Genomic DNA, 51807 nt, shown 5'->3' on the forward strand with positions numbered 1-51807 from the left:
CTTCCGCCGGATCCCACTGCGTCTCCATCTGGTCGAGCGGCGGCAGGAAGTGGTCCGTCGCCGTCTGCCTGCCGATGGAGGGTCCGCCATGGGCGGGAGGCTCGGGACGGCTGTGCCTGCCGCGGGGCGTCTCACGCATGCCGGGGCCGCCGGTGAGTCTCGGGTTCGTCACGGCCGGAAGGGTCGCTCGTGAGGCGCGCGAAACGGTCCTCGATCCGTCCCAGCTCCGTGAGAAGGCCCTCAAGGAGTGATGCGGATTGTCGGAGGTCGACGCCTCGACAGTTGTCCTTCAGCATCGCGTATCCACCGTGGCGAGCGGCCGGTGTGTAGATCCAAGTCCCCATACGGACGGCAGTGGCACTCGTTGAGCCGGTCGGCAAAGTCTCCGCACTGACCTGGGCCCTCGCATTCTTCATACTCCCTCCAACGTGCCCTGCATGGTGAGGATGCGCGGCAAACGGGTGGGCGCCGTTTCATATAGAGAGCCATACGTCCTTGTGGTTCATCGGATGAACGGACGGCGGTGAGTGGGTGCCATGCGGCTGCGGAGGGCGGCGGCCGGGCGGACCGTGTTCCTCCTCCGCCCGGTCCTGGCTACCTCACTGTCTAAGACGCGAAAATCTATGTCGGCGGCAGTAGACATTGGGTGGTGTGGTGGTTATGGTTTCTCTCGTAACGGAGATCGAGCAGGGCCCGGCAGGGACGAACTGCCGGGCAGCAGTACCCGCAAGTGCAGGACGGTGCGGTCGTGGAGTTCCGAAGCCAGGGTTGTAGCAGGACGGCGACGGGACTGACGACCGCACCGGGTGGCCCGCAGTGATCAGGGGCCACCACGAGCAGGACCAGCAGTGCAGTCGGAGGTACCCCCGGTGAAGGCGTCGGGCTGCGGGCGCGCGCATCGGGAAGTTCGGCAGTGGGGTTCCAAGCCAGAGCAGACGCAGGATGGGCAACGGGGCTGGCTGCCGAAGGATGGCGCTACGACAGGCCATCGGCAGTACGCAGAATCAGAGGGAAGAACGGAGGAGCAGGCGCCATCGGGATCGCCCGGGCAGAGGATATGAGTCCGGGTACCGCAGGACATCGATAGTGAGGTGGTCTCCGGTCACGCAACCGCGATCCCCGCACCCCTGGCAGCACGCAGGCCGAGGTGGCGGATACGACAAGCCGACGCAGGACCAGGGTCGGCGGATGGTGTAGCAGTTCCTTCGGGGCCCGGGTGCACATCGCACCCGGGCCCCTCGACACGTGTGACAGAGAGGTGCAATGACCGCAGACGACATACTCGGGCGTCTCGACGATGACGACTACCCCGCCTTCACCATGGGACGCGCCGCCGACCTGCTGGGCACCACCCAGGGATTCCTACGCGCCCTGGGCGAGCACCGCCTCATCACGCCGCTGCGTTCGGCCGGCGGCCACCGTCGCTTCTCCCGCTACCAGTTGCGTATCGCCGCCCGCGCCCGCGAACTCGTCGACCAGGGCACACCCATCGAGGCCGCCTGCCGCATCATCGTCCTTGAGGACCAGCTCGAAGAGGCGCAGCGGATCAATGCCGCGTATCGCCGCGGCGACGTAGCGCCGACCACGACGGCCACGCCGACCACATCCACACCCACCTCTCCTACGTCCCCGTCCGCCTGCCCGCCCGACTCCACCCCGGCCCCCGGGAAACTGGCAGCCCGATAGCGGGTCGGACACACGGTTTCCCGCCCCGCCCTTCTCAGCGCAGTTGCTCGGCCAGGCCGACGATGATGCCCTCCGGGCCGCGGAGGTAGCAGAGCAGGTAGCTGTCCTCGAACCGGGCGATGCCGCCGAGGAGTTCGGCGCCGTGAGGGCGCAGGCGGGCCACGGTGTCCTCGATGTCGTCGACGGCGAACATGACGCGATGCGTGCCCAGAATGTTGTGCGGCCGGTTGCGAGGCTCGGCGCTGATCGGCGCGGGGCTGCGGTACCTCGCCAGCTCCAGACGGCTGTGACCGTCCGGCGTCCGGACCATCGCGATGTCACAGCGGACGCCGTCGAGTCCGGTGCACCGGTCGGCGACGGGGCCCTCGATCCCCGCCCTGCCCTCCAGCTCCAATCCGAGTTCCACGAAGAACGCGATGGCCGCGTCCAAGTCCTCGACGACGATGCCGACGTTGTCCATCCGCTGAACAGCCATGGTGGGCTCTCCTTCCTCCTGTGGTCATCAGTGGCCACTGATGACCACTGATGGCCGTTGATGGCCGCTTAGGCCCCTGGGACGGAGCCGATGGCACGTTCTCGACACCCATCGACCACTGAGATCCCAGAAATTCGGATCATGCCCGCAGCCCCTCGTGAGTGTCCTTCACGGATGGGTCAGATACGGGCATCCGAGGCGCGCCGTGTCTCAGCCGAGCCAGGCGCCTGCCGCCGCGAGTAGATGGCGTATTCCGGCCGCGACGGCGTGCCGGTCGCTGGGGGCGTAGTGCGGGGAGTGGTTCATGACGGTGCCCCGGGGAAGCGCGCCGCGTCCCAGGGCGGCGATGGCGTCCGCGTCGAAGCCCGCCGGGTCGGCGCCGCCGAAGTGGTACATGACCGACGGGCAGCCGGCGGCCACGCCGAATCGGCCGAAGTCCTCGCTCCCCGCCAGCGGAGCGGTCAGGACGTGCGCCCTCGTGCCGTCGGCCGTGATGGCTCGCAGCAGGAACTCGGTGGCATCGGCGTCATTGACCGTCGGGGGGAAGGAGTCGTACAGGTCGATGTCCGGCTCCCGGGAAGCGCCCTGGGCCTGGGCTTCCGCGTGGACGATGCGTCGTAGGTCGTCGAGGGTGGACTCACGGGTCTGCTCGTCGAACGTCCGCAGGCTGCACAGGAGTTGGGCGGTGTGGGGGATGACGTTGGGGACGGTTCCGCTGTGCAGGGCGCCGATCGTGAGCAAAGGGGAAGGGGAGAGCGGCGCGAGCCGGGCCGAGAGGGTTTGCAGGCGCAGCACCACGGCTGCCGCCATGACGATCGGGTCGACGGCGAGGTGCGGTGTGGAGGCGTGCGCGCCCGCGCCGTGCAGGGTGACGCGGATGCTGTCGGCCGCGGCCATGACGATGCCCGGCCGGGAGATCACCAGACCGGCCGGAAGCGGCCCGACATGCTGACCCAGTACCACCGAAGGGCGGGGGAAGCGGTCCAGGACGCCGTCGTCCAGCATGGCCTGCGCGCCGCGGCCCACCTCCTCGGCGGGCTGGAAGAGAGCCACCACTGTGCCCCGCCACGCGTCGGGGTGGGCGGCGAGCTGGCGGCAGGTTCCCAGCAGGGCCGCCACGTGGACGTCGTGGCCGCAGGCGTGCATGAGGCCCGCCCGCTGGGAGGCGTGAGCGAGTCCGGTCTCCTCGCGCACGGGTAGCGCGTCCATGTCCGCCCGGAGCCAGACGGCGGGGCCGTCACCGTTGCGCAGGACGGCCACCACGCCCGTGCCGCCCACCTGTTCGGTGACTTCCCAGCCCTGGACGCGGGCCAGTTCGGAGGCGACGACCGCGGCGGTGCGCCGCTCCTCGAAGGCGAGTTCGGGGTGTGCGTGCAGGTCGCGGTAGACCTCTTCCCAGTGGGGGAGGTGCGTGGCGAGATCGACTGTCAGGGAGTTCTGTGCGGCGGGGTCGCTCGGGTGGTTCTCAGGTGCGGTGGCGGGCTGGGGAAGCATTGCTGTCGGCCTCCTTCGTAGGGGCGTTGAGGGTGACGGCGCGCAGACGCGCGAGGAACGCGGGGGAGGTCTGGGGCACGCGGAGCACGGCGGCGACGGCGAGGGCGGGACCGAGGGCCAGTGACCAGAACGCGACGCGGTAGGAGAAGGCGTCGACGACATGGCCGAAGAGCGTGGGAACCAGGATTCCGGAGAGCTGCCCGCCGAACAGGATGATGCCGGAGGCGGTGGCCGCGAGGCCCGGCGGCAGGCTGCGCAGCGGGACGGAGAAACAGGGTATGTAACACAGGCCGATCACCCCGCTGATGAGCGTCGCCACCGCGATGAAAGCGGCCAGGGAGGTGGTGAGCGGCAGGACGACGAGCAGAACGGCCGCGGCGGTCATCGCCGGTAGGACGATGCGCCGGGGGCGCCCCTCGAACCGGTCGGACAGGCGTCCGCCGACCACCGCGGTGACCGCCGCGACGAGCGTCGGGGCCAGGGAGACGAGACCCGCGTCGGCCACCCGCAGACCGCGCTGTTCCATCAAGTAGGACGCACTCCAACTGTTGACCCCCCACACCACGGTGTCGTAGGCGAAGAACATCGCGGCGAACCCCCAGATCACCGGGGACCGCAGAACGGCGGACGCCGCGCCTTCGGTGCGCGCGAGCACGGGGCCCGTCCGGTCGGCGGGAAGCGGGTCGGGCATACGGCGGCGGATCACGACGACCACCGCGAGGCCCAGTACGGAGACGGCGGCGAACATCACACGCCAGTCGAAGTGTTGCAGCAGGATCCCGCCCAGTACGGCGGCGAGGAGACCGCCGACCGCGTTGGAACTCTGGATCCAGCCGTTGGCGGTGAGCCGCTGCGCGGGGACGCTGCGACGACTGAGGGTGTCGATGGCAGCGGCCGGATACAGGCCCTGCGCCACACCGAAGAGACCGCGGAACACCAGCAGCGCGGTGAAGGACCACGCGAGCGCCGTGAGCCCGGTGAAAAGTGACCAGAGGACCAGCGCCACACACATCACCCGGACGCCGCCGAAGCGGCCGGCGACCAGTCCGGCGGGGATCTGCGTCAGCGCGTAGGTGAGGAAGAACGCGGAGACGATCAGCCCGCGTTGGCCGTGTGACAGACCGAAGGTCTCACCGATTGACGGCAGGGCCAGGTTGATGACCTGCCGGTCGATGTAGTCGACGGCCCAGGCGACGAAGAGCAGGACGGCGGTGGTCCGGGTCGTTCTGTGCACGCGGGGACTCCTCGCTCGGCGAGATGTGGCTTGGCCGACACCCTGCACCGCACCGTCGTCGGCCCCCTCGCATCGCCGGAATTCGGCGTCAGCGAGGCCGGATCGCCGGAAAGCGGCGGCGCGGAAAGCGGCCCTGCGGCCCGCGCGAACGTCCGGCGGGGCCCCGACGCAGGGGCCCCGCTCCGGCTGCTCCGTCAAGGCTTCAGTTACGCCGTCCACGTTGGCAGGATGAGCCGCGTGCAGCCCGAACTGAGCGAGACCGACCTGGCGCTGATCGAAGCCCTGCAACTGCGGCCACGGGCGCCCTGGTCGCAGATCGCCTCGGTCATCGGCATCGACGCCACCACGGCGGCCCGCCGGTGGCGAGGCCTCGTCGACAGCGGCACGGCCTGGATGACGGCCTACCCGACCCACCACGTTACGGTGGTCGGCTACGCGGACGTCGCCTGCGAGGCGGACGCGATCGACTCCCTGACCTCGCGCCTACGCCGATGGGGACCGGTGTTCAGCCTGGAACGCACCACGGGCGACCACCAGTTGTTCCTGTCGATGGCCGCCCGCGACCTGCCTGCACTGGATGACCTGACCCGCCACCTCGGCGCCCTTCCGGCAGTGCGCGGCGTGCGGCTGAACATCTGCACCGACGTGTACGGGGAGGGCAGCGGATGGCTGGTGCACACTCTCAGCGACCGGCAGCGCTCCGACCTGACCGGCGCGGAACGCCCCGCCCGGCCACGGCCCGGCACCGGCCCTTCGCGGAGCGACCGCCAACTGCTCCTGGCCCTCGGCGCCGACGCCCGCCGCAGCCACACCGAACTGGCACGGGAGTGCGGGCTGAGCGAGACGACCGTACGCCGACGGCTACGGCGTATGACCAGTCACGGCGAGATCTACTTCCGCTGCGACCTCACCCAGCGACTGGCCGGCTGGCCCGTCATCGCCACCTTCCGCATCGCCGCCCCCGGCCCCGGCGTGGACGCAGTGGCACGCGCGCTGGCCGCACTGCCCGAGACTCGGGTGTGCGCCACCCTGACGGGGACGGACAACATCCTGCTGTCGGTGTGGCTCCGCTCCCCGCACGACTGCGCCGCCATGGAGGAACGCATCCTGCGCCGCCACCCAGGACTCAAGGTGAGCGAACGCGGTATCACCCTCCACACCAGCAAACGTATGGGTCGCCTGCTGGACCGTTGGGGCCGCGCCCAGGAACACGTGGCGCTCACCGCGGCACCCGAGGGTCTGGAAGAGCGACACGCCACCGTCAGCGACACATAGGTCGGACGACAGCGAGCAAGGCGGTGCCGGGGGTCACTCTCCCTTGACCCGCAGCAGCAGCTTGCCGGTGGTGGTGCGGGTGTCCATCAGGCGGTGGGCCTCGGCGGCTTGCTCAAGGGGGAGTTCGGCGGTGATCGGCAGCTCCACCTTGCCGGTCGCGGCGAGCAGGAAGGACTTCTCGGCGATGGTGCGCAGCGTCTCGGGGTCGTCCTGAGCGAGGGTGAGGATGGAGAACCCGGCCACCGACAGCCCGCGCGGGTAGAGCTCGGGCTGGCCGACATGCCAGGGCTCGGCCCCACTGGCGTTGCCGAAGGAGACGAGGCGGCCGAAGCGCGCGAGCGAGTCCAGGCTCCGGCGGAGGGTGTCGCCGCCGACCGGGTCGAGAGCGAGATCCACGCCACGGCCACCGGTGGCGCGCCGGACACCCTCGGCGAAGTCGTCGCTCACGAACACCTCGTCGTAGCCGTACTTGAGCGCCTCCTCGACCTTCTCGGGACGCGATACGACGCCGTAGACAGCGCCCGCGTCACCGAGCCGGGCGACTTGTCCCGCGACGGTGCCGACACCGCCCGCCGCGCCCTGGACCAGTACGGTCTCCCCGGCGCGCAGCCGTCCGATCTCGTGCACGAGGGCCTGGACGGTGGGGAGGACGGTCGGCAGGGTGGCGCCGGTGCGCAGGGGGACGCCTCGGGGAAGCGCGAAGACGGTGGAGGCCGGGGCGAGCGCCACCTCGGCGTAGCCGCTGTGCGCGGTGAGGGCGGCGACCTCCTGGCCGGGACGCAGGCCCTCGACGCCCGCGCCGACCGCGCGGATCCGGCCGGAGACCTCGAGACCGGGACGGAAGGGCAGCGCCGGGACCCGGTATCCGTCGGCGCGGGCCTTGGTGTCGGCGAAGTTGACACCGGCGTAGGCGACATCGATGGTCACCTCGCCGGTTCCCGGCTCCGGAACCGGAACCTCGATGACCTGAAGGACCTCGGGCCCACCGAACTTTTGGAACTCGACTGCGCGCATGTCCGCAACCCCCGGTGACAGTGTTCAACGAAAATCGAACACCGCGAGTGTATGGTTTTCATCGAACACTCTGCAAGGGGATCGGAAAGGAATCGCGATGAGCCACCGGGCGGAACCCGAGCACACGCACCCCGACGACGTGTCCGTCCAGGCTGCCCTCGCCGCCCTCGCGGACCCGGTACGGCTCCAGCTCGTTCGCGAACTCGCGGGGGCGGGCGACTGGGAACGCGCCTGCGGCACCTTCACCGTGCCGGTGGGCAAGGCAGCCCTCAGCCACCACTTCGCCGTGCTCCGCACGGCGGGACTGCTCGAACAGCGCGACCAGGGCCCGAAACGGGTCAACCGGCTGCGCCGCGCTGAGTTCGACGAACGCTTCCCGGGCCTGCTGGCCCTGGTGCTGCGCGACGAGAACGGCGGGAGCGACGAGAGCATCGGGAGTGGCGAGGATGATGAACGGTGAGGCTCGCGACCCAGCCCCGTGACGGAGGCGGCCGTCATTCTCGCCCTGGACGGTCGTGCGGTGCTCCTTGTGCGCGGTGTGCCGCTCCGAAGAACCGCTGCACATGCTCGTTGAGCGGATGCGGTGTGGTGAGGGGCAAGGAGTGGTGGGTGGCTGCGGGGAGTACGGCCACTTCGCTGTGCGGGAGGGTGCGGCGGACCTGATCGGCCACGCGGTGTGCGTGGTGGGCACGGCTGTGCTCCGCGAGCAGAACCAGAACCGGCGTGCGCCGCTTCCTGGTGAGAGGCTGCACGGTGCCGGAGCCCGGGTGATGTACGCGGCGACCATGGTGTACGTGCTCGCGGCGGCGGGCGCGTGGGAACCGGGCGGCGGCTCCCCACGGCCGTTGTGGCGCGCGTCAGGCTTCCTGGTCCTCGCCTCGGCCCAAGTGGTGCTCGGCGTCGGCCATGCCCCCTCGCCGCATCTGCCTTTGGGCGTGCTCGTGTTCGCTCTGAGTGTGCTGGCGCTCCTCGGGCAGCTACGTGTCTCACCAGAACCGGGTCGACCTCTGGGGTAGAGGTGTGACACCGACGCCCGGCCTGCTTACGTAGTTAATGGCTTATGTCGTTTTCGGCGGCTATGGTGCCTCAGGACATGGGCCCGCGTTGCCATCAGGCGTGGCGCCCGCCGCGAGCCGGGTAGAGCGTAGAGCGGAGAAAGCGTGCACGAGGAGGAACGGGACGCGTGCGCTGGTGGGTCGGCCGCTCGGCACGAGACGGGCGAACACTTCTCGGGTGGCGACCGGCTGCTGTGGTCCGTGGCCTCCGCGGTGCGAAAGCTGGGGCCTCGCGCGACCATGGCGCAGTTGGCCCGGGAGGTGGGAACGGAACCAGCGGTTCTCTACCGGCAGTTCCCCACCATCGACGCTCTGCGCGAGTCTTTGGCCGCTGCCTTCTACGACCGCCTCGTCAACCATGTCCAGCGAGCGCAGGAACTGCCCGTCGACCAGCAACTGGACTACTTCCTGCGGACCGTCGGGCTGCACCTGGCGGCCAGCCGCGGCGTGCTGCCGGACGAGTTCGGGCAGATGGCCAACCGCACCCAGCGTGAGTGCATCTACGCCCTCACCGCTGACCTTCTCGCAGCGGCACGTGAGGCCGGTGTGGTGCGAGCCGAGGTCTCCCTCTCCGACATCGCCGCCATCATCTGGGCGCTGCGCGGCATCATCGCCATGACCGACGCGATCGACGCCGACGCGTGGGAACGGCACCTGGACGTCGCTCTCGCCGGTCTCAAGAGTGAAGAACTGACCTTCACGCGCCCACCGCTGAAAGCCGCGGCCCTGGACGAGATCATCAACAGGCCGCGCAACCCGCGCAACGCAGCGTCAAATGAGCAACACAGGACGTGAGTTGTGTGTAAAGAATGCAGGTATGGTCGACATTTTTCACCTGAGGCTTTGAAATGGTCACGGGAAGGTCACTAAGGTCAGCCTTCGAACCTCCGCTCAAGATCACTCACATGGGTGAGTGACGGCGGAGGACACCGCCCACTGACGACTGCGGGCGGCTGGACGAAGAAGGAGCCCCTCTTCGTGGCGTCCCACCGTCGACCCAAGCAGCCGAGCCGCGCCCGCGTGACCGTGCTCACCGCGACCGCCACCGCTGCCGTGGCTCTTGCTTCCCAAGCCGCCAACGCGGCCCCCAAGCCCACGAAGAGCGAGGTCAAGGCGAAGGTCGACAAGCTCTACGAGGAGGCGGAGCGAGCCACCAACCAGTACGACGGGGCGAAGGAGAAGCAGAAGAAGCTGGAGAAGGAGATCGACGGGCTCCAGGACAAGGTCGCCCGCGAGCAGGAAGAGCTCAACGAACTGCGTACCGGCATCGGGGCGATGGCCAGCGAGCAGTACCGTTCCGGTGGCATCGACGCGTCGGTGCAGCTTTTCCTCTCCGCCGACCCGGACGACTACCTCGACAGGGCCTCCACGCTCGACTCGCTCTCCGCGCAGCAGTTGGAGTCGTTGAAGGAGGTGCAGGCGAAGCAGCGTGAGTTGGCCCAGAAGCGCGCGGAGGCCACGGAGAAGCTCGCGGACCTCGCCGACACCCGCACGGAGCTCGGCAAGAAGAAGACCGAGATCCAGGACAAGCTGAGTAAAGCGCAGAAGCTGCTGAACACGCTGACCGATGCCGAGCGCCAGGAAATGGCCGACGCGGAAACGCGGGCCAGCCGTTCCTCGGCGGGCCGCGTCGACCTCGGCAAGGAGGTGGCGGCTTCTTCGTTCGGTGCCGCCGCCCTGAACGCGGCTGCCTCCCAGTTGGGCAAGCCGTATATGCGCGGCGGTACGGGCCCCAACTCCTATGACTGCTCGGGCCTCACGCAGTGGGCGTACGGGCAGGCCGGGGTGCAGATATCGCGGGTCACGTACACGCAGGTCAACGAGGGCCCCCACATCGGTATGAGCGCCCTCAAGCCCGGCGATCTGGTCTTCTTCAACAACACCGAGCACGTCGGCCTCTACGCGGGCAACGGCCAGGTGTTGCATGCGCCGTACCCCGGTGCTTCGGTGCGCTACGAGTCGATGAGCACGATCGGCAGCTTCCAGTTCGGTGTCCGCGTCACGGGTTGATCGAGGCCCCCGGGTGTCGTGGCGAAGGCGCCCGGGATCAGGCCCGTCGCAGCGTACGGCGCTCGCTCGCTGCAACCTTGAGAGTGGAGTCTCCCCCGATGCGGAGACGGCGCGCCTACGGTTCGACGATGTGGCGCAGATATGTGTGCGGGTCGGCGAGGTAGCGGCGCCAGTGATCCACCACGCCCAGCTCGTGCCAGGCGGCCCTCCGCATGCCGTGGTCGCCGAGTTCGATGATGTCCGCGCCTGGCAGCGCGGTCAGCAAGGGGGAGTGTGTGGCGCAGATGACCTGGCTTCCCTCCTTGGCCAAGCGGTCGATGTGCCCGATGAGCTCAAGGCATGAGGAGAACGAGAGCGCGGCCTCCGGCTCGTCGAGGATGTAGAGCCCGGTGTGCAGAAACTTCCCGCGGAACGCCGCGAGGAAGCCTTCACCGTGGCTGACGCGGTCCGGCGAGAACCCTTCCCTGTCCAGTGCGTCCAGCGCGGTCTCGGCGCGCAGGAAGAAGCCCTTGCGGGCCGACCAACTGGTGGCCATACGGCGTCCGCGTCCCGAAGCTGCGTCGAACTTCATCAGCTCGCCGAGGACCGACTTGCCGCGCGGGGATGCGTAGCGCCAGTCGTGGGAGCCGCCGTAGGAGTCCAGGCCGAACCCCTCCGCCAGCGCCTCGACCAGGGTCGACTTCCCCGATCCGTTCTCGCCGACCAGGAACGTCACCGGCGTGGTGAATCGCAGCCCCTCCGCGATCAGTTGGCGGACGGAGGGCACGGACCAGGGCCAGGCCTCCTCGTCGTACGAGGAGAGATGGGCGTAGGCGCGTTCGATGATCATGTGACCAGTGTCGCCGGACACGGAAGGCGTAGGCGTCCCCCAGGGCCTCCAAGGCGGGGTACGGCCTCATGCCTGTGGTTGCCCTGCCGGGGCGTCGGGGGCAGCTTCGTCCACGCCGGGCCCGCGTCGCGCCCCGTCGCGCCGTGTGGCGAACGCGGCCAGGGCGAGGAGGAGTGCCAGGGACGCGGCGAGGGCGGGCCAGTACACGTAGCGGTAGTTGGACTCGGGAGCGGTGGGCAGGTAGGCGAGGATGTACAGGGCGCCGCTGGCCGCGAGCAGTCGGATCTCCCGGGCGTAGGGGCCCGACCAGCGGCGGCGCAGCGCGAACACCAGGCAGAAAGCCAGCCAGAACCATCCCTGGAAGAGGAAGGGGACGTCGCGCACGAACCCGGTCACATAGTTCTGGAGCACGGATTTGAGTTCCTCGTCGACCGGCGCGCTCGCTACCGGGGGGATGTCCCGGGCGGCGTTGGTCGTGCCGTTCTGGAAGGCCTGGTTGCTCTGGAAAAGCAGTTTGGAGAAGACCCGCAGCCGGTATTTCGCGTAGCCCGTCCCATGGGCGGGCATCTCGTGGGCCCACATCCGGACGAGTACGGAGGCTTGACTGCCGAGTTCCGTGGCGCCGAGCGATGGTTCGCGCGGGTAGCAGCGGAAGTAGGCGTCGCTGGTGACGCGCCGGTTACGGCATGTCTCGGCGGCGGTGACCAACCGGTCCTGGAAGTTCCGGCTCGCGCCGGCCTGTCGGGCGGCGGCGCGCACCTGGTCCGGGGTGAGGACATGGACGAGGTCGTCCAGCGGGATCTGCGCGTACTGGCGGGTGGCCACGGGCGCGGTACCGGCGGACACCACGACACTCCCGACAACGGTGACCGCGACGAACAGGCCCGTGGCGGCGAGCCGACGACGACGGTTGCCCGGCGCGGGCCACATCGCGAGCACCAGAAGTACGAGGACGGGGGCGACGGCGAGAATGCCGTTCTTGCGGACGAGCACGGCGTAGGCGAGAAACACCACGCCCAGGGTGAGCAACGCCCAGCGGGCGCCGCCGCGCGAGTCTTTCGGCAACTCGCGCGCGGCGAGCGCGACGGCGCAGGCCGCGAGCAGCGCGTACGCCATGTGGACGTCCTTCCACACCACGCCCGTCAGGTTCACGATGTGCGGTGCGAGACCGAGGGCGAGGACGGTGAGGGAGAGACCCCGGCTGCCGGTTCTGCGCCATACCGTCACCGCGAGCACCCAGAGCGATCCCCACAGGATGGCCACCTGTAGCGCGGCCATCGCGGACATGGCGCCGGTGAGGTGGATCAGCGCCCGCCACAGCAACACCATCACGGGCGGATGCCAGTCGGTCACCGGCCTTTCCCGCAGCGCCTGCTGGAGCTGGTCGGCACTGTCCGGGCTGAGGTACCCCGGGTGGAAGACGGCGCCCACGGCATAGCCGCAGCACACGGCGACGGCTGCCAGCCACCACGGCCAGCGCTGACGGCGGGTGCTCGGTGCGACCGGATGCTGTCCAGGTCCCGGCAGTGGGGTGGCTCCCTCCCGTCCCGGTCCCGCGAACACACGTGTGCGGTACACGGCGAACCGCAGCACCGTCGCCGCCGCCCAGCCGATGAGGCGGGCCGCGTTGTCGCTCCACGGTGAGTGCAGGCCGAGCAATGCGTGCGAGACGTAGACCGGGGCGGCGGTGATGGCGAGCCCGGCCAGGTTGACGCCGAGGAACCAGGTCACCTCGCGTCGGGCCACGCTCCGCTTGTCGTCCCGGTAGGTCCAGTGCCGGTTCCCCAGCCAACCGACCGCCATCGCGAGCCCTGTGGCCAGGGCGGACGCGGCGACGGGCGCGCGGGAGAACGGCGCTGTCGAGATGAGGACGTTGAACGCGGCGAACTCCACCACGAAGGCGACCGCGCCGACCACACCGAAGGCCGCGACCTCCCGCCAGATGTTCCGCACCCACTCAGGGACCCGCAGGACCCGCGTTGCCTGCTCCAGCACTCTATGAACCTAAGCGAAGTCGAAGAAAAGGGGTGAATCGGACATAATCATCAATGGTGAATCGTACGCGAAGGGAACCCCGCCCATGAGCCCGACGGTCGCATGTGTCGTGCCCTGCCACAACGAGGAGACGGCGATCGGGAAGGTCGTCCGCGACCTGCGCGCAGCCCTGCCCGAGGCAGTCATCTACGTGTACGACAACGCCTCCACGGACGGCACCGTCACCGAAGCGCTCAAGGCCGGAGCGATCGTGCGCCACGAACCGCGCAAGGGCAAAGGCAACGTCATACGCCGCGCCTTCGCGGACGTCGAGGCCGACGCGCTCCTGATCATCGACGGCGACGACACCTACGACGCCTCGCGCGCCCGGGAAATGGTCGACCTGCTCTTCTCAGGCCCCTACGACCAGGTGGTCGGCGCCCGGCGTCAAACGGTGGACACCGCCTACCGGGCAGGTCACGCGGTCGGCAACAAGGTACTCACCGGAGCCGTGCAGACGCTGTTCGGCAACGACGTCAGCGACATGCTCAGCGGCTACCGCGTCTTCTCCCGCCGCTACATCAAGTCCTTCCCGGCCCTGTCGCGGGAGTTCGAGACCGAGACCGAGATGACCGTCCACGCGCTCAGCCTGCGCCTGCCCACCGCCGAGATCGAGGTCGGGTTCAAGGACCGCCCGACCGGCAGCGCCAGCAAACTGCGCACCTACCGCGACGGCTGGCGCATCCTCAAACTGATCCTGGGACTCGCGCGCCGTCAGCGCCCCGCCCTGTTCCACTCCGTCATCGCCGGCCTGCTCGCCGCCGTCTCCCTCGCCCTCGGCCTCCCGGTGGTCGTAGAGTTCGCCCGCACCGGAGTCGTACCGCGCGTCCCGACCGCGGTGCTGGCCGCCTCCATCATGATCATCGCGGTTCTCGTGCTGCTCGTCGGGTACATCCTGGAATCCTTCATGTACATGCGGCAGGAACAGACCCGCCTCGTCCACCTCCAGTACCCGGCGCCGTCCCGCAGCGCGGATTACGTGCCCACGGCACTGCTCCAGAACACCGCAGCCAGGGCCGGGCGCCCGGGAGCGGCCGCCTGAAGAAGCCGACCGGACGGCGGGGCCGTTGTGCGGCGGACCGCTCATATCGGTGACCTGGTCGAGGGGCTGGCAGTGCCGCGTCCGGCACCGCGCGGGTCACCACCGCCGGGCAACGGAACCGCCGGTGTATCGCGCACGCCGCCATGATCCGTACGGGCGTTGCGGCGCCCGATCCCGCACCGCTCCCCAGCACTCCGCCCCTCGGTCAAGCCTCGGTCAGGCGGGCTGCCACAGTTCGACGCGGTTGCCCTCGGGATCGGTGACCCAGCCGAACCGGCCGACACCTTCCATGTCCTGGATCTCCTCGGACACGTCCGCTCCCTTGGCACGTAGCTGCGCGAGCATCGCATCCAGGTCGCGCACCCGGAAGTTGAGCATGGTCTGCTGAGAGCGGGACCCGAAGTAGTCGGTCTCGGACTCGAACGTCGCGAACACCGTCGGCCCGGCCGGCTGACGCCACAAGCCGTGCTCGTCGGATTCCAGGCCCAGGCAGTCGCGGTACCACGCGTTCAAGGTCTTCGGGTCGGCAGCCCGCACGAAGTAGCCACCGATTCCGAGTACATGTTCCATGCCGCCATCCTGCCAGGACGGCGGTCGGGCGGACCCAGCAATCCACCAATCACCCGCTTCCATCCGGATCGATCGCGGGGCGCCTCGTAACGGTTCCAACTGGTCTAACCGTTCTCGCGGTTCTGGAGTGCTCCGGTGCTCCGGTGAGGTGGTCGTGGGCGACATGGGCGTGGAGGCGGACGCCGGTGAGGAGCGCCACCGGCGCCGCGGCGGAATGTGGGCAGGGCGGCCTCGACCCATGCGGCGCGATGGTGGACCGCCTGGAGGTAGTCGACCGCGGCGGTGCAGTTGTAGGCGGCGGCGGTGTGCTCGCCCATGGTGGTCGTGCTCCGTTCCTGGCACGCTCCTCGCCGCAGACCTCATCGTAGGAACGCCGCACCTGGTCCGCTCGCTGGGAGACAGCGGTCGTGTGCGGCTCGCGGGGCAGTCCGGATTGGTCGGCACAGCCGGCAGGGCACGAGGATCCCGGCGGCGTACCGGCCGGGATCGGTGTGTCAGAGGACGGCGAGGCGGTCCACCAGCAGTTGCACCCTCCGCTCGGTGTCCTGCGGAGGGAGCCGTCCCGACCGTGTGAGGGTCGCGAGGCCGTGCAGGGCCGCCCAGAACGTCTCGGTGAACAGTCCGGGGGAGACGCCGTCCCCGGCAACCTCGCCGAGGCTCTCCAGCAGGGCGGCGAACGCGTCCTTGAGCGGTTCCGGGGTGTCCTCCCGCGCGTACGCGAGTCCGCCGTCGAGCTGGAAGAGGGCGTCGTAGACCGCGGGGTTGCGCTCGGCGAAGTCCAGGTAGCAGCGGGCGAGGGCGGCTACCCGCTCGCGCGGGCCGTCCGCGGCGGCGGTCGCGGCGCGCAGCGTCACGGCCAGTTCGGAGGCGCCTTGGAGGGCGACGGCGCCGATGATCTCCCGTTTGCCGCGGAAGTGGCTGTAGAGGACGGGCTGGCTGTACTCGATGCTCTCGGCGAGCCGGCGCGTGGTGACCGCGTCCCATCCCTGCTGTTCGGCGAGTTCCCGGGCCGTCTTCACGATGAGGCGCTCGCGGGCCGCCCGCTCACGCTCCTTGCGTTCCTTTACCGACATGCTTCGACCCTAGCACTGCTAGACAAGGGAGCGGCAGTAGGTCTAGCGTCGCGCTAACGCCTAGCGGCACTAGATTTCTGGAGGGGTTCGTCATGCTCGACACACTTGAGGTCGTCACCACGGTGGTCGTCGGTCTGATGGTGGGGGTGGAGTTCTCCGTCGCCTTCGTCATGAACCGGATCTTCGACGCCCTCCCCGGCGACGCCGGCCAGCTCGGCCGCGCGCACGGGGGCCGCATGCTCGGCGCCGTCATGCCGTTCTGGTACATCGGCTCGGTCGTACTCGCCGCGGGCTGGGCCATCGCCGGATGGGACGACTCCGGCGCCGGGCTCGTCGTCACCGCCGCCGGACTGCTGATCCTGAGCGTGATCATGTCGGTGCTCCTGCTCGTCCCCATCAACAACCGGAACAAGACATGGACCCCGGAGAACCGGCCCGCCGACTGGAAGGAGCAGTTGAACCGCTGGGAGCGCTATCACTACGTACGTGTCGCCGTACTCATCGCCGCCTTCACCCTGCTGGTCGCCGCCCTCGCCTGACCTCGCGGGCGGGCACTGTGCAGCGGCACCGTCCTGGCCGCCGTTCTTCGTCCCCTCACCCTCCGACGCGTCACGGTGACAGCCCTGTGACAGAAACCAGGGCAACGACTGCCCGGGGGTGGGGGTCATAGGGAGTGAACATCGACCTACATGGGGGATCACCACGATGAACACACACCTGCGCAAGGGAACGATGGCGCTGGCCGCGATCGCGGCCGTGGCGGGCGCCGCCGCCGCGACGACTCCGGCGGCAGCCGCCGCCGAACCGCGGTTCCTCGCGGCGTCCGAACTGCCGCCCCACCCGCAGTCCGCGTGGGTGGCGGGCCCCATCACCGCCGGGCAGCCGGACCCGCTGCCGATGTGCGTGGGCGACGCCCTGCCGTCGACGTCCGTGCACCGCGCCTTCCGCACCGACTACGACACGCAGGCGCTCCAGGTGACCGTGGTCGAGCGCAGCGTGCAGCGCGCCAAGGATTTCGCGGCACTGCTGCGGAAGCACATGTCCGACTGCCCGCACGACCTGGTCACCCAGGACCCCGACGTGACCGCTACCGAGAGGTTCTACGGCAAGCTCAACGTCGGTGACGGTGCCGATGTCTACGGGATCAACACCACGACCACCTGGGGCGCCACCGACATCAACCTGTTCTCCGTCGGGCGCAAGGGCACCGTCGTCACCGTCGTGAAGTGGGGCGAGATGGGCGACTTCACGAACGCGCCGGTCGCCGACTTCAAGAAGACCACTGCCACAGCGGTGAACAAGCTGAGCTGACGGCCGACGGTAGGCGGTGGATGGGGCGGGGAAGACGTATGAGGGGCCGAGGGCAGTTCCGGTCCAGGCGGGAAGATCTCGTCCTCCACGCCATCCTCCGCGGCGTGCGGCTCAAGCTCTGAGAGCCTCCAACGATCAGATCAAGACCGACCCGCCCCGCGCAGACGTCACGTCGCTGCGCGGGGCGGGGGCGTGTCCGAGGGCGCGCGGTAGCGCGCCCAGCTCCGTAGAAGCCGGGTCGCGGACCGTGCGGGATGCCTTTGACGGCGTTTCCGATACGTCGCCCGATCGGGGTCCCTTGTGGGTGCGGGCGGCTGATCCGGAGCCTTGTCGCGGCCAAGCGCCAGCCCGTCGATGATGCGGGCCATGGGGTTACGGGCCGCCGGTGCACAGCGCCTCACCTCTGGTCGATGAGCGCATGGTGGAACCGGTAATACCTGGTGCCCGTAGCTTCGGCGCGAGGGTGGGGAAGCGGCGGTACGGCGCGGTCGGCCGCAGGCTCCGAGGGAGGTCAACCGCCCGGGAAGAGGTCCAGCAGCGCGCGTACCGGGAGCCCGGCGCCCGCGGGATGGCGCAAGGGTCTGTCCAGGTCGAGCGTGTACTGGTTGCGCCGCCCCACCCGGTGGCGGCGCAGATAGCCGGCCTGCTCCAGATCGGCCACGATCGCCTGGACCGTGCGCTCGGTGATCTGGCAGAAGGCGGCTATCTGGCGCAGTTGCGCGGTCGGATCATGGGCGATGGCCAGCAGAACCCGTGCGTGATTCGTCAGAAACGTCCATCCTCGGCCCTCGCTGACCATGATCTCAACTCCTCTGCGCCCGTACATACCCCACCGAGGACCCCCGTAAGTCGTTACCGGAAAGACTCCTCGCCTATCGTCGCGCACGGACGGGGACGCGCGGACCAAGAGCGGCGGAGCATCGAGCCGGACACGCCACGGCCCCGGGGAGCGGCTCGCCGTCCCCACGGCCGGGCTGTCGTTCCGAGCCGGGCGGGTCCGGCGTTACGTCATGGCCACAGGCGGCGGATTATGCGGGGCCTCGGCCGCCAGGGAGTTCACAACGGCCTTGTCGACCGTGCTGGTGTCCTGGTGGCCGGTGAGGGGAAGGTGCGCGGTGACCTGTTTCCCCCCGGCCTTCGGTGTGACGCCGACGTGGTCGCTGACGGCGTACACCAGACGCAACCCGTGGCCGCCCGCACGGCGCGGATCGTGGCTCTGCATCACCGGCTCGCCGGGGGAGGTGTCCCACACGGTGATGGCCAGCCGCCCCGCCGACAGGTGCAGGATCAGCCCGCACGGGCCGGGGGCGTGCCGGATGGCGTTCGTGATGAGCTCGCTGACGACGAGCTCCGCGTCCAACGCCGACTGGGCTGCGGCAGGAGCACAGTCGACCTGCGGGGCGCGGGTGAGGAAGGCGCGTAGTACACGGCGCGCGTCGGCGGCGCTGGCCGTGCCGCTGTCCCACGCCACGCTGGAGTGCAGCGTGGCGTGCTCACCTGTGCCCCGCTCATCTGCCGCCTGCTTCCTAAGCGGGATGATCATGTAGGGCTCTTTCGTTGTGCTGGCCACCTCAGGGCGGCTGTCCGCCTGCGGATACCCCGGCGCCGCCCACACACACCCGGGGCGGGACCCCGGCTTTCGACCGCCCGGCCCGCCGGACGGAGGCTGCTGCGCCACACCGCGCGATCGAGGCCGGACGAAGGTGCATTCTGCCAGGCGTCCGAGAGCCGGCCACATCAGCGTCGCCTAGGAGTCCAGCCGCCGTGCCGCGCCTCCCGCCGGCAGTCGCGTACGCCCGGGAGAGGTCGCGGTCGGCGCCGACAGGGTGGCGAAGAGCGTCGAGTCGGGCGGGACGAGGACAGCCGAAAAGATGGCCAGGACCCGGAGCGGACCTCCGGCGCAACGCGAGCGTCCGACGCCGCGGGGACGTCGGACGCTAGCCGGGGTGCGCCCACGCGTGGGAACACGTGGCGCCGCTCCGGGAGGGCCCCGCGACTCAACCGGCGGAGCCCCCAGTTCGCCGCCGCGGTGCCGCGAGCGTACGGCGCAGCCAGTTGAGCCGGGCGGTACGCGCGTCGCGGGACAGCCGGGCGGTGGGGACGAAGAAGTCGAAGCCGTGGAAACCGCCCGGGAACACGTGGAGTTCGGCGTCGCCGCAGGCCCTCCAGATCCGGTCGGCGAACGTGACCACCTCGTCGCGCAGCATCTCGACGGCGCCCACCTCCAGATAGGTCGGCGGCAGCCCGGAGACGTCCTCGGCCCTGGCAGGGGCGGCGTAGGAGGGGATGTCGGGCGCCCCGGCGCGTCCACCGAGCACGTGGTTCCAGGCGGCGGCGTTCGTCGCCGGGTTCCAGCCGCCGAGGTGGGCGAGCTGCGCCGCCGACGGGGTGTCGTTGCGGTCGTCGAGCATCGGGCAGACCAGCATCTGCCCCACGGGTCGCAGGTCGAGGTGATCGCGCAGGAACAGCGACAGACCCCCGGCGAGGGCTCCACCACCGCTCAGCCCGAGGAGGACGATCCGCTCAGGATCGATGGCGAGATCCATCGCGTGCGTCGCCGCCCACGTCAGCCCGGTCAGGCAGTCCTCCAACGCGGCCGGATGGGGGTGCTCCGGAGCGAGCCGGTACTCGACGGAGATCACAGCGGCGCGCACTTCCTGGGCCAACTCAAGGACGTAGTCGAGGTTCTGCCGCGCGTGGCCCATCACCATCCCGCCGCCGTGCAGGTAGAACAGCACGGGCAGGCGGCCTACGGCCCCGGCGGGCCGACACACCAGGAGTGGCACGTCGGCCGTGCTCCGTGCGGTGGAGGCCGTGTACTCGTCGATGCTGAAGGCGCCGTTCGCGCGCAGGTCGTCAAGGGGTGAGGACGGCGCGGCGGCGGCGCGCTGCTTCTTGATGAACTCATGGGTCAGGTCGATACGCAGTGCGTCGAGGTCGACTGTCGAGGCGAGTTCGGCGTCGATGGGCGGCGTTGCGGCGGGCATGGGCGTTTCCTGGGTTCTGCTCGGACGGACCGGGAGCGCCGATCATGTGCCGTGCGAACACGCCGCACGAAGCCCTCTTGCCAGCTTGGCAAGAGGGCTGTGGGAGCCGGATGCCCCAAGGATCAGAGGCTTCGGGTGAAGCGTGGTCCGCGTCGGTGGACGGGCGGCGTCAGCGCGGGATGCCGGGCATGCCGTAGGCGTCGGCGATCAATTGGTGGAGCGCAGGCGGGCCTGTACGGAGTGGCCGACGCTGCCGATCATGAGCTCGTCGGCGCCGGAGTCCCGCTGCACCTGGTCGAGGTCGGCGCTGACCTGCTCGGGGGTGCCGTGCGGGACGTGACTCGGCCAGCTTTCGACGGTGTGGCGTTCCTCGGCCTCGTAGGGGTGGGTGTCCACTTCCTCAGGGGACGGCATCCGGTACGACCTGCACTGGAACATGCGGAGCATGGCGTGCGCGAGAGTGGCGGCCTGGCGGCGGGCCTCCACCGCGTCGTCCGATGCCGCGACGGTGAAGCTGACCAGCGCGTACGGCTCGGCCAGCGTTTCGGACGGCGTGAACCGCTCGCGGTACAGGCGCAGGGCGGCCACCACCTCGCGCGGGTTGAAGTGCGCGGTGAAGGCGAACGGCAGGCCGAGCAAAGCGGCGAGCTGCGCCGAGTGGCCGGACGAGCCGAGCAGCCACACCGGCAGGCGGCCGGGGGTCGAAGTCAGGCCGTTGAGCCGGTCCTGAGCGGGCCCGGGAACGGCGTGGACGCGGTCGGCGTAGGGATAGGGATGGTCGACGGGGAAGTCGTCGCCGAGGAAGTGCGGCAGCTCGGCGACCTGCTGAGGGAAGTCCTCGGTGTCGCTCGCGCCGCGGCGCAGGGCGGCGGCGGTGCCGGGGTCGGTTCCGGGGGCGCGGCCCAGACCCAGGTCGATGCGGCCGGGGGTGAGGGTGTCCAGCATGCCGAACTGTTCGGCGACGGCGAGCGGCGGGTGATTCGGCAGCATGATGGGCCCGCGCCGAGCCGCAGCCTGCTGGCCTCCGCGGTCAGCCGCGACAGCAGGACGGGCGGGCTGGAGGTGGAGGCGCCGGGCATGGCGTGGTGCTCGTTCACCCAGTAGCGGGTGAAGCCGGGCCGTTCGGCGAACCGGGCGAGTTGGATGCTGCCGGTCAGCGCCTCCGTGGCGCTCTGTCCGGTGCCGGTCATGGCGGAGTCGAGCACGGACAGGGCGGCGGGAGCCGAGCCGAGGCGGGTGCCGCGGATCGGGGCGGTCATGGTGGTGCGGTCCTTCGATGCCGGGGTCGCCGCGTCGCGAGGCGGCGGGGAGGCGGGAGGCGCCGGGCGACAGTCGCGGCAGGTCCCTCTCGGTCGGTGCCCGGCAGTGTCCGGCGTACGTGTCGTGCGTGGGCGGGGTCAGCCGCGGACGCCGAAGTCGAGGCGGTCGGAGAGCCCGGCGGCGGCGAAGGCGGCGGCGAGCTCGTCGCCGCCCTCGGTGAAGTGGGCCCAACTGTCGTAGTGGACGGGTACGACCCGGCCTGCCCGGAGGATCTTCGTGGCCTCGGCGGCCTGAGCGCTGTCCAGGACGAGCACCTCGCCGTCGAAGATCTCGGTGAAGCGGGGCGCTCCGGCGAAGAGGAGGGCCGTGTCGACCGGGGCGAAGCGCGCGGCGATGTCCTTGACCGCGTCCAGAGAGGCGTTGTCGCCGCTGACGTAGACGGTGGGCAGGTCCTGGCCGGTCAGGACGAAGCCGACGACCTGGCCGGTGATCGGCTCGACCTCCTCGCGCGGGCCGGGGCCGTGGAGGGCGGGCACGCCGGTCACGGTGACCGCGCCGGGCCCGCCGTCGCGGCGCTCGAGCTCGACCGACTGCCAGTCGGCGAGGCCGGTGGCCGCCTTCCCGAGACGCTCCTCACCCCCCGGGGTGGTGAGGGTCAGCGGGATGTCGGCGAGCAGGGCCCGGCCGGAGGTGTCGAGGTTGTCGGCGTGCTCGTCGTGCGAGAGCAGGACCACGTCGACGCGGCCGAGGTCGGCCGGGCTGCCGGCCGGTGCCGCCGTCTTGGTCAGCACCTTGCCGGGCGCCGGGTGGTCGCCGGGGCCGTCGAAGGTCGGGTCGGTGAGAAAGCGCAGGCCACCGTAGTCGAAGAGGGCGGTCGGGCCGCCGAAGACGCGGACGGGGAACGGGTCGGTGCGCAGGATCGGGGAAGACATGAAAGAAGTTCCTCACGGATAGGCGACTTGTTAACCGTGAGTTGGACTGTACGCGTGCCTCACGGATGGAGGCAAGCCGTACCATGAGAAGCATGGAAGAGTTCGTGAGCGAAGAAGTCGCCCCGCCGTCGGCGCCGGGTGAGGCGGAGCACCCCGCCCTGGCCCTGGCCAACAGCGCCGTCGCACTGCCGGGCGGACACACGGCCGACCTCCTCGGCAGCCCGGCCAAGGCCGAACAGTGGCTGGCCCGGCGCGGTCTCGCTCCGGACGGTGCCGGTCTGGCGGAGGTGTGCGCGACGCAACTGCGCTCACTGCGCGAGCAGATCAGGTCGCTCCTGGCCTCCCGAGTCGCCGAGCAGCCCGCCCTCCCCGCCGCCATCACCGCGATCAACGAGGCGATGACCCGGGTCCCGACGGCGTCCCTGCTGCTGTGGGACGAGAAGAACGGGCCTTACCGCGCCACACCCCACCCCACGACCGCGATCGTCGAGCACGCCCTCGCGGCCATCGCCACCGACGCCGCCGATCTGCTCACCTCACCCGACGCCGCCCGCCTGACCGCCTGCGCCTCCCCGCCCTGCAACCGCTTCCTCCTCAAGCACGGCCGCCGCCAGTGGTGCTCCACGCGGTGCGGCGACCGGGCCAGAGCCGCCCGCGCCTACGCCCGCCGCACCGCGACCGGGTGAGCGTCGGGCGAGGGGCGGAACACCGGCCGCGCTCGGCGCCGTCGGGATGATGTCGCCCAGTCCGGACACCACCCCGCATACGTACGCTTCTCGCAGCCGGTGTCCTTCTTCGCTACCGCTGGAGCGTGAAGGTGTCGACGTCGAAGAGGGAACCCGCGCCTCCACCGAAGGTCAGGAACGTCGGCCCGCTCGGTGTGCCGGTCAGGGCGGTCGACACCGTGGTGAAGGTCTCCCAGCCCCCGGTGTTCGGCACGGTCACCGTCCCCACGACCGGGCCGGTCGGGGAGCCCGAGCGGATCTGGAGCGTGCCGCCCGCCCCGGCCGAGGAGACCCGCGCGGTGAAGGTGCGGGCCCCGGTGAGCGACGCCTGCCCGTAGCCCGCCCAGTCGCCGTTCTCGATGTAACCGAGGGTCCGGCCGCCGCTCGCGGGGGAGTGGTCGGCGGCCTGGACGCCCTGGGACGACGTGAAGGCCTCCCCTTCGTAGGTCGTGGAAGGGGTGGTGCCGCCGAGTTCCTTGATGCGGATGTTGCGGAAGGAGATGTCGTCCCCGGCCACGTGGTTCTGGATTCCGATGTGGCCCTGCTGGAGGGAGCGTACGGGGTCCGTGTTGGTGAAGTCGTTGATCTTCACGCCGTTGAGGAAGACCTGGAGGCGCTCTCCCTCCACCCGTATCTCGTACGTGTTCCAACTGCCCGGCGGGTTCAGCGCGTTGTCGCGGGCAGCGAGATCCGCGGACTTGAATCCGTACACGGAGCCGGTGGTGCGGTCCGCTGAGTCGCTGGCGTCGATCTGGACCTCGTACCCTTGCTGGATCGCCGAGTTGGGGTCGCCGGAAGCGGGGAAGCCCACGAAGACACCGGAGTTGTCGTCCCCCGGCATCCGCCAGTCCAGCTTGAGCGAGTACGACGCGTACTGCCTGGCCTGGTACCAGTACAACCCCATCCCGCCCTGGGCGTTGAGGGTCGCGTCGTCGGAGGTGAAGCCGCCGGGTCCGGCCTGCGACCAGCCCGCGGTGGAGCCGTCGTACAAGGGGGTGTAACCGGTCTCGGCACGGCAGTCGGCCTTCGCGAAACCGGCCGCGTACCGGATCCCGCCGAGCAGGAGCGCGCGGAACGCGGGGTCGGTGTACGACTCCTGGGTGTGGCCGAGGCCGGTGTAGAAGGAGCGGCCCGCGCCCTGCGGATGACACCAGGTGATCGGATGGTCGCCCGCCATCTCGCCACCGCTGTAGCTGCTCTCGTCCAGGCTCTGGAGGACGTGGGCGGTGGAGCGCGGATCGGTGCGGTAGTTGTACCACTCGTCGGTACGGCTCCAGGTGCGGCCCAGATGCGAGGTGGCGGCGTGGGCGCGGTCCTCGGTCCGCACGGTGGCCTGCTGGATCGCCGGATGACTCTTGAACCAGGCGCCGACGAGCTGCTGGTAGTAGGGCCAGTCGTACTCGGTGTCGGCCGCCGCGTGGATGCCGAGGAAACCGCCGCCGCCGTCCACGTAGCCCTGGAGGGCCGTCTGCTGGGACGGGTCGAGGACGTCGCCGGTGGTGGAGAGGAAGACGACGGCCTTGAAGCCCGCGAGATTCGCCGGGGTGAAGGCGCCCGCGTCCTCCGTGGCGGTGACGGTGAAACTGTTCGCGGCTCCCAGGTCACGGAGGGCCTGGGTCGCGGCCGGGATGGAGTCGTGGCGGAAGCCGGCGGTTTTGCTGAAGACGAGCACCCGGTAGGCCGGATCGGCGGCGGCCCGGGCCCGGGGGACCGGGCTCAGCAGCGACCCGGCGACGCCCAGGGCCAGGGCGACGACAGCCGCGGCGTACCGCGGGCGTGTGCGTAACCGTTGGAACATCCTTGCCTCCTTCCTTGCGGTCACTTGGTGAGGGTGAGCGTGTCGATGTCGAACAGCGATCCGGCCCCGCCGGTGAAGGTCAGGAACAGCGCCCCTGACGAGGCCGTCCCGGTCAGCGGGGTGGAGACGGTGGTGAACGTCTCCCAGCCCCCGGTTCCGGACACCGCGACCGAACCCAGGACCGGGCCGGTGGCGGAACCGGAGCGGACGGTGATCGTGCCGCCGGCCCCGGCCGAGGAGACCTTGGCGGAGAAGGTCTTCGTGCCGGTGGTGGGCACCGAGGCGTACCCGGCCCAGTCGCCGTTCTCGATGTAGCCGAGCGTCTTGCCCCCGCTCGCGGGAGCGTGATCGGCGATCTGCACTCCGAGGGAGGAGGTGTACGACTCTCCTTCGACGGTCTGCCCCGTGTTCGGTGTGGTGAAGGTGAACGCGTCGAGGTCGAAGAGGTTGCCCTGGCCCGTCGGCCCCTTGAAGACGAGGAACAGTTCGGTGGTGCCCGCCGGTGCTCCGGTGAGGTTCGCGCTGACGTCCGCGAAGGTCTCCCAGCCGCCGGTCGGTGTGACGGTCGCCGTGCCGAGCAGGGTGCCCGTCGCCGATCCGGCGCGCACTTCGAGGGTGCCCCCCGCACCACCGGACGAGACCCGCGCGGTGATCTTGGTGGCGTTGCCGAGCACGTACGGCTTGAAGGAGATCCAGTCCCCGTTGTCGGTGAAGCCGACGGTGTTGCCGCCCTCCGCCGGGCCGTGCGCCGCGATCTGGACGCCGGACTGGGCGGAGAAGTGCTCGCCCTGGCGGTGGCGTGGCTGGAGGACGCGGGTGCTGTGCGTGGTCAGGCCCGCCCCGTCGGTGTACTCGGCGTCGAAGACCCCGTAGATGTTGGCCGCGCTGTCGTGTTCGCCGTCGGCCGGTACGGCGATGCCGCCGGTGCAGCCGGTGCTCTGCGTGATCTGGTGGCGGTGCTGGTCGTGGCCGAGGAGATAGGTGACCTTGACCTTGGAGCAGTCGACGGTCCCGTCCTCGGGATCACTCGCGGTGACCCGGAAGGGAACGGTGTCCCCGAAGGAGAACAGCGCACCGTCCACAGGGGTTTGGAGAGTGACGGTCGGCGCGGTGTTGCCGGACGTCACCACCAGGCTCGCCGTCCCGGTGAGCCCTTCCGGGTCCTTGACGGTGAGGGTCGGGTGGAAGGTGCCCTTTGTGGTGTACGTATGGCTCGGGTCGGCGGCGGTGGAGGTGGTGCCGTCACCGAAGTTCCAGGAGTACGACAGCGCCTTGCCCTCCGGGTCGGAGCTGCCCGCCGAGGAGAACGCGACCGTCAGCGGGACGGCGCCGGACACCTTGTCGGCCGCGGCCTTGGCCACCGGGTTGCGGTTGCTGCCGGCGAGGTACTCGACGCGGTACAGCGCCTGGTTGTTGGCGCCGGTGCCGTAGTCCAGGACGTAGAGCGCGCCGTCCGGTCCGAAGGCCTGGTCCATCACCTGGGTACCGGTCCAGGGAAAGTCCTCGATCACGCCCGGCGAACCGTCGGCCTTGACCTCGATGGCCTTGATCCACTTGCGGCCGTACTCGCCCGCGAAGAAGCGGCCGTCGAGCGACTGCGGAAACTTGACCGCGGAGTTGAGAGTCGCGTCGTAGCGGTAGACGGGCCCGCCCATGGGCGACTCGGAGCCGCTGCCGAACTCGGGCGGTGACCCCGCGTCACCGGCGTACCGGATCCAGGCGGGTCTGGCGGCGGGCAGCGTGGCCTGGCCGGTGTTGCGGAAGGAGTTGTTGGCCGGTCCGCTCGCGCAGGTGTACTTGCCGGCGGAGGGACCGCTCGGGAAGGCGAACTCGCCGTACGTCTCGGTGGCGGTGTTCGTGCCGGTGCAGTACGGCCAGCCGAAGTTCCCCGGGGCGGTGATCCGGTTGAACTCGACCTGCCCACTGGGGCCCCGGGCGGCGTCGGTGGTACCGGCGTCCGGACCGTAGTCCCCGAGATAGACGATGCCGGTTGCCTTGTCGACGGACATCCGGAAGGGGTTGCGGAAGCCCATGGCGTAGATCTCGGGACGCGTCTTCGCGGTGCCGGGGGCGAAGAGGTTCCCGGCCGGGACGGTGTAACCACCGGCCGCTGTCGGCTTGATGCGCAGGACCTTCCCGCGCAGGTCGTTGGTGTTGCCCGAACTGCGCTGGGCGTCGAACTGCGGGTTGCGGTCGGCGCGTTCGTCGATGGGGGCGTACCCGGCGGAGTCGAACGGGTTTGTGTCGTCGCCGGTGGTCAGGTACAGGTTCCCGGCGGCGTCGAAGTCGATGTCACCGCCGACGTGACAGCACTGCCCCCGGTCGTTGCCCACCTCAAGGAGCACCTTCTCACTCGCCGTGTCGAGCGTGCCGTCGGTCCTCAGGGTGAAACGGGAGAGGTTGAGGTGCCCCTTCCACGCCGTGAAGTCGGCGGCGCTGCCAGTGGTCGGGGCGTCCCCGGCTGGGGTGCTGAGTTTGGGGGAGTAGTACAGGTAGAGGTAGCGGTTCGACGCGAAACCGGGGTCCGCGGCGACGCCTTGGAGGCCCTCTTCGTCATGGGTGTAGACGTCGAGCTTGCCGGCCGTCTTGGTGTTTCCGGCCGCGTCCGTGTACCGGAGCGTGCCGTCGCGGGCCGTATGGACGACCGAACGGTCCGGCAGCACGGCGAGTGACATCGCTTCGCCCAGTTCGGCTGCTCCGACGGCGAGTTGCACTTGCTGATAGTCGGCCGCCGGGATGGCGGCGGCGGGCGCCTGCACGGCAGGCCGTGTCGGGGGCTGGGCATACACGGGCCCGGCCGCGACACCGCCACCCACGAGCAGACCGAGGGTGACCAGCCATCGGAGCAGCGTGCGTCTCGGGCGGAGCTGCGTACGTCTGGGGCGCGTGCGACGTGCTTTTCCGGACATGAGCTTCCTTCCTGACCGTGCGGGGGCGCGCTGGACGCGGGCATGACAGGTACGGGCATGGCGGAGGCGGACATGGCTGGTTCGGGTATGGCGGGTGCGGGCGTCACAGGTGCGGACGTCAGGTGCGGACATGGCACGTGCTGGTGGGTGCGCGCGTGAGGGAGAGCAGCCGCCCGGGGTGATGTCCCGTCACACCTGAGGGCGGTGTCGAACCGTGCGGAGAATCTTGTGCGGAGCGGTCCCTGCGAAGTGCGCATGCTGGCAACGGCGCCCTAGTTTGTCAAGGGCGTACGCAAATTGTGGGGGGTGGCTCCGAGGTGGCCGACGGCAAGGCTGTACGCGTGCGGGCGCGCGTGTGGGTGGAGGCGTGCGCGTACGCGAGGCTTCGGCGGGGAAGGCCCGCAAGGCGGGGGAGGGCTTGCAAGGCGAGGGGAGCGGCTGGCGGCTGAGTGAGGGCGATCTTCGTCGTGATCAGATCTCACCGGTGTCGAGCATGCTCGCGACCCTTCACCTACCCCTTCGCCGGGTCGCTTCCGGGCTGCTTGACGATCCGATCGCCCACGGCAAGCGCCTTCCAGAGTCGGCGGCCGACGCGGACCTTCAGAGTCTCACCGTCGGCGCGGCGCACCTCCACGAAGTGGTACATGTTCGCACCGTCGAGCATGCCCCTGGACTTCCCGGTGACGATCCCTTCCCAGGAGTCGTCCGATCCGGCTTTGCGGGATTTGAACATATTGCGAAGTGTACGCAGTGGTGCGGATGCAGGGCAGTGTGCGGAGGTGCCTTGTACGGCACCGAGGACGGCGGGTTGCCCGACCCGGGGCGGGGGGAAACGGACGCGCTCTTGACACGAGTCGCAGACTTGATCCGTGATCGTTCTCTTCGCCCTGAACGCGGTTCTCGCCGCGGGAGGCGTGTTCTTCGCGATACTCGCCGCCCTCCGTCCTTCGGCGCTCGTCACCGAGGGTGGCGACGGCGTGGGCGTCGTCTTCTACGCACGGATGTACGCGGCCAAAGCCGTGCCGCTCTGCGTGCTGGCCGCCGTCGTTCCATTCCTCGCGACAGGCACCGTACCCGGCTTGTGCTTGCTCGGCGCGGCGCTTTCCCAGGCGGCGGACGCGGTGATCGGGCTTGAGCGGCACGAACGGGGCCAGGTCATCGGCGGAACCGTCGCGACCGTCGTGCATTCCCTGGTCGCCGTCCTGATCTGGTGAGGAGCGTCTCCGGGGCGGTCGTCAATGATCTTGTGCGGTGGTTCGGAAGCTCAGGTCATCGGGCGCGACCTCGGGGACCGGGCTCCACCCGTCCTGTCGCGCTGCTGTCCGGTAGTGCGCTGCCGCCCTTCTCGACCTCGGCGTCAGTCCCCTCGCGGTCCCGGGCGAGATCCATCAGCGTGCAGCCGATGAGCGCAACCCGATTTCCACTGGCGCTCGAGCGCCGGGAGTCAACCTGGGCTCGGCGACCTGGCTACGCAGCAGGCCGTCTGGAGGAGAAGTCGGCGCGGCGTGGGCCCCGCCACGTCAGGGCGACGACCATGTTATTGCCAAGAGAGGGACACCATGCGCGTACGTCATGCACTGATAGGTCTGTCCCTGGGGTGTGTGCTTGCCCTGGGAGGCTCAGCGGCGACGGCCCTGGCGGCCGGTTCTGCCGGGTCGGCAAACGGCTCGGTCGAAGGCGCTGACGCCGCCGCGGAGGAGTGGCACTTCCACAGCGGCTACGGCACGTGGCAAGGGTGCGAAGCTGCGGGGCCTGCTACGGGCCTCCCCTACAAGTGCGTGGCAGCGATGCCCACCCCCACCGGCATTTGGACCAGCCTGTACGTCTGGTACTGAACCTTTCCCGACCTCACGTCTGTGTCGCAAGGCGCAAGGCTCGACCACCGGTCCTCCCCGTCCTGACCCCGGCGATCCACCCCTGGTCACGTAGCGGTCAGGTTCCATGCTCCGGCCGAGCGCACCTGATAGTAGCCACGGCCCGGCCACTGAAACGTATGCTCTCCGGCACGTCCCTCGGCCACCGTCACCCGGTAGGCGAGGCGGTTGTCCAACGCCTCCAACTGGATCGCGTTCTGCCCCGCGTAATGCAGGACGCCCGGGCCCGGTTCTCCTCGGAAGTGCACGATGTCCGATCCGGTCCCGCTGATCTCCTCTCGGAAGCGCGGTACTTCTCGCAGCGGGGCCACGGTCGCCGTCCACGCCGCGTGTGCCTTGGCGGTGAACACGCGGAAGGTGATCGCCTTGCCCCCTTCCGGCAGCGGAATCCGCGCGACGACGGGGGTGCCGTCGCCGGACAACCGGTACAGGCGTGAGGACCGTTCCTTCCTGCGGTTCTCGAAACGTAGGTGCACCGGTGTCCGCGCGCTGGTCGAGAAGACCAGCACGGCGGGCCGGTACGACGGCATCTTCAGTCGGTGGAGCTGCTCGGCGCTGCTGCCGTCTCCGCTGATCTGAAACTGGTAGGCACACGCCAACGCCGTCGGGGCCGGGTTCTTCGTCAGGCGGACCGCGTCCGTCGCGCGGGGGGCATGCCCGGGGATCGCGTCCTCGATCCCGGTGTTCGTTGCCTTCGCGCGTCCGCGCCATGGCCACCATCGGCGAAGTCCCCTGCCCGCCCCTCTACACATGGCCGCAATGATGCCGCACGCCCCTGACGGCGACAGTGGAGCGCGGAGCGGCCGAACAATACGACCTAGTCGCGCTCGCGGCGTCGGGCAAGAAGTGTCGTGCCGGCAATGACGCACCCGATGGCTATGACCTTGGCGGCTCCGTAGTACTGGTACCAGTCGTCGGTGGCACTGGTTCCGCCCCACACCAGCCACAGCAGCAGTGCCAGTCCGACCGCCACAAGGACCACTCCACCTGTCGGCCCGAGCCCGGCCCACCAGGGGGCGTCTTCGTTCGGTGAAACCTCGGTCTTCCGGCCTCGTTCACGGGTTCCCATCGTGTTTCTCCTCCTCCCGACCATGATCTTCTGTGCCAAGACGCTCCTCATCGCACAGGGGTTCCGGAGGCAGCGGTGCTGGTCGGACGGGCAGGCCGGTGCCGCACCCGGCCTGCGCACGTTCGGCGCCAGTCATTCGATGATCTTGGGTGTAAGCCGGTGACCTGGGGGATACCTGCTTGCCATGAGAGTTGTGGCGGTGCTGCGCGATGCTGACCAGTCCTTGACGAGGCGGGCGGCCCACGGCATTCCTCCGGGCGTCGGCAAGGTGCTGTCGGCGGTGGAGGAGGTGGCCGAGAGTTCGAAGCTGTGGCTGGGCGCTGGTGCCGCGATGGCGGCGCTGGGCGGTTGGCGAGGCCGCAGGGCGGCGGTCGCCGGGCTTGCCGCATTGACCGTGGCGCAGTTGCTCTCGAACGGGGTGTGCAAGCAGGTCGCCGACCGCCCCCGGCCGCCGAAGGAGTGGTTCCCCCACGACGAGGCCGATGACCGGCCCGAATCCTCGTCGTTCCCCTCCGGGCACACCGCCGCCGCGGTGGCCTTCACCGCGGCCGTCGCTCCCACCTGGCCGGCCGCCGGTGCGGTATGCGCGGTGCCCGCCGCCATGCTGGCACTTGAACGGGTACAGAGCGGCGCCCACTACCCCAGCGATGTCGCCGCCGGCGCCGCTATCGGCCTGGCTGGAGCATGGATCGTTCGCCACGCTCCACGCGTGATCCTGCGGCGTGAGCTCTGGAAAGGCTGGGGGCCGGACCTCCTGGGCTGATCGTCACCGCGTCACGGCCTGGACGCAGTCAGCGGAGCAGAGAGGTCCGACGGCGCCGAGTGCTCATGGGCGATCTGCGCTGCCCACCTTCAACCGGTAGCCGACCCTTCTGTCTGCGGCAGGACGGCTTCCTGGGTTGCGGCCCAGCTCGCGAGCAGGCGTAGTCCCTCTTCGGAGGGGGAGCCGGGCTCGGCGGTGTAGATCGTGAGGGTGAGCCCGGGGGCGGCGGCCATCTCCAGGCCCTCGAAGGCGAGGGAGAGGTCGCCGACGGCGTGGTGGTGGAAGTGCTTCGTACCGGTGCCGTGGTGGCGGACGTCGTGCGCGCCCCAGCGGGTACGGAACTCGTCGCTACGAGTGCACAGCTCCCCGACCAGATCGTGCAGGTCCTTGTCGTGCGGGTCGCGGCCGGCCTCGGTGCGCAGGATGGCCACGGCGACGTCGGCGAAGGTGTCCCAGTCCGGGTAGAAGCGGCGGGAGGCGGGGTCGAGGAAGTTGAAGCGTGCCAGGTTCCCCTGGTTGCCGGGTGTGGCGTAGACGTCGGCGTAGAAGGCCCGGCAGAGCTGGTTGGCGGCAAGGACGTCCATCCGGCCGTTGCGGACGAACGCCGGTCCGGCGGTGATCGCGTCCAGGGTCCATTGCAGGCTGCGGTGCGGTGTCCACTGCCGGGTGGCGGCCCGGCGGCGGGGACGGGTGAGGACGTCGGAGCCGTCGGCGGCCTGGGCCAGATTCAGCAGGTGGGCACGTTCGGCGTCGTCGAGCCGCAGAGCGCGGGCGAGGGCTTCGAGGACGGACGGTGAGACCCCGGCGAGGTGGCCGCGCTCCAGTTTGGCGTAGTACTCGACGCTCATGTCGGCGAGGGCCGCGACCTCGCTACGGCGCAGGCCGGGCACACGGCGCCGGGACCCGGACGGCAGCCCGGCCTGGTCGGGGGTGATCTTCGCGCGCCGCGAGGTGAGGAACTCGCGGATCTCCTCACGGTTGTCCATGCCTTCGACGGTACGTCCCGCACGCGGGGACAGGGATGTACTGCCAGTACACCCCTTGTCGATAACTCGCTACGCCCGTGAAGAGGGAGTTACCTGGAATGCGAGGGGCTTCTCCTTCCGGTCACGAAGGCGGCGAAGGCGAACCCCCGGCACCGGCTCGGGCGGTCCGCCACCCGTGTCCGGGGGCCGAACCCGCCCCTGTACGCCCCTGTACGCAGCACGCAAAGGAATCCCTCATGCGCGGCGCAGTGATCCATGCTCCCGGCGACATCCGTTTCGAGACCCTGGAGGACCCGAAGATCGAGAACCCGACCGATGCGGTCATCCGCACGGCCGTGACCTGCGTGTGCGGGTCCGACCTGTGGCCGTATCGCGGTGCGGAGCCGACCGAGCACGCCCATCCCATGGGCCACGAGTACGTCGGTTTCGTGGAGGAGGTCGGGTCCGAGGTGACGTCGGTGAAGCCGGGCCAGTTCGTGATCGGCTCGTTCGCGACCTCGGACAACGTCTGCGTGAACTGCCGCAACGGATTCCAGTCGAACTGCCTGAACCGCGAGTTCATGTCCACCTGCCAGGCCGACTACGTGCGGATCCCGAACGCGCAAGGCACCCTCGTGGCCACCGACGGCGTGCCGGACGAGCGGTTCTGGCCGGGGCTGCTCGCCGTCTCGGACGTGATGGGCACCGGCTGGTGGGCCGCGGACGCCGCCGAGGTCAAGCCCGGCTCGACCGCCGTGGTGGTCGGTGACGGCGCGGTCGGCCTGTGCGCGGTGATCGCCGCCAAGGAGATGGGCGCGGAGCGGATCATCGCCATGTCCCGCCACGAGAGCCGACAGAAGCTGGCCCGGGAGTTCGGCGCGACCGACATCGTCACCGAACGCGGCGAGGAGGGCGTGGCCCGGATCAAGGAGATGACCGGCGGCATCGGGGCGGACAGCGTCCTGGAGTGCGTCGGTACCGCCCAGGCCATGCGGCAGGCCCTCCACTCGACCCGTCCCGGCGGCAACGTCGGCTTCGTCGGCGTCCCGCACGAGGTCGCGATCGACGGGCAGGAACTCTTCTTCTCCCACGTCGGCCTGCGCGGCGGCCCGGCCCCCGTACGCCGCTATCTGCCCGACCTCATCGACCGCGTCCTGACCGGCGCCATCGACCCCGGCAAGGTGTTCGACCTCACCCTGCCCCTGGACCAGGTCGCCGAGGGCTACAAGGCGATGGACGAACGCCGCGCCATCAAGGCCCTCCTCACCCCCTGACCCGCCCTGCCGACCCCCGAGGAACAACCGCGCAGATCACTCGCAGCTCGCTCGACACCGTCAAGGGGCCGGCCGACTGGTTCACCGGCGACGTCTACATCGACGCCGTCGCCGCGGCCCCCACCCCATCGAGGGACGAGGAACGAGGAACACCGGCACGGCGCCGCGCCGAACCGGCTGCTGGTCCACCTCGCCATCAACGAGGCCGACGACGACCACGACGTCGTGCACGGCTGACCCCCGTCACCGACGAGGAGTACGCCACCGCCCCGGCGACCGGTTGAACCCGGGCGGGTCGTCGGCTTCGCTCGCCCCATGACACGGCATGGCAGACCACGCCGCTCATCACCGAGTACGCCCAGTACGCCCAGTACTCCAGTAACCGCAGTACCGCAGTACACCTCTACGTTCAAGGACTCACGATGACCACGTTCGCACTGGTCGGCGCAGGCCCCGGTCTGGGCCTGGCCGCCGCCCGCCGCTTCGGGAGGGCGGGCCACAGCGTCGCACTCCTCGCCCGCGACACCGACCGTCTGGACGAGTTGGCGACAGCGCTGCGCAGCGACGGGGTCCAGGCCCGCGGTTACACCGCCGACGTCCTCGACCCCGCTTCACTGACCAGCGCCCTGCGCACGGCGGCCGAGGATCTGGGGACCGTCGAGATCCTCCAGTACAGCCCCGTCCCGCGAGCCGACTTCATGAAGCCGGTCCTCGACACGACCGCCACCGACCTGGACGCTCCACTGGCGTTCTCCGTCAAGGCCCCTCTCACCTGCGTGCACGCGGTTCTGCCCGGCATGCGGGAGCTCGGCCGGGGCACTCTGCTGTTCGTCAACGGCGGCAGCGCCGTGCGCCCGAAGCCCAGCGTGGCCGGCACCTCGATCGCGTTCGCCGGTGAGAGTGCCTACGCGGCGATGCTGCACACCGCGCTCGCCCCGGAGAACATCCACGCCGCGCAGCTCATCGTCCCCGGCGCGATCAGCCCTGACTCCGAACACTCCAGCCCCGAGGCGCTGGCCGAGCGCCTGTACGCCCTGCACACCGACCGCGACGGCTTCCGGCACTACGCCGAACCCATGCCCGACTGACGCAGGACGGCCACCATCGCCCTTCCCTTTCCCCTTCGCCGCGTCGTGTCCGGTGCCACCGCCACAGGCGCTCTGCTGCTGGCACTGGCCGCCTGCTCACCCGACGACTCGCCCCGGCGGACCTCCGCGCCCGCCTCCTCCACGTCGGCATCGGCGTCGGCATCGCCGTCGGAGCAGGTCGAGCCCTCCGCATCCGCCGACCCGTCCGGCTCAGACAGGAGCACCCCGATGGACATTCGCGTCATCCTCGACGGCCAACGCGTCGAGGCCACATTGAACAACAGCCCCGCCGCCCGCGACCTGGCCTCCCTGCTCCCGCTCACGCTGAGACTGGAGGACTTCCACCACACCGAGCGCATCGCCGACCTGCCACGCGAGCTGACCACCGCCGACGCGCCCGAGCCGGTCGCGGCCAAGGCCGGGGACCTCGCCTATTACGCACCCTGGGGCAACCTCGCCCTCTTCTACAAGGACGGCCCCGCCGCCTCCTCCGACCTGCTGATCCTCGGTCACATCGACGCCGACGCCGACCAGTTGTCCGGGGCCGACCGCATCACCGTGGAGGCGGCCCACTGACCTCACCCGATCTCATCCACCACCTCAACTGCGCATTGGCCGCGCCCATGGGGCCGCCTCGTCCACTCGCCCACCTCATCCATGTCTCCTCGTACGGGAAGAAGTTTTCGCATGTCGTCCGCCACCGGGACCGCCGGGGCCACCGCCGGCCGACTGCCCGTCGTCGTCTGGGTGCTCGCCGCCGGCACGTTCCTGATGGGCACCACCGAGTTCGTCATCGCCGGACTGCTGCCCGAGATCGCCGCCGACCTGAACGTGAGCGTGTCGCACGCGGGTCTGCTGATCACCGCGTTCGCCGTCGGCATGATCGTCGGCGGCCCCACGATGGCCATGGCCACCCTGCGGCTGCCCCAGCGCCACACTCTTGTCGGAGCGCTGACCGTCTTCGCGGCGGGGCACGCCGTCGCCGCGTTGAGCACCTCCTTCACCGTCGTGCTGGCGGCCCGGGTGGTGACCGCGCTGGCCACCGGGGCGTTCTGGGCCGTCGGTTTCGTGATCGCCACCGCCGCCGCGGGCCCCGCCGACACCACGCGCGCGGTCGGCGTCATGATGGGCGGACTCACGCTGGCCAACGTCGTCGGCGTGCCGATCGGTTCGTTCGTCGGTCAATACACGGGCTGGCGCGGCCCGTTCTGGGCGCTGGCCGCCCTGGCCCTCTTGGCCGCCGTGTTCGTCGGCCGGTTCATTCCGCGTACCGAGCGGCGGGACGAGGTGTCGGTGCGGGCCGAGGTGCGGGCCCTTGGGCAGGGAAGGTTGTGGCTGGCGCTCGGCTCGGCCGTGCTGATCATGGGCGGAGTCCTCGCGACGTACACCTACGTCACGCCGCTCCTGACCGACCGGGCGGGCATCCCGGCCGGGGCGGTGCCGCTGGTCCTGATCGCCTTCGGCGTCGGCGCGCTGGGCGGCACCGCCATCGGCGGTCGACTCGGTGACCGCCGTCCGATGACCACGACGATCACCGCCGCGACGGCCACCGCTCTCCTCCTGCTGGCCCTGGTCCCGGCCTCGCACAGCCCGGTGCCCGCCGCCGTCCTGGTCTTCGGCATGGCGCTGACCGGGTTCACCGTCAACCCGGTCGTCACGTCCCTCGCCGTCCGCTTCGCCGGTGACGCCCCCACCCTCACCTCGGCACTGACCACCTCCGCGTACAACACCGGCATCGCCGCGGGTTCCCTCCTCGCGGGCCGGGCCATGGACTCCTCGCTCGGGTTGACGGGCCCGGCCCTGGTCGGCGCCGCCTTCGCCGCACTCACCCTGCTGCCGTTGATCGCCCTCGCCCTCAGCGGCACCGCCGACCCTTCGCGGATCGTCGCCCAGCACACCACCGGCGTCGGGGAGCGGCAGCAGGTCGCTGACGCACCGAAGACGACCGCGCGCTGAAACCCCCGTCCGCACCCCCATCGGGAGCAACTGACATGAACCCCACCTACGACTTCACCGGACAGGTCGCCTTCGTCACCGGTGCCAGCTCTGGCATGGGCCTGGCCACCGCCCGCGCCTTCGCCGCCTCGGGGGCCGCCGTCGCCCTCGCCGATATCGACGAGGAGGCCGTGAACGCCGCGGCCGGGCAGCTCGCCGATGACGGCCACCAAGTCCTCGCACTGGTCTGCGACGTCTCGGAAGAGGACCAGGTCGCCAGCGCCGTGGACCGCACCGTGGAGACGTTCGGGCGGCTCGACATGGCCTACAACAACGCCGGGATCATGCCTCCTCCCACCGACGCCGCCGACGAGAGCGCGGAGCAGTTCGACCGCGTCCAGGCCATCAACCTGCGCGGCATCTGGGCGAGCGTGAAGCACGAACTACGCCACATGCGTGCCCAGGGCAGCGGTGCGATCGTCAACTGCTCCTCGCTCGGCGGCCTCGTCGGCAATCCCGGCCGCGCCGCTTATCACGCCACCAAGCACGGCGTCATCGGCCTGACCAAGAGCGCCGCTCTCGAATACGGCTCCCGCGGCGTCCGCATCAACGCCGTCTGCCCCGGCACGATCAGCACCCCGATGGTCGACGCCATGGTCGAAGGCGGAGAACTCGACCGCGGCCAGGCCGAGGCGGGCCAGGCCATCGACCGCCTCGGCGCCGCCGACGAGATCGCCCAGGCCGTCCTGTGGTTGTGCAGCGACGGCGCCGGCTACGTCACCGGCATCGCCCTGCCCGTGGACGGCGGCTACACCGCCCAGTGACCACCCGGCCCGCTCTCCTCTCCTGTGCTGCGGCTGCGCGCGGTCGGAGCTGCGAGCGCGGTTCAACTGCTGCGTCGAAACCCTCCTTGAGTCCCCGAGGGGCCCGACTGTGCGGAGCGGCCATGGCGTAGATCTTCGCAATGACCGCTCGGCACGAGGAGTACCAACGTGCCCATCCGTCTCCGCTGCCGATTGGCCGACAAGCGGGAACGCCGAACAGGACCTGCCGCGTCGGCGGGGGAGCGACGAGAAGCGGTCGCTCACCCCTGAGGGCCCACTGATCCGCTCAGCAGGTGACGACCTTGCCGTAGGAGCCGCGTCCCCAGTTCCACTCCCACTGCTCACCGGGCTGGTAGGTGAGGCACGGCGAGTCGTTGCCCCAGTCGATGACGACCTTCAGGTGCATGGCCTCGCCGCAGTTGTTGGTGACCTTCACGTACTTCCTGTGCTTGATGACATCCCGCTTGACGCAGGCCGGGGCCGTGCCCTGCGTGTAGGCGCTGGGAGCCGCTGACGCCGCGGGGGCCGTCACGAAGCCGGTGCCGAGGAGAGCCGATGCCGCGACGAGGCCGCCGACAAGACACTTGCGGTATTTCATGTGCGATTTCCTTATCAGTGAGCCGGAAGGCCATGAGATGCGTGGTGACGCTCCGCAGACTCTCCGATCTCTTCGCTCCCACGGCCCCCGACATGCTGAAGTGCATCCTTTCGGGGACACCCCGCTGACGTGCCCCGGCATCGGGGCAGGCCGAGATGGGCCCACCCGCGCCCCGTAGCGGGTCGACAACCAGAGCGCGGTGGGCCCTGAGCGGGCGGTTTTCGGTGTCGCGCCGGATCCGTACGAGATGGCCTGCGTAGAGGCGTACGTGTCGGGTACCTGCGGTGGAGTACGACAGCACGCGCTATTTGCGGGAGGTACTCATGGGCAAGCTGGGAGACATGGCGAACAAGGCCAAGGAAATGGCCAAGGGCCACCCCGACCAGGCCGACAAGGGTGTCTCGAGCGCCGAGCGGTTCGTCGATGAGCGTACGGGTGACAAGTACGACGCCCAGACCGACAAGGCGGCCGACGCGGCCCGCCGCTCCTATGGCAGCGACACGTCGGAGCGCTGAACCCCTGTTCCACACGTCCCTTTCTGGCCCCGGCGCGTACGCGCCGGGGCCAGCACCGCGTCCGCGCCCGGGTAGGCCCAGGCAGGTGTACGCCGACGGTAGGCAGCCTGCGAAGCGAGCGTCTGACATGAAGCGGGGCTGGATCCGGGGGCACCACAAGAGCAGCGTGGACGTGTGCGGGGTTCATTCGTCACGCAGGCGCAGTGACTCTCGTTCGGCCTCCTCGTGAGCTGGGCGAGCAACTCCGGACGCGCCGAGGCGCAGGCGCGGCCGTTGACGCGCGGTGTGTCGGGGCGGCCGGGGATGAGGAAGATCAGCCCGACACGTCCGGTCCGCAGCACGTTGTGCATGGTGTCGAGCCGCTTGTCGCCGGTCGCGTCGGGGATCACCGACGTCCGCTCGTCAGCACCAACACGAACCCGGCCGGGCCGCCACGCGGCGTCACCTCGGCCCTGCCCTCGTCGTCCGCACTGCCGATGAACACAAGGGAGGAACAACCGATCAGCGTCCGGGCCTCCTCGGCAGGTGGCCTGTCTCCTCGCGGAGAGAGTTCGGGTTCGGCTGCGGGTAGAGATCGCGCAGTTGGTCCGGATTCGTGAGGGCGTCCGCCCGGAGGGATGCGAAGAGCAGGTCGGCACTTCCCGTGTCGATCGTCGTAGGGACAACCCTGGAAGGCGACCGATGTCATGCAGGGGACGGGCAGAAGGGGGGGCGGCTGGGAAGCGCCGTGGGGGAACGAATCACTGCCACAGCCACCCGACCAGGAGTGTGCCCACCGGTCTGTCGGGCACCCCTGAAACCACACGTCGGTGTGAGGCGGGAGGCAATCGTCACTCCGCCGGCGTCGGCCAACGACGCTGGCAATGTGTGCCGGACAGGAAATGTGTGCCGGACAGGAGCGGACAAGGACAGCCGCCGGAAGGCCCGCACCGTATCGCGAGCACACGCATCCGCCGCCGGATCAGGAAGGTCCCTCACCTCGTCCGAGGGTAGGAAGGCGGTCGCGGATCCCGATCCGAAAGTCGCCACGTCATGGCCGTTCGCCGCTGCCAGGGCACTCCGAGCGCACCCTAGCCTCACCGTCATGACAGGTCGTACCGCTTCCCGTCCAGGCCTACATCGAGCCCTCGCTCTGTTCCTCCTGGCTCCCCTCATCGGCGAGTACCTCCTCGGCAACACCCCGCTCACCAACCCCCTCGCGCTGTTCCTGTTCGCGCCCTTGTACGGCGGTGGTGCGCTGCTCATCCGGGAGGCGGCCCGGCGTACCGGTCGGACCTGGCCGACGATCATCCTGCTCGCCGCCGCCTACGCCCTGTGGGAGGAGGGGCCCGTCGACATGATGCTGTTCAACACCCACTACGGCGGCTTCGACCTCGGCGCCGCCTACGCCGGCACCTACCTGTCAGGGCTGGGCACAAGCCTGCAGATGTTGCAGGACGTGCTGTCGATGCACGTGGTGTGGAGCATCTGCGTCCCGATCGCCCTGATCGAGTCCTTCGACGGCGTGTCCGTGCCCCGCCCCTGGCTCAGCCGCCGGGCATTCACCCTGGTAGCCGCCGTGTTCGTGCTGGGCAGTGCACTGCTGTGCGCCTTCCAGATCGCGGGCACCGGATTCGTGGCCTCGCCCGCCGAGCTGACCTGGTCCGCCGTCGTGATCGTGGCTCTTGGTGTCGGCGCGTTCCACGTCGGCCACCGTCCCGCCCCTGAGGGTGGCCCATCTGCCCCGCGCCCTCACACCGTGGCCCTGGCAGCGTTCACAGTGACCAGCCTGTACTGGGCCCGAGACTGGCTCCCCGAAAGCGTTCCGGGGTGGCTGCTGTGCGCGCTGTGGGTGGTTGGGGTGGCCGGATCCGCGGCAGTTTGCGCGCACTGGGCGCGCGGCCACAACTGGGGGCCCCGGCACCGTCTGGCCCTTGCCGGTGGGGCGCTGCTCACGTACGTCTGGGCCGGCTTCGTGCAAGGCCGGGGAGTCGGCACACCGTTGCCTCTCGCACTGACCGGCAGCGCACTGCTAGGAGCGGGCAGCCTGTGGCTGCTGCGCCATGCATGGCACAACGCCGGGGAACCTCACCGGCAGCAGGTGGCGGAGATGGCGCCGGGCGACTGATAGGCCCGCTCATGGGCGACACGGCCCGCCGCTCGGCCCGCCGTAGACGGTCGAGCAGTGGCGTATTGACGGCCCGCCCACCCGGCCGCGACTCGACCGGGCGGCGTGCGGCCCGGCAACAACTGCTCGACGCCGACCACCATCAAGAACGCCAGACACAGACGCCGGTCACCCGTTCGGGGGTGGCTGCCTGGGGCATCCCGCGAGGCTTCGGCACGATCGAAGGACGAACCGATAGGAATCCGGCCGACGAAGGGGAAGTCCCTTGATCCGCAAAGCCGCAGCATCCGTTTCCGTCGCCGTGGCCCTGCTCGTGGCCTCGCCCGCCGCCGCATGGGCCGCCCCGAGCGCTGCGCCCCAGGACCCGACCGAGGTGTGCAAGAAGCTCGTCGAGCTCGTCAAGGTGCTCAACCCCTCCGCTCCTGCGGCCGACCTGGACAAGCTGTGCGAACCCAAGAGCCAGACCCCCACGACCCCGCCTTCGCCTTCGTCCTCGACCCCGCCGTCGAGCCCCCAGTAGGCAGGCAGGTCCTCCCCCTTGCCGTAACCGGCGCAAGGGCTTGGGCGGGGTGTGAGCGGCGTGTTCGGGACCGGACATGAAAGAGCCCTGGTTGGACGGGGAAGACCAGCCAGGGTCGTGAGGGGCGGGGCAGGCGGAGGGCGGTCGCCTCGCGGCGAGGGGCTTCGACGACGACGAACAACCCGGTCACCGGTCAGGCCACAGCTCAATCCTCAACCCGGGGCGACGAAGCCGGACTCGTAAGCCGCGATGACCGCCTGGGTGCGATCCCGTACGCCAAGCTTCGCCAGTACGGAACTCACGTGTGACTTCACGGTCTCGGTCCCCAGCACCAGACGCGCGGCGATCTCCGCGTTCGACAGGCCTTGCGCCATGAGACGAAGCACTTCCCCCTCGCGCTCGGTCAGGGCGGCACGCTCCATGGCGGCCCGGGCGGCGGTATTGCCGTGTTCCCGGCCGTACGCGGAAGCCAGATGCCGCACCGCCGCCGGGAAAAGCAGGGAGTCGCCCTCAGCCACCAGCCGTACGGCGTGCACGATCTCCGCCGGGCGGGCCCGCTTGAGGAGGAAGCCGTCGGCTCCCGCACGCAGCGCACCGTAGACGTACTCGTCGTTCTCGAAGGTCGTCACCACCACGATCTTCGGCGGGTCCGGCACGGTGCGCAGCACCGTCCGCGTGGCCTCGATGCCGTCCATCAGCGGCATGCGTACGTCCATGACGATGACGTCGGGGCGCAGTTGCCGTACGAGGGGGATCACGGCGGCCCCGTCGGCGGCCTCGCCCACCACGTCGATGTCCGCCTGAGCCTCCAGCACGGCGCGCAGCCCGGCCCGCACGAGAGGCTCGTCGTCGACCAGGAGAACGGTGAGCGGCATCCGGTCAGCGTAGATCAACTACAGCGGTAGATCGACACGCAGCAGCCAGTGGCCGCCGTGCTGTCCCGCCCGGGCCTCGCCGCCGAGAAGCGCGGCACGTTCCCGGATCCCGCGCAACCCTCTGCCCCCGCCCGCGCCGGTCACCGATGCCGTAACGGGCAAGGGATTACGCACCTCGAGCCGCAGCCGCGCCGACTCGACGGCGATGCGTACGCCGATGTGGACGGGGCCGGCGTGCCGCACCACGTTGGTGAGGGCCTCCTGAAGCATCCGGTAGGCCTCGCGGGAGACCGGTCCCGGAAGGTGCTCCAACGGCCCGGTCACTTCGGCGTCGACCTGTGCGCCCGAGGACCGCGCGGAATCCAGCAGGCGGCCTGCCTCGTCGAGAGCCGGACGTGTCCCGGCAGGTCGTCCTTTCTCGCGCAGCACGGACAGGACCCGGTCCAGGTCCTCCAGCGCGGCCCGTCCCGTCTCCTCGATCGCCTCCAGCGCCCGGCCGGTGAAATCCGGGTCGCCGGCCGCCCGGGCGGCACCGGCCTGCACCACGGCCAGGGTGAGCGCGTGGCCGAGTGTGTCGTGCAACTCCCGTGCGATCTCGTTGCGTTCCAGCAACTGCTCGGTACGCTCCTCCAACTCGGCCAGCCGCTGCTTGACCGACGGCCCGAGCAGTCGTCGAGCGGCCCGGGCCATGAGCGCCCCCACCCCGGCGGCCACCATGACCAGCACCAGCACGGGCACCGGTGCCAGCAGGGCGTAGATCCAGCTCGCATCCGGGACGTACGGCAGCGGACCGGTGACGTCGGACTCTCCGGAGGCCGCCCCGGCGAGCGACAGCGCGAGCGTCAGCAGCGTGTTGGTCACCAGCGCCAGGGCAAGGCCCGCTTCCAGACGCAGGACCAGCCAGACACCGGTTGCCCACCGGTCGGTCCAGGAAGCGGAGAAGACGGTGGAGATGCCTGGGTCCTCTTCGTTCCTCACGCGCGCGTGCGGCCCGGGAAACAGCATCAGCCGCGCCTGCAACCCCTCCGCACGACGGATCGAGGGCACCAAGGCGACGGCCAGAGCCAGGGGGACGGGAAGGACGGACACCAGTAACCAGTCGTGCGGTGACGGATCGTTCAGCCCCGGATAGACCATGGCGCAGGCGAACGGCACGATCGCACCCACCAGCACGTGCAGCCAGCGGGTGTAGGTCACCGCGCGTGTCAGCGGCAGCAGGAGGCCAGGCATGCCGACATCGTGACAGAGCATCAGGGGCCGCCGTCTCCCCCCGTGCGGGGGAGACGATCCCCCCGGTCGAGCGATGCCTGCCCGCGCTCGCCCGACCAGGCTGAGGCCATGACCAGCATCGACGTCAGAGAACTCACCAAGGAATTCCGCGGCACCCGCGCCGTCGACCGCCTGACGTGCAGCATCGAACCGGGCCGGGTCACCGGATTCCTCGGCCCCAACGGCGCCGGCAAGTCCACCACCATGCGCCTCGTCCTCGGCCTCGACCGCCCCACCTCCGGTACCGCGACAGTCGGCGGCCACCCCTACGCGACGCTGCGCGATCCCCTGCGCACAGTCGGCACCCTCCTGGACGCGCAGGCCGCCCACGGTTCCCGCAGCGCACGGGACCATCTGCGCTTTCTCGCCGTCAGCAACCGCCTTCCAGCACCGCGCGTGGACGAGGTGCTGCGAAACACCGGTCTAGCGGACGTCGCACACCGGCGTATCAGAACCTTCTCGCTCGGCATGCGCCAACGGCTCGGAATCGCCGCCGCGCTCCTCGGGGACCCACCCGTCCTCATGCTGGACGAGCCCACCAACGGCCTTGACCCGGAAGGCATCGTCTGGATCCGCACCTTGCTCCGTCGACTCGCCCGCGAAGGCCGCACGGTCCTGGTCTCCAGCCACCTGATGAACGAAACCGCAGTATTCGCCGACCATCTCGTCATCCTCGGCAAGGGCCGACTCCTCGCCGACATCCCGACACAGGACTTCATCGCACAGCACAGCCGCCCGCGCGTACGCGTACGCACCAGTGACCCCCACCGGTTGCGGGCCGCGCTGCTGACCCGTGGACACGCGGTCGCGGAAGACGCTGACGGCCGATGGCTGATCGACGGCGCCACAGCCGAACAGATCGGAGCCACCGCGGCGCGCGAGGGCATCCCCGTCCTCGAACTCACCGACGTCCGTGCCTCCTTGGAGCAGGCGTACCTCGCTCTCACAGCCACCGAGGCGGAATTCGCCGCCACGACCCCCGCGTCCCCGACCACCTCACAGGAGGCCTGACCATGTCCGTCACCGCGGTACTCCACTCCGAGTGGATCAAAATCAGGTCGGTCCGGGCGAGCTTCGGATCACTCCTGGCGATCTTCGCCACCACGCTGGCCATCACCCTGCTCGTCTTCGCCACCGTAGGCAGAGCGGAGGCGGAAGGAGGCGAGGATCCCGTCTTCGGAGCTTTCTACGCGCTCAACTTCGCGCAGATCGCCGCGATCTCCTTCGGAGTCACCGCCGTCTCCTCCGAATACACGGGCGGTGCCCTTCGGCTCTCCCTGGCGGCGGTGCCGCGCCGCAGTTGCTTCTACGCGGCCAAGACGGCGATCGTGGCCACGGCCGCCCTCGCCGTAGGACTCGTCACGTCGTTCGCCACCTTCTTCACGGGCCAGGCGTTCCTGGGGGAGTACGCCATCGGCCTCGGTGAGCCGGGAGCCCTGCGGGCCTGCGTCGGCGGAGGCATCTACCTCGCCCTCATGGCCATGTTCGCCATGGGACTCACCTTTCTCCTGCGCAGTGCCGTCGCCGTGCTCAGCCTGCTCATCCCCTTCATCCTGATCGTGTCCTTGGTGGTCGGCGGCATCGCCGAGGGCGCCGCCGCGTATCTTCCCGACCGCGCCGGACAACAAATCCTGTACCAGGATCCCGCGGGAGGCCTCGGCCCTTGGACAGGTCTCGCCGTGACCGCGTTGTGGGCGGCAGCGGCGCTCGGGGCCGGTTGGTGGGCGACGGACCGACGTGATGCCTGACAACGCGGTGCTCGGCACTCGGCCTGAGCCGGGGGAGCGCCATGAGCGGGCAGCGCGGCGACTCGCCGCAGCGCGCCTCCGGGCCGGACGGTCCGCGTTGCCCTGCACCGGGCGGCCGGATCGGTCACGTCTCCGTCCCGATCGCGTGAGGGCCGACAAGGCATACGAAGCGACGACCGTTCCCCTCCCCGCACCCCTGGACGAGTGGCAGGAGCAGCACATTCACACGGCGCGCTGCCCCACCCATGACCCATCGCGCATCACGACCCTGCCCCGCAGTTCCGGTACCCCGCGCCAAGCGCGCACCACCTGCGGTGTCACGCACAGGTACAGGAAGGGGGCCTCTTCCGTACGGGGATCCCAGCCGAACTTGCCCGCGAAAGCATCGGCGGCCTCCTGTGGCACTTCTTGCGCGGAGTAGTACGTCGCCGCGCCTTGCAGCAGCACCACGTCGAAGGCATCCGGCAGAGCCAGTCGTACACGCGGCTCCTCGCGCACGTTGCGCGCGGTCGCGGAGTTCGCGCCGGTACACATCCACACTGCTTGCCCGTCCCACAGGAACCACAGTGGCACCTGATGCGGGCCGTGGTCGGGGTGGGCCGTCGACACCCACATGTCGCGCTCCGAACTGAGCCGCTCCAGGGTGTCGCGCCTGCGTTCCGCCGTGGTGCGGCGAGTGATCTCGGTGGCTTGCATGAAAGCCCACCCTAGCCAGCAGGTTCACGGTGCGCATGGGGCGTAGGTCCTACGTCCGGGGGCGGACCTTCGCCGAAGCATGATGTGCCGCGGCCTCACCCTTCGAGGACGGACAACCGGTCGGCGGGCGAGGGGAGTTGATCAGGAATCAGGTGGGGCCGAGCTACTCGTAGGCGGTGGCTACTCGTAGACGGTGGCTGCTCGGAGCGCGCGGGCGATGAAAGTCCAGTCACGGTCCGCCGGAAGCTCTTTGCCGAAGTTCTGGTGGAAACCGGGGGAGCTCAGTTCGCCTTCCCGGGGAGGGAGAGGGAGACCTCAGCGTGGCTGAATGGCGGGCGGGCCATGAGCGGTTCTGGCACGGCGAAGAGATGCGTGCGGAGTTGGACGACCCGAGTTCACGTCGCCCACTGACCCAACTCCCCTCGCTCACTGGGGCGGCAGCGAGGTGGATGCCTGATACCTGGTGCGTGGTCATCCGCGCGGCGTGCGACGCGGGCATGCATGCGTGGCCGCCCGGAAAGCGAGGCGTTCACCAGCAGCCACTACCGCTGCGCGGGCCGCAACTGCTCGTACTCCGGGCGTTGCGCCCACGCCCGGTGCCCTCGGTCTCCGCCGAGGACGACGACCTCACCGGCGCGGTCGGCAGGCTCCTACCCTTGGCCAAGTGGGCTCGCAGAGCAGGAGGACGACGCGCCGTGGTCCAGGCGTTTTGTGCAACGTCTTGACCCGGCAGACGGGCCGTCGCCTCACTGCCGAAGCGGCGGCCCAGCGGGGCCCAGACCATTCACGGGCGCGCTCCGCGACACCGGCATCATCAGCCAGCTCTGCGCACAGGAACAAGGGCCGAACGGCCCTTGCATCGTGACGAGGCGACCATTCAAGGATTGTCAGGCGCGCGGCCTGCTCACCTGCCACCCGTATCGCAGTGAGCAGTGCACAGTGAGCAGTGAGCAGCGGTGAGGCGAAAGGGCGCATCCCGTGTTGTGGTGCTCGGTGTTCCGCTCTCTCGTCGGCGTACCAGCGTGCGCTGTCGCCTGTCGCCTGTCGCCTGTCGCCTGTCGCCTGTTGCCTGTCGCCCGTGGCGAAGCTGTCCCCCGGGGCGGCAGCTACCGAGGCTGCGGCACGCGAAACGTCCCCGTCAACTGACGGGCGCGGTGCAGCCTCTACCCGAGGCAACGGCCCGGATACGCGCTGCCTCGTACGCGCTCCGAGAACGCCTGCCTACGCCGTGCCCTGGGCCGCATGCGGCCATCTGGCTCTTGAAGGGGCTGGGATGCCAGGGTGGGGATAGGGTCGTCCAGGGCGGGCAGGCGGTTGGTATGGACAGGACGGCGGGAGGGCCAGTGACGGGGACTCCTTCAGTCAGGACACTCGCGACAGACCGCAGCATGGTGATCCGACTCAGCGGTGAGCTGGACTACGTGACCTGCCGCAGCCTGACGGAGCAGGTCACCGAGGTACTCGTGTGCAGCGGTGCCGGGTCCGTCGTGTTGGATCTGTCGCAGGTGTCGTTCTGCGATTCGGCCGGGCTGAGCCTGCTGCTTGGGGCCTATCGCCGAACTGAAGAACGCGGTATCCATCTGGTGCTGGCAAGCCCTCCGGAGCAGTTGCGGCGGATCCTGCGGATGACGGGCGTCGACCAGGTGCTCCGAATCTGTGACACCGTCGCGCAGGCGCAGGCGCAGGCGCAGGTGCAGTTCGGTCAAGGGAGCGCTGCCGAAAGCGGCTGAGGATCGATGCCGGGCGGCTGGTGGCCGGGCTGCCCTGACGGTGTGCGCCTTACCAGTGGCCACCGCTGCAAGTCCCGCCGAACCAAAGCGCACATGTCCAACGTTCGTGGGGCACCTGTCCTATGCCGTAGTGGGTGACCGCGGTGGCCTGCACAGGCCACATCCCGTTTCGACGGCTGCGGCCGGGTTGGCCGGCCGCAGCCAGGCCGAATCTTCTGGCCTCCTGATCGCCTACAGGGGGGCCTAGGAGGTGTTGACTGCTCAAGGCTGCTTGCCCGCCCAGATGGCGCGCCCCGTCTACATCTTCTGGGTTCACCTCTCCACCCACACCGGGCGACAAGATCGCCCGCTGCACGGAGGAGGACGGCCCCTGGCGGCAGCGGCCTGCTGCTCACCACGGCGCCGCGCTCATGGCGGTAGACAGCGGTCCGTCGATCAATCACCTGACATGCGCGGCGATGGCCCGAGCGCATTCCAACGACTCGGCATGCGTAGTGTCCACCTCCAGGTCATAGACCACGCCCCGGTGCACCACATCCGCCTGGGACGCGGCCATCCCGATGACTCGATCCCCTCGTGCGACCTCGCGGCCCGCTGCGACCACACCGTCACACCGGACGCCGACCCACAGCACCCGCAGGCCGTCCAAAGCCTTCTGCCATCGCTGCTGTGAGCTGGCTCCGCCGAGGAAAACCTCGTCGACGATGACTCGGGCGCCCGCACGGGCCATCGCGGCGACCCCCTCGATCCATGCTGCTTCCAGCGTCCGGAACTCTGGCCCGACGATCACTTCTCCGTCCGGGGCGAACTCGATCCCCGCATCCGACGCCTGCATGGACGCGGGCATCGCGTCAACCAGCGTGTCGGTCCCGAGCGCCAGCCATGGATCCGGCAGGACCGCTTGCAGACACCGCACGATCCCGGACTTCCCGGAGCTGGAACCACCATTGAGAACGATCACCTCAGGCATCATCGCGCCACAGTAGAGGCATCGCAGCAACCGTCGAAGCGAATTGCGCGGGACGCTGCCCGCCTCCCACAACACGGTGAGCCTCCCCGGCCAACACGATGAACCTCCCCGGCCACACGGTGAACCTCCCCGGCCACACGGTGAACCTCCCCGGCCAACACGGTGAGCCTCTCCGGCCAGAGCAGCAGCGACCCGAACCCGCAGCCCGGCACTCGGAGCAGTCCACGAGTACGGCACCCGTCCTCGACCGCCGCGCGACGACTGTTCCGTCTCTGGCGGGCGGACCCGTCGACGCCCGGCATCGCATCACCGGGCACCGCTGGCCGTATGCGGGACAGGACCTCATCGTCCTCGACCCCGGAAAGGTCGACGAGCCGACATCGTCGTTCGCGGTTAGTTTGGCGCCTATGACATGTGACTATGCCTTTCGTCATGATTTCGCCCTGGAACCGGATCCGTTCATGACACGGATGCGCGAGCAGGAACCCATCGCGCGCGTCGAGATGCCGTACGGCAGCGGCGCCTGCTGGCTCGTGACTCGCTACGCCGACGTGCGGCTGGTGACGTCCGACCGGCGCTTCAGCCGGGCCGCATTGGTCGGCAAGGACTTCCCGCGCATCACCCCCGCTCCGATCGCGCAGGACGAGGCCATCAATCTGATGGACCCTCCCGTGCTCAACCGCATCCGCCGACTCGCCGCGCACGCCTTCGGGCCCCGGCAGATCGACCGGCTGCGCCCCTGGGTCCAAGCGATGGTGGACGAGTCCGTGGAGGCCATGGCGACACAGGGCGCGCCCGCGGACGTGGTCACCCACCTGTCCGACCGACTGCCGTTGGCCACGATCTGCGAACTCCTCGACATCCCCGAGCAGGATCGGCCCCGGTTGCGCGCCTGGGCGATGGCGATGATGGCCATGACGCCCCAGGGCAGAGCCGACGCGGCCGAGGCCAAGAAGCAACTGCGGGTCTATTTCGACGAACTGACCGCCCACCGCCGCGCTGAGCCCGGCGATGATCTGCTCAGCGCTCTGGCGACGGCCAGGATCGACGACGAGGTGCTCACACCCGCCGAGCTCTCGGTCCTGGCCATGCTGCTCACGGTCACCGGCCACGACACCACGACGTACGACATCAGCAACATCGCCTTCACCCTCCTCACCCACCCGGAGCAGCTCGGTCAGCTACGGGAGAATCCCGCCCTTCTGGATCAGGCCATCGAGGAGATGCTGCGTTACATCCCCTTCCGCCAAGGCGTCGGCATCCCGCGCGTCGCACTGGAGGACGTGACCATCGACGGGGTGACCATCCGGGCCGGGGACACCGTGCACGTCTCCTACCTCACCGCGAACCGGGACGGACGGGCCTACGAACGACCCGACGAGCTCGACTTCGAACGATCCTCCCCGCCCGCACACCTGGCCTTCGGCCATGGCATGCACCACTGCCTGGGCTCCCATCTGGCCCGCCTGATGCTGCGCACCTCGATCGGTACGCTGCTGGCGCGCTTCCCCGATCTGCGCTTGGCCGTACCGGTCGACGAGGTGCGCTGGAACACCCAGTCCATCTGGCGCTATCCCCTCGCGCTCCCGGTCGAGTGGTGAGCGCCGTGCCGACTCTGTGCCGTCCCTGCATCGCGGTGCCGGAACACATCATCACCGCCGAAGACACCCTCGAACTCGCCCGCACCCTGCATGCCGGGCACCCCCAGCTCGAACTGGCCCTGCGCCTGATCTCGAACACCGGAGTGCGGACGCGTCACCTCGTCCAGCCGGTGGAGGACACCTTGCGCCACCCCGGCTTCGAGGAACGCAACCTGCTGTACGAGAGGGAGGCCAAAGAGCGCCTGCCGGCCGTCATCGAGCGGGCGTTGGAACACGCCGAACTCGCCGCACCCGACATCGACATGATCATCTACGTGTCGTGCACCGGCTTCATGATGCCCTCGATGACGGCATGGCTGATCAACAATCTGGGGTTCAGGCCCGAGACACGCCAATTGCCCATCTCCCAGTTGGGCTGTGCGGCCGGCGGGGCGGCGGTCAACCGCGCGCACGACTTCTGCACCGCCTATCCCGACCGGAACGTGCTCATCGTCGCCTGCGAGTTCTGCTCGCTGCTGTACCAGCCCAGCGACCTCCAGGTGGGCAGCCTGCTCTGCAACGGCCTGTTCGGGGACGCCATGGCCGCCGTCGTGGTGAAAGGCCGGGGCGGCCACGGCATCGCCCTGCGCCACAACGGCTCACACCTCGTCCCCGACACCGAGGACTGGATCTCCTACGCCGTCCGGGACACCGGATTCCACTTCCAGCTCGACAAACGTGTGCCCGCCACCATGGGAGTGCTGGCACCGGCAATGCGCAGTATGGCCGCCCCGCACGACTGGGACCTCGCCCAGCTCGACTTCTACCTCGTCCACGCCGGGGGCCCGCGCATCCTCGACGACCTGGGACATCATCTGGGCCTGCCCGCGCACACGTTCCGCCACAGCCGCAGCACCCTCACCGAACGCGGGAACATCGCCAGCGCCGTCATCTTCGACGCCCTCGAACGCCTCTTCGCCGAAGGTGATCCAGCCCATGGAGCGCCTGGCATCATCGCGGGCTTCGGTCCTGGGATCACGGCCGAGATCGCCCTCGGCCGGTGGTCAGTACCCCAGCACCGCGACCGCTCACCATCACACCTCACCGTTGCCCGAACTGCCGCCGCCGCGCCTGTCGGGGCGGCCCCGGTGCCTGGTCCGGTGCATTGAGCGGATCGCGAATTGGCTTCGCACGACGGCTCTTTCTGCCGGTTGCATCGCTGGCATCGGTTGCATCGGTGGCATCCGTGGCAATCGGTTCAGGCGATGCTGTGCGTGTGCGTACAACCCGGGCGACCATGTGCTCAGGAAATCGTCTGCCAGGGCGCGAACTCGGGTTGGCGGAGCGCCCTGTCAGCCGTTGCTCAAACCGCCGAACCTGCTGTTCTTCCTAGGTCTCTCAGGCTTCGGAGCTGCGTGCTCATACTCCAGCTCGGCAATCGAGACGCGCATGAGAGCTGTCCTCGTGATGCCGACGGAGTGGCTCTCGGGCCAATCTATGTGAGTGAACTCCACGAGCCAGTCCCTATCGGTGGTCCGGAACACTCGCCGGCCACACTCCTCAAACTCCAGAGTCCCGTAACGAGCAGGTATATAAGTACTAGGTCGTGTCCGCAATGTCAGGGGAGCCAGAGTTGTAGGCAGGCGATGGTGACGAGGGCTTGGTAGTGGCGGGCGCGTTTGTCGTAGCGGGTG

At 69.7% G+C, this 51807-nt stretch carries 48 protein-coding genes and 3 pseudogenes (1 of these 51 cut by a window edge); 26 read left to right on the plus strand and 25 right to left on the minus strand.

Features of this window, described 5'->3' with window-relative positions:
• Positions 1 to 172 carry the 5' portion of a DUF2637 domain-containing protein gene (locus tag ACIRF8_RS35225; RefSeq protein WP_404221903.1) on the minus strand. It extends 707 nt beyond the left edge of the window, so 172 of the gene's 879 nt are visible here — the first part of the coding sequence; its start codon is at positions 170 to 172; the stop codon falls past the left edge of the window.
• Positions 173 to 1263: 1091 nt separating this feature from the next.
• Between ACIRF8_RS35225 and ACIRF8_RS35230 the strand changes: the two are divergent.
• Positions 1264 to 1593, plus strand: a pseudogene (locus ACIRF8_RS35230) (MerR family transcriptional regulator); the annotation flags it as partial.
• 127 nt (positions 1594 to 1720) lie between these two features.
• Here ACIRF8_RS35230 and ACIRF8_RS35235 read toward each other — a convergent pair.
• The 3 genes from ACIRF8_RS35235 to ACIRF8_RS35245 all read right to left on the minus strand — a co-directional run bounded on the left by ACIRF8_RS35235 (position 1721) and on the right by ACIRF8_RS35245 (position 4889).
• Positions 1721 to 2161: a VOC family protein gene (locus tag ACIRF8_RS35235; RefSeq protein WP_404221905.1), complete on the minus strand. Its 441-nt coding sequence runs from the start codon at positions 2159 to 2161 to the stop codon at positions 1721 to 1723.
• 210 nt (positions 2162 to 2371) lie between these two features.
• Positions 2372 to 3655, minus strand: a complete 1284-nt coding sequence (locus tag ACIRF8_RS35240) for an amidohydrolase (RefSeq protein WP_404221907.1) — start codon at positions 3653 to 3655, stop codon at positions 2372 to 2374.
• Positions 3627 to 4889 carry an MFS transporter gene (locus ACIRF8_RS35245; RefSeq protein WP_404221909.1) on the minus strand — a complete coding sequence of 421 codons (1263 nt, stop codon included), beginning with the start codon at positions 4887 to 4889 and terminating at the stop codon, positions 3627 to 3629. The genes ACIRF8_RS35240 and ACIRF8_RS35245 overlap by 29 nt, the downstream gene beginning before the upstream one ends.
• Positions 4890 to 5117: 228 nt before the next feature.
• Between ACIRF8_RS35245 and ACIRF8_RS35250 the strand changes: the two genes are divergently transcribed.
• Positions 5118 to 6164 carry an Lrp/AsnC family transcriptional regulator gene (locus ACIRF8_RS35250; protein WP_404221911.1) on the plus strand — a complete coding sequence of 349 codons (1047 nt, stop codon included), beginning with the start codon at positions 5118 to 5120 and terminating at the stop codon, positions 6162 to 6164.
• A gap of 33 nt (positions 6165 to 6197) precedes the next feature.
• Here ACIRF8_RS35250 and ACIRF8_RS35255 read toward each other — a convergent pair whose 3' ends face one another.
• Positions 6198 to 7178 (minus strand): zinc-binding alcohol dehydrogenase family protein, encoded by a 981-nt coding sequence (locus tag ACIRF8_RS35255; protein ID WP_404221913.1) that lies wholly within the window; start codon positions 7176 to 7178, stop codon positions 6198 to 6200.
• Between the two features lie 97 nt (positions 7179 to 7275).
• Here ACIRF8_RS35255 and ACIRF8_RS35260 point away from each other — a divergent pair, with 97 nt between their 5' ends.
• From ACIRF8_RS35260 to ACIRF8_RS35275, 4 genes are all read left to right on the plus strand, one after another.
• Positions 7276 to 7638, plus strand: coding sequence for an ArsR/SmtB family transcription factor (locus ACIRF8_RS35260; RefSeq protein ID WP_404221915.1), 363 nt, complete (start codon positions 7276 to 7278; stop codon positions 7636 to 7638).
• Between the two features lie 103 nt (positions 7639 to 7741).
• Complete coding sequence (locus tag ACIRF8_RS35265) at positions 7742 to 8194, plus strand: hypothetical protein (protein WP_404221917.1); 453 nt, start codon at positions 7742 to 7744, stop codon at positions 8192 to 8194.
• A 279-nt stretch (positions 8195 to 8473) separates the two neighbouring features.
• On the plus strand, positions 8474 to 9028 hold the full coding sequence (locus ACIRF8_RS35270; protein WP_404221919.1) for a hypothetical protein: 555 nt from the start codon (positions 8474 to 8476) through the stop codon (positions 9026 to 9028).
• 183 nt (positions 9029 to 9211) lie between these two features.
• On the plus strand, positions 9212 to 10243 hold the full coding sequence (locus ACIRF8_RS35275) for an NlpC/P60 family protein (protein WP_404221922.1): 1032 nt from the start codon (positions 9212 to 9214) through the stop codon (positions 10241 to 10243).
• Positions 10244 to 10358: 115 nt separating this feature from the next.
• Here ACIRF8_RS35275 and ACIRF8_RS35280 read toward each other — a convergent pair whose 3' ends face one another.
• Positions 10359 to 11072, minus strand: a complete 714-nt coding sequence (locus ACIRF8_RS35280) for an AAA family ATPase (RefSeq protein WP_404221924.1) — start codon at positions 11070 to 11072, stop codon at positions 10359 to 10361.
• A gap of 66 nt (positions 11073 to 11138) precedes the next feature.
• Positions 11139 to 13067 (minus strand): GtrA family protein, encoded by a 1929-nt coding sequence (locus ACIRF8_RS35285; protein ID WP_404221926.1) that lies wholly within the window; start codon positions 13065 to 13067, stop codon positions 11139 to 11141.
• An 85-nt stretch (positions 13068 to 13152) separates the two neighbouring features.
• Between ACIRF8_RS35285 and ACIRF8_RS35290 the strand changes: the two genes are divergently transcribed.
• Positions 13153 to 14148 carry a glycosyltransferase family 2 protein gene (locus tag ACIRF8_RS35290; RefSeq protein WP_404221928.1) on the plus strand — a complete coding sequence of 332 codons (996 nt, stop codon included), beginning with the start codon at positions 13153 to 13155 and terminating at the stop codon, positions 14146 to 14148.
• 216 nt (positions 14149 to 14364) lie between these two features.
• Here the strand turns inward: ACIRF8_RS35290 and ACIRF8_RS35295 are convergent, their stop codons facing one another.
• Together ACIRF8_RS35295 and ACIRF8_RS35300 are read right to left on the minus strand one after the other, a co-directional pair.
• A complete protein-coding gene (locus ACIRF8_RS35295; protein WP_404221930.1) occupies positions 14365 to 14718 on the minus strand; it encodes a VOC family protein in 354 nt (117 codons plus the stop codon).
• 494 nt (positions 14719 to 15212) lie between these two features.
• Positions 15213 to 15791 (minus strand): TetR/AcrR family transcriptional regulator, encoded by a 579-nt coding sequence (locus ACIRF8_RS35300; protein WP_404221932.1) that lies wholly within the window; start codon positions 15789 to 15791, stop codon positions 15213 to 15215.
• A gap of 92 nt (positions 15792 to 15883) precedes the next feature.
• On the opposite strand from ACIRF8_RS35300, the gene ACIRF8_RS35305 reads away from it, so the two are divergent.
• Positions 15884 to 16330, plus strand: a complete 447-nt coding sequence (locus tag ACIRF8_RS35305; RefSeq protein WP_404221935.1) for an anthrone oxygenase family protein — start codon at positions 15884 to 15886, stop codon at positions 16328 to 16330.
• Between the two features lie 166 nt (positions 16331 to 16496).
• Complete coding sequence (locus tag ACIRF8_RS35310) at positions 16497 to 17102, plus strand: hypothetical protein (RefSeq protein WP_404221937.1); 606 nt, start codon at positions 16497 to 16499, stop codon at positions 17100 to 17102.
• Between the two features lie 511 nt (positions 17103 to 17613).
• Here ACIRF8_RS35310 and ACIRF8_RS35315 read toward each other — a convergent pair.
• The 5 genes and pseudogenes from ACIRF8_RS35315 to ACIRF8_RS35335 all read right to left on the minus strand — a co-directional run bounded on the left by ACIRF8_RS35315 (position 17614) and on the right by ACIRF8_RS35335 (position 22281).
• On the minus strand, positions 17614 to 17901 hold the full coding sequence (locus ACIRF8_RS35315) for a helix-turn-helix transcriptional regulator (protein WP_404221940.1): 288 nt from the start codon (positions 17899 to 17901) through the stop codon (positions 17614 to 17616).
• 204 nt (positions 17902 to 18105) lie between these two features.
• Complete coding sequence (locus ACIRF8_RS35320) at positions 18106 to 18645, minus strand: ATP-binding protein (RefSeq protein WP_404221942.1); 540 nt, start codon at positions 18643 to 18645, stop codon at positions 18106 to 18108.
• Positions 18646 to 19099: 454 nt separating this feature from the next.
• Entirely contained in the window at positions 19100 to 20089 is a 990-nt protein-coding gene (locus ACIRF8_RS35325; RefSeq protein ID WP_404221944.1) for an alpha/beta hydrolase, read from the minus strand.
• Positions 20090 to 20258: 169 nt separating this feature from the next.
• Positions 20259 to 21348 (minus strand): annotated as a pseudogene (locus tag ACIRF8_RS35330) (LLM class flavin-dependent oxidoreductase).
• 138 nt (positions 21349 to 21486) lie between these two features.
• Complete coding sequence (locus ACIRF8_RS35335; protein WP_404221946.1) at positions 21487 to 22281, minus strand: MBL fold metallo-hydrolase; 795 nt, start codon at positions 22279 to 22281, stop codon at positions 21487 to 21489.
• A gap of 92 nt (positions 22282 to 22373) precedes the next feature.
• Here ACIRF8_RS35335 and ACIRF8_RS35340 point away from each other — a divergent pair, with 92 nt between their 5' ends.
• Complete coding sequence (locus ACIRF8_RS35340) at positions 22374 to 22967, plus strand: CGNR zinc finger domain-containing protein (RefSeq protein WP_404221948.1); 594 nt, start codon at positions 22374 to 22376, stop codon at positions 22965 to 22967.
• Between the two features lie 112 nt (positions 22968 to 23079).
• Here ACIRF8_RS35340 and ACIRF8_RS35345 read toward each other — a convergent pair whose 3' ends face one another.
• The 3 genes from ACIRF8_RS35345 to ACIRF8_RS35355 all read right to left on the minus strand — a co-directional run bounded on the left by ACIRF8_RS35345 (position 23080) and on the right by ACIRF8_RS35355 (position 28446).
• The gene (locus ACIRF8_RS35345; protein ID WP_404221950.1) at positions 23080 to 24804 is read right to left on the minus strand and encodes a ThuA domain-containing protein; all 1725 of its coding nucleotides are present in this window, start codon (positions 24802 to 24804) and stop codon (positions 23080 to 23082) included.
• A gap of 20 nt (positions 24805 to 24824) precedes the next feature.
• Positions 24825 to 27713: a carbohydrate-binding protein gene (locus ACIRF8_RS35350; RefSeq protein WP_404221952.1), complete on the minus strand. Its 2889-nt coding sequence runs from the start codon at positions 27711 to 27713 to the stop codon at positions 24825 to 24827.
• Positions 27714 to 28224: 511 nt separating this feature from the next.
• Positions 28225 to 28446, minus strand: a complete 222-nt coding sequence (locus tag ACIRF8_RS35355) for a hypothetical protein (RefSeq protein ID WP_404221954.1) — start codon at positions 28444 to 28446, stop codon at positions 28225 to 28227.
• A gap of 136 nt (positions 28447 to 28582) precedes the next feature.
• Between ACIRF8_RS35355 and ACIRF8_RS35360 the strand changes: the two genes are divergently transcribed.
• Positions 28583 to 28927: a hypothetical protein gene (locus ACIRF8_RS35360; RefSeq protein ID WP_404221956.1), complete on the plus strand. Its 345-nt coding sequence runs from the start codon at positions 28583 to 28585 to the stop codon at positions 28925 to 28927.
• A 707-nt stretch (positions 28928 to 29634) separates the two neighbouring features.
• Here ACIRF8_RS35360 and ACIRF8_RS35365 read toward each other — a convergent pair.
• The gene (locus tag ACIRF8_RS35365; RefSeq protein ID WP_404221958.1) at positions 29635 to 30339 is read right to left on the minus strand and encodes a hypothetical protein; all 705 of its coding nucleotides are present in this window, start codon (positions 30337 to 30339) and stop codon (positions 29635 to 29637) included.
• A 65-nt stretch (positions 30340 to 30404) separates the two neighbouring features.
• Positions 30405 to 30695 carry a hypothetical protein gene (locus tag ACIRF8_RS35370; RefSeq protein WP_404221960.1) on the minus strand — a complete coding sequence of 97 codons (291 nt, stop codon included), beginning with the start codon at positions 30693 to 30695 and terminating at the stop codon, positions 30405 to 30407.
• Between the two features lie 154 nt (positions 30696 to 30849).
• Between ACIRF8_RS35370 and ACIRF8_RS35375 the strand changes: the two genes are divergently transcribed.
• Positions 30850 to 31419, plus strand: coding sequence for a phosphatase PAP2 family protein (locus ACIRF8_RS35375; RefSeq protein WP_404221962.1), 570 nt, complete (start codon positions 30850 to 30852; stop codon positions 31417 to 31419).
• An 89-nt stretch (positions 31420 to 31508) separates the two neighbouring features.
• Here the strand turns inward: ACIRF8_RS35375 and ACIRF8_RS35380 are convergent, their stop codons facing one another.
• Positions 31509 to 32405, minus strand: coding sequence for a helix-turn-helix transcriptional regulator (locus ACIRF8_RS35380; RefSeq protein ID WP_404221964.1), 897 nt, complete (start codon positions 32403 to 32405; stop codon positions 31509 to 31511).
• A gap of 236 nt (positions 32406 to 32641) precedes the next feature.
• On the opposite strand from ACIRF8_RS35380, the gene ACIRF8_RS35385 reads away from it, so the two are divergent.
• The 5 genes from ACIRF8_RS35385 to ACIRF8_RS35405 all read left to right on the plus strand — a co-directional run bounded on the left by ACIRF8_RS35385 (position 32642) and on the right by ACIRF8_RS35405 (position 37505).
• A complete protein-coding gene (locus ACIRF8_RS35385) occupies positions 32642 to 33658 on the plus strand; it encodes a zinc-dependent alcohol dehydrogenase family protein (RefSeq protein WP_404221966.1) in 1017 nt (338 codons plus the stop codon).
• Between the two features lie 422 nt (positions 33659 to 34080).
• Positions 34081 to 34746 carry an SDR family oxidoreductase gene (locus tag ACIRF8_RS35390; RefSeq protein ID WP_404221968.1) on the plus strand — a complete coding sequence of 222 codons (666 nt, stop codon included), beginning with the start codon at positions 34081 to 34083 and terminating at the stop codon, positions 34744 to 34746.
• Between the two features lie 228 nt (positions 34747 to 34974).
• Entirely contained in the window at positions 34975 to 35322 is a 348-nt protein-coding gene (locus ACIRF8_RS35395) for a cyclophilin-like fold protein (RefSeq protein WP_404221971.1), read from the plus strand.
• A 111-nt stretch (positions 35323 to 35433) separates the two neighbouring features.
• On the plus strand, positions 35434 to 36702 hold the full coding sequence (locus ACIRF8_RS35400; protein ID WP_404221973.1) for an MFS transporter: 1269 nt from the start codon (positions 35434 to 35436) through the stop codon (positions 36700 to 36702).
• 35 nt (positions 36703 to 36737) lie between these two features.
• On the plus strand, positions 36738 to 37505 hold the full coding sequence (locus tag ACIRF8_RS35405) for an SDR family NAD(P)-dependent oxidoreductase (protein ID WP_404221975.1): 768 nt from the start codon (positions 36738 to 36740) through the stop codon (positions 37503 to 37505).
• Positions 37506 to 37791: 286 nt separating this feature from the next.
• Here ACIRF8_RS35405 and ACIRF8_RS35410 read toward each other — a convergent pair whose 3' ends face one another.
• Positions 37792 to 38103 carry a hypothetical protein gene (locus ACIRF8_RS35410; protein ID WP_404221977.1) on the minus strand — a complete coding sequence of 104 codons (312 nt, stop codon included), beginning with the start codon at positions 38101 to 38103 and terminating at the stop codon, positions 37792 to 37794.
• 323 nt (positions 38104 to 38426) lie between these two features.
• Here ACIRF8_RS35410 and ACIRF8_RS35415 point away from each other — a divergent pair, with 323 nt between their 5' ends.
• From ACIRF8_RS35415 to ACIRF8_RS35425, 3 genes are all read left to right on the plus strand, one after another.
• Positions 38427 to 38618, plus strand: coding sequence for an antitoxin (locus tag ACIRF8_RS35415; RefSeq protein ID WP_404221980.1), 192 nt, complete (start codon positions 38427 to 38429; stop codon positions 38616 to 38618).
• Positions 38619 to 39702: 1084 nt separating this feature from the next.
• Positions 39703 to 40725: a hypothetical protein gene (locus ACIRF8_RS35420; RefSeq protein WP_404221983.1), complete on the plus strand. Its 1023-nt coding sequence runs from the start codon at positions 39703 to 39705 to the stop codon at positions 40723 to 40725.
• A gap of 265 nt (positions 40726 to 40990) precedes the next feature.
• On the plus strand, positions 40991 to 41245 hold the full coding sequence (locus tag ACIRF8_RS35425) for a hypothetical protein (protein ID WP_404221985.1): 255 nt from the start codon (positions 40991 to 40993) through the stop codon (positions 41243 to 41245).
• 212 nt (positions 41246 to 41457) lie between these two features.
• Here ACIRF8_RS35425 and ACIRF8_RS35430 read toward each other — a convergent pair whose 3' ends face one another.
• Entirely contained in the window at positions 41458 to 42120 is a 663-nt protein-coding gene (locus ACIRF8_RS35430; RefSeq protein WP_404221987.1) for a response regulator, read from the minus strand.
• 18 nt (positions 42121 to 42138) lie between these two features.
• Positions 42139 to 43350 (minus strand): sensor histidine kinase, encoded by a 1212-nt coding sequence (locus ACIRF8_RS35435; protein ID WP_404221989.1) that lies wholly within the window; start codon positions 43348 to 43350, stop codon positions 42139 to 42141.
• 108 nt (positions 43351 to 43458) lie between these two features.
• On the opposite strand from ACIRF8_RS35435, the gene ACIRF8_RS35440 reads away from it, so the two are divergent.
• Both ACIRF8_RS35440 and ACIRF8_RS35445 read left to right on the plus strand, forming a co-directional pair.
• Entirely contained in the window at positions 43459 to 44400 is a 942-nt protein-coding gene (locus ACIRF8_RS35440) for an ABC transporter ATP-binding protein (RefSeq protein WP_404221991.1), read from the plus strand.
• A 2-nt stretch (positions 44401 to 44402) separates the two neighbouring features.
• The gene (locus ACIRF8_RS35445; protein ID WP_404221993.1) at positions 44403 to 45137 is read left to right on the plus strand and encodes an ABC transporter permease; all 735 of its coding nucleotides are present in this window, start codon (positions 44403 to 44405) and stop codon (positions 45135 to 45137) included.
• A gap of 222 nt (positions 45138 to 45359) precedes the next feature.
• Here the strand turns inward: ACIRF8_RS35445 and ACIRF8_RS35450 are convergent, their stop codons facing one another.
• Entirely contained in the window at positions 45360 to 45833 is a 474-nt protein-coding gene (locus ACIRF8_RS35450) for a pyridoxamine 5'-phosphate oxidase family protein (RefSeq protein WP_404221995.1), read from the minus strand.
• Positions 45834 to 46132: 299 nt separating this feature from the next.
• Here ACIRF8_RS35450 and ACIRF8_RS35455 point away from each other — a divergent pair.
• Both ACIRF8_RS35455 and ACIRF8_RS35460 read left to right on the plus strand, forming a co-directional pair.
• Positions 46133 to 46225, plus strand: a pseudogene (locus ACIRF8_RS35455) (RNA-binding protein); the annotation flags it as partial.
• Between the two features lie 927 nt (positions 46226 to 47152).
• Entirely contained in the window at positions 47153 to 47563 is a 411-nt protein-coding gene (locus tag ACIRF8_RS35460) for an STAS domain-containing protein (protein ID WP_404221997.1), read from the plus strand.
• A gap of 439 nt (positions 47564 to 48002) precedes the next feature.
• On the opposite strand, the gene cpt is transcribed toward ACIRF8_RS35460, so the two are convergent.
• Positions 48003 to 48533, minus strand: a complete 531-nt coding sequence (gene cpt / locus ACIRF8_RS35465; protein WP_404222005.1) for a chloramphenicol phosphotransferase CPT — start codon at positions 48531 to 48533, stop codon at positions 48003 to 48005.
• A gap of 461 nt (positions 48534 to 48994) precedes the next feature.
• On the opposite strand from cpt, the gene ACIRF8_RS35470 reads away from it, so the two are divergent.
• Both ACIRF8_RS35470 and ACIRF8_RS35475 read left to right on the plus strand, forming a co-directional pair.
• Complete coding sequence (locus ACIRF8_RS35470) at positions 48995 to 50134, plus strand: cytochrome P450 (protein ID WP_404221999.1); 1140 nt, start codon at positions 48995 to 48997, stop codon at positions 50132 to 50134.
• A 5-nt stretch (positions 50135 to 50139) separates the two neighbouring features.
• Entirely contained in the window at positions 50140 to 51282 is a 1143-nt protein-coding gene (locus ACIRF8_RS35475) for a type III polyketide synthase (protein ID WP_404222001.1), read from the plus strand.
• Positions 51283 to 51807 lie beyond the last annotated feature (525 nt).

The organism is Streptomyces sp. NPDC102406, from assembly GCF_044765725.1.
In the GTDB taxonomy this organism is placed as follows: Bacteria; Actinomycetota; Actinomycetes; order Streptomycetales; family Streptomycetaceae; genus Streptomyces.

Coding starts and splice junctions, on each gene's coding strand:
- ACIRF8_RS35445 (WP_404221993.1), top strand. CDS start 44,403: ATGTCCGTCACCGCGGTACTCCACTCCGAGTGGATCAAAATCAGGTCG.
- ACIRF8_RS35440 (WP_404221991.1), top strand. CDS start 43,459: ATGACCAGCATCGACGTCAGAGAACTCACCAAGGAATTCCGCGGCACC.
- ACIRF8_RS35390 (WP_404221968.1), top strand. CDS start 34,081: ATGACCACGTTCGCACTGGTCGGCGCAGGCCCCGGTCTGGGCCTGGCC.
- ACIRF8_RS35395 (WP_404221971.1), top strand. CDS start 34,975: ATGGACATTCGCGTCATCCTCGACGGCCAACGCGTCGAGGCCACATTG.
- ACIRF8_RS35345 (WP_404221950.1), bottom strand. CDS start 24,804: ATGTTCCAACGGTTACGCACACGCCCGCGGTACGCCGCGGCTGTCGTC.
- ACIRF8_RS35265 (WP_404221917.1), top strand. CDS start 7,742: ATGCTCGTTGAGCGGATGCGGTGTGGTGAGGGGCAAGGAGTGGTGGGT.
- ACIRF8_RS35410 (WP_404221977.1), bottom strand. CDS start 38,103: ATGAAATACCGCAAGTGTCTTGTCGGCGGCCTCGTCGCGGCATCGGCT.
- ACIRF8_RS35335 (WP_404221946.1), bottom strand. CDS start 22,281: ATGTCTTCCCCGATCCTGCGCACCGACCCGTTCCCCGTCCGCGTCTTC.
- ACIRF8_RS35255 (WP_404221913.1), bottom strand. CDS start 7,178: ATGCGCGCAGTCGAGTTCCAAAAGTTCGGTGGGCCCGAGGTCCTTCAG.
- ACIRF8_RS35315 (WP_404221940.1), bottom strand. CDS start 17,901: ATGGTCAGCGAGGGCCGAGGATGGACGTTTCTGACGAATCACGCACGG.
- ACIRF8_RS35280 (WP_404221924.1), bottom strand. CDS start 11,072: ATGATCATCGAACGCGCCTACGCCCATCTCTCCTCGTACGACGAGGAG.
- ACIRF8_RS35250 (WP_404221911.1), top strand. CDS start 5,118: ATGAGCCGCGTGCAGCCCGAACTGAGCGAGACCGACCTGGCGCTGATC.
- ACIRF8_RS35310 (WP_404221937.1), top strand. CDS start 16,497: ATGAACACACACCTGCGCAAGGGAACGATGGCGCTGGCCGCGATCGCG.
- ACIRF8_RS35290 (WP_404221928.1), top strand. CDS start 13,153: ATGAGCCCGACGGTCGCATGTGTCGTGCCCTGCCACAACGAGGAGACG.
- ACIRF8_RS35320 (WP_404221942.1), bottom strand. CDS start 18,645: ATGATCATCCCGCTTAGGAAGCAGGCGGCAGATGAGCGGGGCACAGGT.
- ACIRF8_RS35400 (WP_404221973.1), top strand. CDS start 35,434: ATGTCGTCCGCCACCGGGACCGCCGGGGCCACCGCCGGCCGACTGCCC.
- ACIRF8_RS35270 (WP_404221919.1), top strand. CDS start 8,474: ATGGCGCAGTTGGCCCGGGAGGTGGGAACGGAACCAGCGGTTCTCTAC.
- ACIRF8_RS35430 (WP_404221987.1), bottom strand. CDS start 42,120: ATGCCGCTCACCGTTCTCCTGGTCGACGACGAGCCTCTCGTGCGGGCC.
- ACIRF8_RS35240 (WP_404221907.1), bottom strand. CDS start 3,655: ATGCTTCCCCAGCCCGCCACCGCACCTGAGAACCACCCGAGCGACCCC.
- ACIRF8_RS35340 (WP_404221948.1), top strand. CDS start 22,374: ATGGAAGAGTTCGTGAGCGAAGAAGTCGCCCCGCCGTCGGCGCCGGGT.
- ACIRF8_RS35385 (WP_404221966.1), top strand. CDS start 32,642: ATGCGCGGCGCAGTGATCCATGCTCCCGGCGACATCCGTTTCGAGACC.
- ACIRF8_RS35450 (WP_404221995.1), bottom strand. CDS start 45,833: ATGCAAGCCACCGAGATCACTCGCCGCACCACGGCGGAACGCAGGCGC.
- ACIRF8_RS35415 (WP_404221980.1), top strand. CDS start 38,427: ATGGGCAAGCTGGGAGACATGGCGAACAAGGCCAAGGAAATGGCCAAG.
- ACIRF8_RS35420 (WP_404221983.1), top strand. CDS start 39,703: ATGACAGGTCGTACCGCTTCCCGTCCAGGCCTACATCGAGCCCTCGCT.
- ACIRF8_RS35435 (WP_404221989.1), bottom strand. CDS start 43,350: ATGCCTGGCCTCCTGCTGCCGCTGACACGCGCGGTGACCTACACCCGC.
- ACIRF8_RS35460 (WP_404221997.1), top strand. CDS start 47,153: ATGGACAGGACGGCGGGAGGGCCAGTGACGGGGACTCCTTCAGTCAGG.
- ACIRF8_RS35355 (WP_404221954.1), bottom strand. CDS start 28,446: ATGTTCAAATCCCGCAAAGCCGGATCGGACGACTCCTGGGAAGGGATC.
- ACIRF8_RS35380 (WP_404221964.1), bottom strand. CDS start 32,405: ATGGACAACCGTGAGGAGATCCGCGAGTTCCTCACCTCGCGGCGCGCG.
- ACIRF8_RS35295 (WP_404221930.1), bottom strand. CDS start 14,718: ATGGAACATGTACTCGGAATCGGTGGCTACTTCGTGCGGGCTGCCGAC.
- ACIRF8_RS35405 (WP_404221975.1), top strand. CDS start 36,738: ATGAACCCCACCTACGACTTCACCGGACAGGTCGCCTTCGTCACCGGT.
- ACIRF8_RS35305 (WP_404221935.1), top strand. CDS start 15,884: ATGCTCGACACACTTGAGGTCGTCACCACGGTGGTCGTCGGTCTGATG.
- ACIRF8_RS35325 (WP_404221944.1), bottom strand. CDS start 20,089: ATGCCCGCCGCAACGCCGCCCATCGACGCCGAACTCGCCTCGACAGTC.
- ACIRF8_RS35365 (WP_404221958.1), bottom strand. CDS start 30,339: ATGTGTAGAGGGGCGGGCAGGGGACTTCGCCGATGGTGGCCATGGCGC.
- ACIRF8_RS35300 (WP_404221932.1), bottom strand. CDS start 15,791: ATGTCGGTAAAGGAACGCAAGGAGCGTGAGCGGGCGGCCCGCGAGCGC.
- ACIRF8_RS35470 (WP_404221999.1), top strand. CDS start 48,995: ATGACACGGATGCGCGAGCAGGAACCCATCGCGCGCGTCGAGATGCCG.
- ACIRF8_RS35350 (WP_404221952.1), bottom strand. CDS start 27,713: ATGTCCGGAAAAGCACGTCGCACGCGCCCCAGACGTACGCAGCTCCGC.
- ACIRF8_RS35235 (WP_404221905.1), bottom strand. CDS start 2,161: ATGGCTGTTCAGCGGATGGACAACGTCGGCATCGTCGTCGAGGACTTG.
- cpt (WP_404222005.1), bottom strand. CDS start 48,533: ATGCCTGAGGTGATCGTTCTCAATGGTGGTTCCAGCTCCGGGAAGTCC.
- ACIRF8_RS35260 (WP_404221915.1), top strand. CDS start 7,276: ATGAGCCACCGGGCGGAACCCGAGCACACGCACCCCGACGACGTGTCC.